Below are 57,671 nucleotides of genomic sequence, written 5' to 3'. Positions count from 1 at the left end.
GTGCAAGCCCGGGGCAAGACAGTATAAATACACCTATTTCTCGAGCGCACGAAACGTATGTTTCTGAAGAAACTCATCCTGATCAATTGGGGCAATATTCCACAGCTGGAATACGACTTTGGCCCCATCAACCTGTTTTCCGGTGGTAATGGCTCGGGTAAAACCACGGCGGCAGATGCGATTCAGACGCTGATGACCGCAGCCCACGACACCCTGTTCACCTTCAACCCCGGTCAGGACGAAACCACACAGCGCGGTCGCGGCGGTAAACAAGTACGTACGCTGGCCTCTTATGTACTCGGTTGTGACGATGGCAGCTACGCCCGCCTGCAGCCGACGGACTGCTATATTACTGGCAATTTTTATCCCACCGAGGGCGAGGATGGTGAGCCGTTTACCGCCATCATGGCCATCCGCGCCCATCTGGATACCAGCACCAAGCCTGCGCAGGCGCGCCAGGACAGCCTCAAGTTTTTCCTGATTCCTGGCGAGCAGCTGGCGCTGGGCGACTTCGTCAAGGAATATAAAGATGGCAAACATCTGTTGCCATTGGACAAGTTTTACAGTGTCGTCAGCAAGCAGTTCGAGAAGGTCGAGCAGTACGATAAAAAGAAAGCCTACCTGCGACGTCTCTACGGCGCCCTGCGGGGGCGCAAAGATGCGGTTCCAGACCGCGAGGCGACCCATGCGGCGCGCACGTTTGCCAATTTCATGGCGTACAAGCCGGTAAAAAGCATCAACGATTTTGTTGCACAGGAAGTGCTGGAAAAACGCGACCTGGGCGAGGCCATTCGCTCTGTTTCCGAACTGATGAAAACCATTCACGGAATGGAGCAGGAGGCGCGCGAAATCGTTGACCGGGTAGATGCACTGCAACGCATCGCGGAAACCGCTGACCTGTACAGCGAGCAGTGGCGTCAATTGCGTGTGCAGGAGTACCTGCAGGCCAAGCACCAGCAGCTGCGTGTACAGAAAGCCTACCTGGAAGGCAAAAATCGCCAGAAAGATACCCGCGCAGAACTGGAGCGCACCGCGCAAGAAATTCAGCAGTCGGAACACCGCACCCGAAGTTTGAGTGAGCAGTTGGTAGCAGTGCAGGCTCAGCGCCAGGGGATCGCTGCGCTGCGCAGCAAAGATGAACTGGATGAGAAGATTACCGCAGCAAACCGGAGTCTTTCATCCCTGGCAGCGCCGCTGGCAGCGCAGCAGCAGTTGTTCGCAGCGAACCAGTCTGCCGCCAGCGATTTGCTGTCACTATTGGCGAGTACTTCGGTTTCCCTGGAGATCCCCGCTTTTAGTGATGGCGGATTGCTGAAGTCGCTCAAAGCCGTAGGGCGGGGTGACGACCTGCCGCAGCTCGAGGGCTTACTGGGTAAGGACTGGATCGATCTTTCTGCCCAGGAGTCGGTACGCGATCAGGTAGTTGCCGCAGAGACCCTGCAAAACCGTCTGGTGCAGCAGTTGACTGCGGCGGATGCCGGTGAGGTCACCTTGCGTGACCAGGTCAATGAGCTGGTGTCTCGCGGTGAGTTGAAAGTGCAGCAGTTACAAAAGCAGCTGCACGGGCAGGAATCCCGGATTCACCATTTGCAATCCAATCGCGTCCGCTATCCGCAATATGTAGACCAGGCGCTGGCTGCAATCCGCGAGCAGTGCCCGCAAGCTGAGCCGCAGGTGCTGTGTGATTTTGTCGAAGTGCTGGATGAGCGCTGGCAGATGGCGGTCGAAGGTTACCTCGGCGGGGCGCGTTTCTCGATCATCGTTGACCCGGATTACGAGGCAGAAGCCATTAGCATTGTGCGGGCCATGCCCGGACGAAGTAACCGTGCCCGCGTAATCCAGGGCGACAAGGCCAGGCGCGATGCCGAGCGTATGGAAGCGCCGAAGCAATCCATCATTGATTTGATGTCCTTCAGTCACAAAACCGCCGAGTATTACCTGCGCGCCTCATACGGCACTGTGCTGCAGGTGCGTGATGCCCAGGAGCTGCGCAGTACCCGGCGTGGCTTGACCGCCGAAGGCTTGGCGAGCGGCAATTACAGTATGTGGCGCTGTGACGTGGATGACAGCGAACTGGTATTTGGGCAGGGTGCCCGCGCCAGAGCGCTGGCAGCACAAGAGAAGGCGTTGCGTCGCCTGCTGACGGAGGCCGCCCAGGTCAATGAGCAGCAACAGCAGTTGCGCCAGCTCGCACACGCGGTGCGCAGCTTTACTGCATTGCAATTACTGGAATCCGTGGATGCGGCGCTGAATGCCCTGCGCCAGCGACGTAATGCGGAACAGGCTCTCGGCAACCTGGATCTGGACGACGGTCTGGAGCTGGAGCAACAGGCCAATGCGTTACATGAAAAGCTGGAAGCGGAACGGCAGCAGGGCGCCAGCCTGCAGAAGCTGGCGGGCAAGCTGGAAACCAATCTCGATAATATTGGCAAGCAATTGCATGCACTCGCCGCGCAGCTCGATCAGCTGGATGAATCGCTGTCCGACTGTGAGGCCGGGGTGCAACGAATTGTGCAGATTGCCCCCGATTTTGATGCGGAAGCCACTCTGCAGCAGGCCGATGACCAGGCGGCTCAGGCGGGGGACGGGTTCGACTTCTCTCAGGATATCGCCGAGTGGCAGGGGCTGTTACAGAAATACAGTCATCAGCTATTGAAAGGGGTGATGGACTACAACAGTAGCTGCAGCACCGGGGATACCCTCGCATTCGACCCGGACTTTGCCAGCGGCCACAGTGAAGGGCAGTTCAAGCTGGTCTGCCAGTTGGTGGATCAAGTGACGGCATTGCGCAATCGCCTCAAGAACAATCTGCTGGTGGATCGCCACGATCAACTGTTGGGCTTGAAGAAATCCTTCAATACCACTTTCGTTACTCACCTGTGCCACGCGATCTATCAGTCGATCAACGACGGTAAGCGGGTGCTGGACGACCTGAACCAGGAGTTGGAGCACCATCGCTTTGGTGCTGACCGCGAGCGTTTCCGCTTCGATTACCGCTGGGTTCCTGAATTCAAGGAATACTGGAGCTTCTTCAAAGCAGTGATCGAATTGCCGAATCTGGGGGAAGAGCAGAGCCTGTTTGATGCGGATCTTTCGGCCAAGCATCAGCAGGTGCGTGACAAGCTATTGGCGATGTTACTGAGTGAAGATGAGCAGCTTGCCCGTCGAGAGCTGGATCGCATCAGTGACTACCGCAACTATCGCAATTACGAAATCTACAAAGAGCCTCAAGGCAAAGAGCCGATTGCCCTCAGTCAGTACGGTACTGGCTCCGGTGGCCAGCTGGAAACGCCAGCCTATATCATCCGCTCCGCTGCGGTTACCTCGGCCTTTCGCTTTAACGATGGCAACAGTCACCTGAAAATGGTGCTGGTAGACGAGGCTTTCTCGAAAATGGATGAATCCCGCTCCCGGGAGGTGATCCGTTACCTGACCGAGACCCTTGGGCTGCAGCTGCTGTTTATCATGCCCAGCAGCAAATCCGGTCCTTTTATGGACCTGATTTCCAACCAGTTCGTATTCAGCAAATGCCCGGCAGCAAAGCCGATTGGTGAGCTGAATACCCGGGTATACGTCGACCGTAAAGTCTGTAACCAGGAAAAGATTGCCAAACTCTGGGCCAATCACCGCCGGACAATTCGCCAGCAGGCGAGCCTGGAGTTTCTCGACCTGGTGGATGAATAGACTCCCTGAATCGTTAAGCGATCGATTTGGATGATAGTGGGTCTTCTGGTCACTTTTTGAGCTTGAATTTTACGCGCCAGTTCGCGGAAGATATCCCCTGTTCCGGTAATATTCCTCGGGTTATTTCAATATGACTCGCATAAGCAGGGGAGGCTTGGATGCGTCAGTTTTCGATTTTGTTGGTCTTCGTGGTGGCCTTTGGGGGCGCTGCAGTGCTGTATGAGCAGGAAAGTCGCAAGGTGAAGGGCGTTTTGTCCCAGATCACCGATTTACAGGCCAAAGTGGGGGATATGCAGGCGGAGATCAACCGTCTGAATGGCGAGCTGGAGGCGGTCAAATTGGCCGAGCGTCGCCGCCCTAACCTGAACAGTATTGCCAGCCGTGTGCTGAAAAATGAACCTGCGGCGCCGGTTTCCAGACCAGCGCCGACGGCGCAGCAGCGTGGACTGATGGCCAGTGACGTCACGGCTGCTGCCCCGGCGATTCGCGGCCGCGGTGAACCGGAAGAAGAGGGGGAGTGGTCCAAGCCGACGGTGGATGCCGAGGTATACCAGTCGCAATCGGGCAGCGGTGAATCTGTGACGGATCCGTATCAATAGTGCAATCGCCATCGTTCCCTCGCTGAACTTCTCATACAGTTCTCGATACCGTTATCGTTACAATAGAGCCCGCTTTCCATAGCGGGCTTTTGATTTTGGGGCTGGCGGTTTGCCGATACACTGATTTACCGCAGAATTAGCGGAAAATTTCCGGACGTGGAATTTTTATGACGACAACAGCATTTTACGACTCTCTTTGTGCACAACTGGCCGGACTTTTGACTGGCGAGCGCGATTGGCTGGCGAATACCGCAAATGCCAGTGCGCTGCTGTTTATGGAGCTGCCAGACATAAACTGGGCCGGCTTTTATTTTCTACACGGCCAGGAACTCACCCTGGGACCGTTTCAGGGGAAGCCCGCGTGCACGCGGATTGCCGTCGGTGCCGGGGTTTGTGGTACCGCGGTTGAAACTGGGCAGTCGCAGTTGGTGGAAGATGTACATCAGTTCCCGGGGCATATCGCCTGCGACGCGGTTTCCGCTTCGGAAGTGGTTGTGCCGCTATACCATGGCGAGCGCTGTATTGGTGTATTGGATATCGATAGCCCCTCTGTGGCGCGGTTCACGGAGCAGGACCTGGCTGGTATTGAGGCGTTCGCCAATGTCCTGTTGCAGCATTCAGATTTGCCATAGGGTAGGGGGTAAATACTTGGGATTCAGGAAAGTTGGGGCACAGGGATGGCGCTGGTTTGGGAAAAGCAGGTAGGGGGTAACCGGTACCAGGTTCGCAAACATGGGGCCAGTGTCCGGCTTTACAGCAATGGTGTTTTCCATTCCCAGTGGAACCCGAGAGACCCACTGAAAGGTTCCCTTTGGGAGTTATTGTTACTCCCCGCGTTTTTTCTCCCTGAGAAACAGATACAGCGGGTATTGCTACTCGGAGTGGGCGGTGGTGCGCTGATCCGGTTACTGCAAAAATTTGTCCAGCCTGAATCTATCGTTGGGGTGGATATCGACCCGGTACATCTGACGGTAGCCCGCCGATATTTTGGTGTTCAGGGTGTCGAGTTGGTTTGTGCGGATGCCCGGGAATTTATCGCGGGGCTGGATAGCAGAAATACGAGTGCGCCCTTTGACTTGATCGTCGATGACCTGTTTGGTCATAGCAACGGTGAGGTGGCGCGCGCGTTTGAGGCGGACGGTTACTGGTGTAGTAAGTTGCTGCGTCAGCTTTCCCCGGCTGGCGCAGTGGTCAGCAATTTTGTCAGCCGCCGTGAACTCCTCGCCAGTGGCTGGCGTCAGGCGGCAATTCGAGAACACCTCCAGGGTGCTTGGACTGCGCAGTCGCCGCTCTACGATAACTGTATCGGTGTCTTCAGCCGTGTACCGCTCGATAAGTCAAATCTTCTCACCCAGGCTCCGGCGGCCATAAATCCCAATAATCCCTTTCGAAAGCTGGATTCCCAACTGCGTGCTCTGCAGTGAGCGGGCAGGTTGATTGGCGGGTGAATGATCCTTGTGACTATACTGGGTTTAGGCAGTTGTTTTCCCGGGATCAATTGATGCGATACAAGACCTTGGAAGATGTGATTCAGGAGGGGAGGGAGTTTCACCTGAAGCTGAGCCGGCAGTACGAAGAGTTCGAGGTGTTGTCCGCCAATGAGCGGGCGTGCCTGTTGCTGGACCAGTTAAAGCGGCGGGAAGTTTCCATGATGCATACGCTGGAGAACTTCCGAGAGGATATTGGTGATGGGGCTTTGCATACCTGGGTGCAGTTCGCACCGGAGGGGCGTGAGCCCGAGTTTCTGCAGCGGTTGCGCAATATCGACGTCAGCGATGTGGAAGCGATTGGCCAGCTGGCCATGGACATAGAGATCTACCTGGCGGATCAGTATCGGGACTTGCTGCTGGGAGCCGATACGCCGTCGGCCAAGCATGCACTGGAGCGATTGCTGGAGCTTGAGCAATTGGAGGAGCACACGCTCTCCATGAACCTGTTCAACCTGCGAGATTACTGAGTATTCGTCTGCGATTCTTTTCGAGGGTTATTTGTCGAATTGCAATCGCTGCTTCAGCTTTTTGTCAGGCGGTAGACACAGAAGCCTTTTTCTTTATTCAGTAGTTCTGCGCTTTGGAAGATACCCTGTGCCTTCTTGCCGAGGGGAATAAATTCATTGACCACGAAAAGCGCGATACCCTGCGGGCGTAGAATACGCGCTGCCTGTTTGAGGAATCGGTCGGTGAGATCGCCCTCCACCTGGAACCCCTGATGAAAAGGTGGGTTGCAGATCAATAGATCGGCGCTGCGACTTTCGATCGTAGAGCCGGCATCGCCTGCTACTACCTCACCTTGAATTCCCAGTACCTGGAAATTTCTCTGGCAAGCCTGTATCGCTGCGGCATTATTGTCTGTGGCCTGAATGGTTATTGCCTGCGCTGTCGGCAATTGCTGTGCAAGCTGCGTTGAGAGATATCCGTAGCCGCAGCCTAGGTCTACCACTCGCGCATTGGCGCTGGGGTGGTGTTCTGCAAAATGTGTGGCCAGCAGGGCGCTGCCCGTATCGATTTTGTTCCAGCCAAATAATCCCGGTTTTGAATAGAGTCCACCCAAACTGTCCAGTGGGCGCAGCAGCGGGTAGTCGCTGTCGTCCAGCCGCTGGCCAGTTTGGGGCTGCACCTTGCTGATGCTCAGATAATCGCTGCCGTGCTTCTGTAACTGTTTGCTTGCACCAAACCGCTGGGCAGCTTTCTGTGCGTAGGTTTTGATTCCGCTGTTCTTGCTGCCAATCAGCAACAGCTCACCGCCGGGCTGCAGGAAATCCGGGGCGCAATTGATGATGTGGTGCACCGCGGCCTTTTCTTTGGAAACCGGGTACAGGATTCGGGAGAAGCGTCCCTCGCCCTCGCCCTCGACCTCGACCTCGAGGGCGGCGCTCTCTGCGGCACTCTCAAGGTTAAAGTCACTGAAGCTGGCGCGGATGCCGATGCTTGCTGCTGCTTGCACTATATCCCAGCGGTTGCTGATCAGCCTGCCGGGAAATGGCTGGCTGCTGCTAGCCGCGTTGTCGACCAGCAGTGCCTTACTGTTTTCATCGGCAATCCACAGCGCGTTCTCGCCGCACTCGTGCAGTAATTGTGAAAGTAGGGCAAGCATAGGCTCAGCAGGTGTTACCAGAGTGAGTTAAGGGGAGTCTGTTCCGATACCGGCAATTTCTTCAGTGCTCAGCGGACGATAGTCCCCTTCGAGAAGGTCTTCTTCCAGCACGATGTTGCCAATACGTTCGCGGTGGAGTTCCAGCACTTTGTTACCAAGGGCGGCAAACATCCGTTTTACCTGGTGGTAGCGGCCTTCACTGATGGTAATGCGCACTTCATTGCGGAACAGGATTTCCAGCTGCGCAGGCTTGGTGCGCTTTTTCTCATTATTGAGCCAGATCCCCTTTTCAAACTTTTCGATCGCGCCGTCTTCTATCGGATCCGCCAGCAGGGCGTAATAGGTTTTTGCGCAGTGGTGTTTGGGGGAAGTAATCCGGTGGGACCACTGGCCGTCATCAGTGATCAGCACCAGTCCCGTCGTATCGATATCCAGGCGCCCGGCTATATGCAGCTTGTGTTTGTTCGGCTCGTCCAGCAGGTCGAGCACGGTCGGGTGCTCGCCGTCTTTGGTGGCGCAAACGTAGCCGAGGGGCTTGTTGAGGATAAAGTATCGCGGACCGGCCTCGGTGAGTAGATCGCCGTCCAGACAGAGTTCGTCGGTCTCACGGACCTTGGTCGAGGGATCGGTCACCGCCACACCGTTGACGGTGATCCGCTCCTGTTTGGCTGCCCGCTTTACTTCTGCCCGGGAGAGGTCTGTGACCTGGCTGATCGCCTTGTCGAGACGCAGGGTCTTACCGTCAGCCAATCTTCTTTTCGCCTGAGTCGACAGATTGATAGATCAGGGTATTGATGGTCATGGGGCCAACGCCACCGGGAACCGGCGTGTACGCGGCAGCGCGATCCACCAGAGGGCCCAGTTCGATATCGCCTACGCCACCGGGGTGGTAGCCAGCATCTACCACAACAGCGCCGTCTTTGATCCAGTCCGCCTTGATGAACTCCGGGCGACCAACGGCGCCGACCAGAATATCGGCGCGGCTGATGTGATCCGCAAGGTCTTTGGTGCGGGAGTGACAGATGGTCACAGTGGCATTGGCATTCAGCAGCATCGCCGCCATCGGCTTGCCGAGGATGGGGCTGCGGCCGACGACCACGGCGTGTTTGCCAGACAGTTCGATGTTGTAGGCCTCCAGCAGGCGCATGATGCCCTTCGGAGTGGCGCAGCCGTACGCCTCTTCACCCATGGCCATGCGGCCAAAGCCCAGGCAGGTCACGCCGTCCACATCTTTTTCCAGGGCGATGGCGTCAAAGCAGGCGCGCTCATCGATCTGCTCGGGAACCGGGTGCTGCAGCAGGATGCCGTGCACATTCGGGTTGCTGTTCAGCTCTTCGATCTTCGCCAGTAACTGTTCGGTAGTAGTAGAGGAGGGGAGTTCCACCTGCATTGAGTCCATACCGATGCGGCGGCAGGCGTTGCCCTTCATCTTTACATAAGTGGCAGAGGCGGGATCGTCACCGACGAGAATAGTGGCGAGGATCGGGGTCTGGCCGCCACTCTTCTCTTTTAGTGCGGTGACGCGGGCAGACAGTTCTTCTTCGGTTTTCTGAGCAAGAGCCTTGCCATCCAGAACCAGTGCAGACATAGGAGTTTCTCAACTTGAACAAGGAGTGCGGCGCAGGCGCGCACTCAAGGCGTAGTAGTCAACTTCGGCGCTAACGTCGGTACTGAGGGGTGTATCAGTACCCAGCGCTGGCGTTGGTTGAAGGTTGGTTAAAATTAGTAGCTTAATAAAGGGGCGGCATTTTCGCACAAGCTGCGAATATTTTCCCTATAGAGTCACGCTGGATCGGCCCGTCACAGGCGGTTATCTGTTCAAAGGCTAAACTACTTTAAAAAGAATGGCTTAGCGGCGTTGACACCCTAGGGGGGCGCAAGTAATATGCGCGCTCTCGAACAGGGGGCGACTCCTGAGAAGAGAATCGGGGCATAGCGCAGTCTGGTAGCGCGCCTGCTTTGGGAGCAGGATGTCGGGGGTTCGAATCCCTCTGCCCCGACCATTTTTTACCGGGTTTTCTTGCGCCCGTAGCTCAGCTGGATAGAGCATCCGCCTTCTAAGCGGATGGTCGCAGGTTCGAGTCCTGCCGGGCGTGCCAATACCTCTATAGGTAGGGATGGTTCGGTGGTTGTCGGATGTGCCGCTGCCAACTGAGAGTCGCAGGACTATTCCGGCCCATCAGCACAGTTGATGGGCTTAGAAATCGCAGAAAAGCGGTTTTACCCTGCTGGGCTTTGTGCCAGGCCGGGAAGTTGATGTCGCCACAAGACATCAATAAAAACTTTATCAATGGTGGCCGTAGCTCAGTTGGTAGAGCACAGGATTGTGGCTCCTGAGGTCGCGGGTTCGATCCCCGTCGGCCACCCCATATTTGACCTCTGGTCCCGAAAACCCGGCTATATGCCGGGTTTTTTGGTTTTAGGACAGTATTGTTCTATGGGTTGCCTTTACCAGTAGGGTGGCGATCTAGGATAATGCGCGCCAGTTTTGTGATTTCGGCCTAAGTATTGGCCGGACTTATCCATTTGCAGACATACGAAATCAATACTTAGGGGACGAATGTGACGGAAGTAGTCGAGCGCAAAGCAACCAATGTTCACTGGCATGACGGTGAAGTAACCCGTGGTGACCGTGCTGCTATGCTGGGTCATAAAGGTGTGACTCTGTGGTTCACCGGACTGTCCGGTTCTGGCAAGAGCACTGTAGCGGTTGCGGTAGAAAAGGCGCTGACTGCCCGTGGTGTGCTGAGTTACCGTTTGGACGGCGATAACATTCGCCTCGGCATCAACTCTAATCTGGGCTTCTCCGCGGAAGACCGCCAGGAAAACATTCGCCGCGTTGGTGAAATTTCCAAGCTGTTCGCGGACACTGGTGTTGTCGTGTTGAGCAGCTTCATCAGCCCCTATGCAGAAGATCGCGCCCTGGTACGCAAAGTGCACGAAGAGGGTGACCTTCCGTTCATGGAAGTGTTTATTGACTGCTCCTTGGAAGCGGCGGAAGAGCGTGACCCGAAAGGTCTGTATAAAAAGGCGCGTGCTGGCGAGATCCGCGGGTTTACCGGCATTGACGACCCCTACGAGGCACCTGCCAATCCGGAATTGCACCTCCGCACTGACCAGATGACCCTGGAAGATGAAGTGGAAGCGGTCATTAAGTCGCTGCAAGAGCGTGGCATTATCATCTGATTTGCGATGGCTTCGTTTTCGTTATTGAGGTTGCAGCAGGTCGCCAGAGTCTTCTGAATTGATGTGTTGCAACTTCCAGTTTTCGGGGTAATTTTTCATTTAATTGCCCCGAAAATTCGTTCAATTTTCTTCTGTGTTCCCCATCTCTGTGAATTGAATTCTGAGCCACTTTCTCCCCGGAATTTTCTTCTAGTTTACTCCTCCGCCAAGTCCCCAACGGTTTTCCCGGCGCCACATATACTGTTGCTGTGCTTGCAGGTTTGATCCGGCAATGTACAGGGAACAGGACGTATTGGCGTACGGAGGCAGCTATGGCTTGGAGCGCACGGAAGATTACGGCGCGGTATTTGACCCGGCGATTACTGGCTGGTGTCGCGGCTTCATTTTTTGTGCTGTTGGGGCTTGGGTTCTGGTACGCCTACGAAAAATTGCCGCGACTTCCAGGGGTGCCTAAGGCCCCTGTGGTTGGGGTACCTGCTGGTGCGCTTGATCACAGACCGGCACCAGCCTATGCCGGGGATCACCCGCGAAAAAGTGGCCGCCCCGCAGAGTATTTTCCATTCCCCATCGCCATTGGTGAAACGGGCCCGGTAGAGACCCTGTTTGCCGGGCCGTCCAGCTATCCGTTTCTTTGCGGTGAAAACGCAGTCACTGAGCTTCAGCCTCTAGTCGACAACCACAATGGCGAAGGTGTCCCGGTATTTTCCTTGGATGAGGCGGGCAATAAGAGCGACGAGGTCATTGGCTATAGTCGGGATTGCAGCCATGCCACCTCTGTTGCTTACTTCTATCGCAGCACTTTGGACGGCAACTTTCATCCGCTCGAGAAGGCGCAGAATGATATCGATCTGGTGACCGTCAATGGCCAAACCACAGAGTTTGTGGTGCGATTGGAGACGGGTACCATTAATCGATTCTTTTATGCCATCGCCGCATTACGGGGTGATGGAGAGACACCGGAAAAACCGAACACCAGCAACTGGAACAAGCGGCTGATTTATCAGTTTCGCGGTGGTGTGGGAGTGGGGCGGCAGCAAGGTGACATCAGTAGCCGCTCAATCATCGATCGCCGTGCTGACCAGTTGGCACGGGGTTATGCGGTGGTTTATTCAACGGCCAACCAGACCAGTAATCACTACAATATTTGGTTGGCAGAAGATACGGCGCGTCGCCTCAAAAAACAGTTCGCTGCTTTGTACGAGGAGCCGTTGTATACCGTAGGCATCGGTGGCTCAGGTGGCGCTATCCAGCAGTATCTGCTGGCTCAGAACGCCCCGGGGGTGCTCGATGCCGCACTGCCACTTTATTCCTACCCCGATATGGTCAGCCAGACCATTTACGTTTTTGATTGTGAGCCGCTGGAGTATTTCTTTGACGTGGTGGCCGCGGAAGATTCTCGCTGGCAGGATGTGTCAGAGCGCGAGGCGGTTATCGGCCTAGCAACGCGGGATGAATTCGAGCATCGCTTCAGGGTTCTGGAAAACGCCGCGGCACTCTTCGATGGTCGCTACCGTGGTGTTGCTAAAGGTTCTTCGGAGTGTGTTCAGGGGTGGCGTGGCCTGGTGCCCCTGGTGAATAACCCGAACTTTATCCATTTCAGTAAAAGTTTCGCGGATCCGGTGGCCAAAAATACCCACTGGTCTCATTGGGAAGACTTGCGGGATTTCTATGGCGCGGGTGACGATGGCTATGCCAATAGTGCCTGGGACAACCAGGGAGTGCAGTACGGGCTGGAAGCGCTCAAGAGCGGCCGGATCAGCATCGACGAGTTCCTGCGTATGAACGCCACTATCGGTGGTTGGAAGGCGCCGGAAGATCAGGGCGGCGAAAAGCTCTGGTTTATGAACGGGGATTTGTTCCCGGTAGACCTTTCGGTCTGGAGTGAACACAACATGAACCTGGGTAGCCTGGATAATCCGGCACCGAGGAATGTCGCCAGTGTCGAAGCTATCGAAGGGATTTATCGTTCCGGGCACGTATTTTTGGGGGATGTCGAAATCCCGATTATCGATGTTCGCCACTATCTCGATGGCGAGCTGGACATGCACCACAGTCTCGCGTCTTTTTCCAGCCGGGAACGTATTCGCCGGGCTCGTGGTCACGCTGATAATCAGCTGATCTGGATGAGCCACAAAAAGTACAATCCACTCGACGAAGCGTTGGATATTGTTGATCACTGGATGCAAAAAATTATCGAGCATCCTGAGCGAGGGGTGGCGGGCAACCGGCCTGTGGAGGCGACGGATCGTTGCTTTGATCGGTCGGGTAATGTTTTGGCTGCTGGTCCCAATGTCTGGAATGGTCGCTGGAACCAGAAGCCTGACGGCGCCTGCATGCAGCGCTATCCCATTCACAGTACGCCGAGGCAAATGGCGGGGGCCCCAATTACCGGGGATGTTTTCAAGTGCGCTTTACAGCCCGTCGAGCGGGCCCTGGCGAAAGGGGTTTATGGCGAAAGTTCTGCAGCAATTGTTGAGCGCATTGATGACATGAAGCGAATTTTTCCGGGCGGTGTTTGCAATTACAACGCGCCGGACTTGGGGCGGCCGAAAGATCGACTGTTTCAGCATGGCGGTGATGTCATTATTGCGGGCCATCTCGTTGGGGCAGACTATCGCCAGCTGCCCACAGAGCTTGCGCAAGATTCTGAGCCAGAATCCGAAGGACAAGACGCTGAAGTGAAAGCGACGCCGGTTTCCGTCAACGGGAAAAGTGCGGGCGAAGAGAACTAATGTCTCACTGAAAAAGTGCGCCAAAAATATTTCAAAGTTTTTGGCGCATTTTTTGTTGACACAAAATTTTGGTTCGGTATTATGCGCCTCGCTCTCGGGGGATAACCCCAGAGCAAAAAGGAAAACTTCTGAAGAAGTTGCCCGAAATGGGTGGTTAGCTCAGTTGGGAGAGCGGCGGCCTTACAAGCCGTAGGTCACAGGTTCGACCCCTGTACCACCCACCACTTCCTCAAGGGAAGTCACTACCGCGGACCGGTAGTTCAGTTGGTTAGAATGCCGGCCTGTCACGCCGGAGGTCGCGGGTTCGAGTCCCGTCCGGTCCGCCAGATACAAAAAAGGCCCTGCTCGCAAGAGCAGGGCCTTTTTTGTATCTGGCGGATCGCTGGGTGAGAACTCCCGTCCGACAGCCCCTACGGCGGGTACCAGCGAATTTGCCAATTGTCCAGAAATGACATATATTTTGGTCATATGTCCTCTACCATCAATCCGGAGGCAAAATGGCCAATCCAGCCCATACCCCTCAAGCAACAGAAGATCAGGTTCTTCTGGAGGCAACCCTAAATACCGCCAGTCACCTGGGCCTGAAAAAGAAAGAACTCGGCGAAATCATTCACCTGGACGATCGCACTCTGCGCCGTCGCAATGGCCTGGCGCCCCAGAGTGCAGAGGGGCAGTTGGCGCTGCTTTTAGTGCGTGCCTATCGGTCGGCGTTTGTCTTGATGGGGGGCGAAGTGGGTGCCAAAACCTGGTTTGCTACTGCCAATCGCGCCTTGAACGGTATCCCCAAAGAGCTGGCCTGCCGCATTGACGGGTTGGTAAGGATTGTCACTTACCTGGACGCGATGCGAGGCAAGGTTTGAGTGGCTTCCGCGACAAGATTCTTCAATCTGCCACCCGGCTGATTGGTCGCCTGTACCGGATCATCGAGTCCCAAGAAGAAGTGGCGACCAGAAGCCTGGTGGATAGCCTGCAAAAGCAGGCGGTTCTTGAGAACCTGCTTGAGCAGAGTAAACCCGCTCGGCTACCTGGTAGTGAGCAACTGCATTATCTCCTGGCCACGCCATTCCGTTACCCTCCGCTCCCCTGGGGCTCGCGCTTTGGTGGCACTGCAGAAAGCGGGATCTTTTACGGTAGTAAAACGGTCTCCACGGTACTGGCCGAGGCCGCTTACTACCGGTTGTTGTTTCTGAATGACATGGTTGGTGCGGTGGCGAAGCCGGTGACCAGTTACCACCAAGTGTTTTCGGCCAAATATTGTGCGGACCCTGGGGTAAAGCTGCAAAGTGAGCACTGGCAGGCGTTTTGGCCACAGCTTACCCATCCGAGTGAGTACAGCTTTTGCCAGAGCCTCGGTGCACAGATGCGAGAATGTGCTATCAAAGGTCTGGAAGCTCCCTCCGCGCGGGCCCTTTATGCAGGCTTGTCGCGCTTGCCTCTGAGTGGCGGGGAGGGGGTGAACGTGGCGCTGTTTGGCCCTGAAGCACTTTTAAGAAGGCCGCCTACGATTGAAGCGGAAGTCACCGCGGAGTCGACCTCCGAAGGCGTCGCCTTTCTGGTGAAATCAGGAAATAGCGTGGAATCAAGGCAGTTCGTCCGCACTGACTTCCTGGAGTCCGGCCAGTTGCCATTGCCTGCCTAACGTAGAACCCCTGAAATGATCCGCTATCTGAGCGAGCTGAGTCTCGAGGCCTTTATCGAGGCTGCCCGCAATGTTCCCTATCAACAAATCAATTCGGACCTCTTTCCGGGAATCGACCTGTGGATTCGCCGGGATGACCTTATCGACCCTCTGATTTCCGGCAACAAGGCCTACAAGCTGATATACAACCTGCTGGAAGCGCGGGCGCAGGGGAAACACACCATCGTAACCTGTGGTGGAGCCTGGTCGAATCATCTGCACGCGACCGCGGCGGCGGGCCAGCGGTTTGGATTCAAAACTGTCGGTATTATTCGTGGGGAACGTCCGTCGGTGTTGAGTGCGATGCTGCAAGATGCGGAGCGGTTCGGGATGGAGTTGCGGTTTGTGACTCGGACAGTGTACCGCGAACGGCATGATCCCAACTTCATTGCATCTATTGGCGGGAGTGGGGCGGAAAATTGGTATGTACCAGAGGGTGGGGCGAATAGTTATGGTGCGAAAGGCGTCCAATTATTAGGGCAATTAGTTGGGGAGACGAGCCCGGTGCAATTTGATGAATGTTGGGTGGCCTGTGGTACAGGGCTGACACTTGGTGCTTTGGCGGCCGGGCTGCCTCCGGCAGTCAGTACAGTTGGTGTTCCTGTCCTCAGGGCTGAGAAAAGCATCCTCGGCGCGGCAAAGCAGTGGAGTCGGGAAGGGGCGCTGGGTCAGAGTCTTGAGTTGGTTCCAGAGGGGGGGCATGGGGGGTACGGGAAGAGCGATGAGCCACTACTAACCTTCCAGAAAAAATTAGAACAGGAGTCAGGCTTGACATTTGACCACGTTTACACGGTCAAGCTGGCTTACGCGCTCATGAAGCGCTGCACTGAAAACGGGGCAAAGAAAAGGAAAGCACGCCAGTTACGTATTTTACTGTTACACACTGGGGGCCTACAGGGTAGACGTGGTTTGGTTAAATAATGACCTGAATTGGTTTGTTTTTGGTTATTTTTAAGTCTGACTGCCTGTTGTCTGACCGGTCGTATGTGGCGCCATCTCGGGTTCGACTCACACTTTTCCCTCAGGCATAATCACCTGTCAATTTTTACGTTTGTGGCTGTTAAATGGACAGTTGCAAGAGTTTGGTAGGTCAAAAAACAACCAATCCTGCCAATTTATAAGTGTAACGATAATTATGTTGGCCCAGATTCGGGCACCTTGGGGGAGCGGTGTCGGAATTCCAGAACATCGGACTTATCGGTCGAACCGAAAGTGATAGCGCAGTTCTTTCGCTAAAGCGCCTGATGGCGTTCTTGGAGCGTGAGGGCTACTCCGTGGTGCTCGAAAAAAATACCGCTAACGACGTTGCAGACCACAAGGCTCGCGTATCCAGCAAAGATAAGCTGGGCGAATTATGTGATCTGGTGATTGTGGTCGGTGGTGACGGCAGCCTTCTGGCTGCCGCACGGGCGTTGGCGAAATTCAGTGTTCCCCTTCTGGGGATTAATCGCGGCCGCCTCGGCTTTCTTACAGACATCACTCCTGATGAAATTGAACAAAAAGTGGGCGAAGTGCTCTCCGGCAAATATATGGCGGAAAGTCGTTTTTTGCTGGATATGTCTGTCACGCGCAATGGAAAGCCCATTGGTAAAGGGTCATCTCTCAATGATGTGGTAATCCACCCGGGTGAATATATTCGCATGGTTGAGTTCGACCTCTTTATTGATGGGCAGTTTGTCTATACCCAGCGTTCTGATGGCTTGATAGTTTCGACTCCTACCGGTTCTACGGCATATGCCCTGTCTGGCGGTGGCCCCATCATGCACCCAAAGCTGGACGCCATCGTTGTGGTCCCGCTTAATCCGCACACGCTTAGCAGCAGACCAATAGTGGTTGAGGGCAGCAGCGAATTTAAAATCGTCATCGGTGAGCACAACAGCGCGCATTCTTATGTGACCTGCGACGGGCATGACCAAGTAGTAACGGAGCCTGGAGACGTAATTCGAATCCATAAAAAACCGCACAGGCTTACGCTAATACACCCGATTGGCCACAATTTTTACGAAACCTGCCGCTCCAAGCTGAATTGGCAAAATAATTAGATCCAAGAGGTAAGAGTACCAATGACGAGCATTACCCCCGTTATCCTTTGTGGTGGCTCCGGAACCCGTTTGTGGCCAAAGTCCCGCAAGATGTTGCCGAAGCAATTGCTCAGCCTTACGGGGGAGCAGACTATGTTGCAACAAACACTAGAGCGTGTCAGAGGGTTTGAAAAACCGGTAATCGTCTGCAATGAAGACCACCGGTTTATGGTGGCGCAGCAGGCTCAAGAAATTGGAATTGAGTCATTCACCATGATTACCGAGCCGACGGGTCGGAATACTGCGCCGGCAATTACATTTGCAGCAGTAGCAGCAACAAAAGAGTGCGAGTCAACAAATCTACTGGTGCTACCCGCGGACCACTTGCTGGACGACGTAGAGCAATTCCATCGTGCAGTAGATATTGGCCTGCAGGCATCGAGTAAAGGTGGGCTGGTGACATTTGGTATCGTTCCGACTGCACCGGAAACCGGATACGGCTATATCCAGAAGGCGACGGGTGACGGAACTGATATTCGTCCAATTGCCCAATTCGTCGAAAAGCCGAACAAAGAAACCGCAACAGCATATATCGAGAGTGGCGAGTACTACTGGAACGCAGGTATGTTCCTGTTTTCTGCAAGAAACCTGCTCGATGAGCTGGCAGAGCATGCGCCAGCCATTCATCGCTCGTCTGTCAAAGCAATGGATAATGCAAAGGTGGAAAGTGATTTCGTCAAGCTGAACCTTGATGATGTCAACGCTATTCCAGAAGACAGCATTGACTATGCTGTGATGGAAAAGACCCGTCGCGGTTTTGTAGTGCCGTTGGCCTGTGGATGGTCCGATGTCGGCTCCTGGTCCTCGCTTTGGGAAGCTTTGGATAAAGATGAGCAAGGAAATGTTGCTCTCGGTGATGTCATCATGGAGGACTGTAAAAATTCCTTGGTGTTTGGTGAAGATCACTTGGTTGCGGCGGTTGGTGTAGAAGACCTGATCATTGTCGACACAAAAAATGCGACGCTAGTGGCGCCAAAGGGGCGCGCCCAGGAAGTAAAAGCCATTGTCAGCAAAATCAAAACGGCTGGCCGCGATGAGCATGAAATTCACCGCGAAGTCGCTCGCCCTTGGGGGAAGTATGACTCCATCGGCAATGGTGAGCGCTTCCAGGTGAAACGCATCACGGTAAACCCTGGGGCCAGTCTATCACTACAGATGCATCACCACCGCGCAGAGCATTGGGTAGTTGTTTCAGGCACTGCCATTGTCCAGCGTGATGAGGAAGAGATCATGCTTTCTGAGAATGAGAGTGTGTATATACCCATAGGTGTAAAGCACCGGCTTACGAACCCCGGATTACTTCCTCTTGAGATCATCGAGGTACAAAGTGGCAGCTATTTGGGTGAAGACGATATCGTTCGCTTTGACGATATTTATGGTCGAAAACAGTAATTTTCAAAATTTGGACAAGGCGTATTCAATCAACTATAGAGTGCGCCAACCATTCACGGAATTAACCAAAAACTGTTCGCAGTTGAAAGAAACTGAGTTGTCGGAATGAATCAAGGCGTTAAAGAGAAGTACGGTAGAGTCGTTATCGTTGATCCCCAATTAAAGGACTGTAAGGGGCACAACTACCGGTACGCCAAAGGGATTATGGAGGAGCTGGGCCTGCCGGCCATTGTGCTCTCGCACCAGGGGTTTGAAGGGGAGGGCGACGACCCAATCGATGTGCGTCCCTGCCTAACATTTGATCAGTACAATAACAGCGCTTTCAAAGACGGCTATCGACCCAGTTTCTTTGAAAAAATTACGCGCTTTAAAGATCGCGTTTTTGCTCGCTTGCAGCAGGATAATGGTATCTGGGAAAAAAAATCCCCTGTGGGTACCCTAGTCAATGTGTTTGTGGCCATTGCAAACTTTCTTTGGTTCTTTCCCGCGCTTTGCCATCAACTCTATCTGCTTACCTTTGGCCGCGGTACTTCAGCTCACTCCGACTTGGCGGCGCTGGAGCTGAAAGCAGGATTCGAAACTGTAGGCTTGAGACAGGGTGACCTGCTAATAATGCAGACGATGCTTTGGCCGACGTTTGAGTCTCTGCTTGAGCTGAAAATTCAAGCTAACAAAAACTACGGTTGTGATGCGTTGTTTATCGTCCACGAAGACTGGAATATTTACAACACAATGTATGCTCGCTTCTCTCCAGCGAAACTGGAAAAGCGGGTACTGGAGTCACTGCCGTTCCAACGGGCGAAAATTGTCTCCACCAATAAGCCTCTTAGCGACTATTGCCAAGTGTGGTGCGACTACTACCCTCAGGTAATTAACGAGGTTAACTTCCCGCTCGCTGAAAAGCTGCCGCAAAGAGCTGTAGGCAGCGACGGTAAGACAAAGATATTGGTACCTGGTGTATACCGCGGCGACAAAAATTTCGAAAGCTTAGAAAAGCTGATCGGCAACATAGCTGCTGGAGAGCGTGATGTAGAAATTTGCATGCACGAGTCGGTTATAGCTCGAGTCAGGCTGCCATCGTACGGTAAATGCAGCTATCGCTCCTATTCCAGTGTGAGTGGCGCCCGTGCGTGGTTGGAATTTCTTAACTGTTTTCAGTTAATCTTAATTCCCTACGGCGAGGAATATCGCCATCGTATCTCAGGTATTGTGCATGAAGCACGCTTACTAAATATCCCAGTGGTCTGCCACAAAGGTATAGCAGACGCCAACCTTTTAGCCGACGAGCGTTGTACTTTTGGGGATGCCGGAGAAGGTATCGAGGAGGCCATTCGAGTTGCTGCAAGCTTGGCCATCACAGGCGCAGTCTTTAAATCCGAACGCGCACCCTCGATTGCTTCAGTACTGCTAGATAACACCGGTTGGATAAAGGGGTGTGACAAACCCGTGGCTGTACAGGTTAAGCCTGCATGGACTCGCTGTGGGACATCCGTCGTACTTGACACGCAAATGGATTGCCTGGTTGAGCAGGGATATTTTGTTGTCGAAATTTATGTGAAGACAGAGCCTTGGCAGCGCCGCCAGGAACAGGTAGACGCTTGTTACAAAGTTATGCGCGCTGGCCGTGAATTCAGTGGCGGTATGGCTGTACGTGTTGTATTCAAGAACATTACGCTTTTGCGGATGGCAAGATACTTTTACCAGCTTCTGCGTAAACGCGTTCCTGCGTTCTTCAAGCGTGAGAATATCCATAGTACATGGTGCGATCCAGATAAGTCGCTGATCTGCTTCCTACAGAACAATAACGTCGAGTTAGCACTAGTAAATCATATATTCAATAACGACTTTGCGCGCCAATATATCCCAGCGAAGAAGTTTGTCTGTGAAACCCACGATATCCAGATCAATCAGCTGTTGTTGCGTCGGCCAGAATTACGAGCTCGCTACGATGCAGAGTTAGACTACGAATTGCAGCTACTCGCTACCTATGATGCTGTGGTCAACCTGAATCGCACTGAACATAACATCATCAAGCAGGCCATTGGTGATAAGGCGCATTTTATAGCTCCTCCCATACTTGCCCGCCCGCTAAAGAAGCGCTATCCCAAATTGCCCGTTCTTCTCGCGGAAGAATCACGCTTTGATGAGCTCGACAGACTACCCGAAAAGTTCGACCTTCTGATCATCGCGGATGGCCATCCTGCGAATATTGAATCGGTAACTCATTTCCTTGAGCATGTATTTGCCAAATTACCAATGAACACGACACTTGGGTTGGTAGGGACCATAGGACGACATCTCTACATAGACCACATGCTCGCGAGCAGGGTCTTTGTGGTCGGATATGTCGAGGATCTCGCCAACCTGCACGAGTTTACGACGGTGACGGTGTTGCCTGACATCGCTGGAGAAGGAATACCGATCAAGACAAATGAGGTATTAGCCCGTGGCTGCGCGTTTGCCGCTACTGCTCACTCGCTGCGAGCATTTACTACTGATGAATTGGAGCGAAGCGGTGTGGTCGCTGCGACATCGCCTAAAGATTTGGAAAATCAGATTAGGGAATTGATTTCTGAAGAAACGAAATGGAGCGAGCTAAAACCGGCCATGCAACGGCTTACAAAGAGTTATAACTTGAGTGAATACTTGAGGAGCTGGGTGGATCTTTTGGCTTTCGATGCTAGGAGCGATGGCTGCAAGAAAAGGCAATTTAATCTAGAAAAACAATTGGATTCCGAAATTTAGGCTTAGAATTATGAGCAATACTGTGATTGTAACCGGTTATGATTGCTTAAAGTGGTGTCAGGGAGAGTTCTCTAATGACCAAGTGCAAGTTGTAACAATTCAAGCACTTCAAAACTGTTGCTTGCAACAGAATCCTACTATCGAAACTGCGGACGGCGCAATCTATAGATCCGCATTAATGAAAGTTACGAGTGACCTTCCAAATAAACGGAGTGGCGGCTATAGTCGAGAACTGCTGGAAGAGTTGAAAAATACAAACCCAAGTTATCGGTTTTTATTACTGTACGAGGCCCCGGAGTCTACTTTTGTAGACGTTTATAAGTGTTCTGGGGGCGATCTCTCTCAAGTAAAAATCGCCCTTGAGGAGTGGGCTGTAGTTAACCGGGTGATCCTCGATTTTTTCCAGGGCAACCGTGATATTTGTGCATTGGTTCACTCCTCAACATCTAATGAACAGCCATCAGAATTGTTGGATATATGCTATCAAAAAATGGGAAAAGAGCTATCGTTAGGGTTTTTTGATGATCGATGCAGCCCCGAATTATCTCTCGAAGCCCTAGCTCCTCATTTGATAGAAGAGTTTACTGAATACCAAAAATTATACATTAAATTACAATTAAGTGCTTCATTGCCTGGTCTAGACCTAAATCAGACCGGAAACCCACTGTTGAGAAAAAAATATCTGGCCTCTCGTGCTGCGGAAGCTCTTTTAACAGGGGGGGATAAATTAGTCATTGACGAGCTAATAGTTAAAAATAATGAATTGGAGCAGGAAGTCGCCCTTTCTCAATTACAAATTAACCAACTTTATGAAGAGCTGGAGCACTACTTTCTTAAGTATGAAGAACTTAAAGAAGTAGTGGATAGAAAAGAGGAAGTAATAGAACAGAGTGCAATTTCAGCATTACCTCACTCATCGAGATTCGACCATGCGTCGACTGTGGCGATTAGTGGAAGTTACTCCGATTCTGGATATAGAGATGTCCATTTAAATATACATGATTTCTCCCTTTCAGATGGGCGCTATTTTGCTAGCTTTCGATGCAAGCTTGCCCTAATAGCTGGTATAGCTGCACTCGAATTTCGGGAAACCGGCGAGGTCGCGACTGATGGGGTGTCCGATTGGCCCAAAGGTATGGAGGATGAGTATGGTAAATATCTATTATTCAGCCCTGGTGCGAAAGGAGAAGAGAAGCTTTATCAACAAAGTATGTTAAATGAATTGTGTACGGAAGATCGCCAACTAATATTTTCTGTTATCAATGTGCTTCGAGATCATTTTTTGAACGTTAAGGTCGATGATATTGCCAAATTGCCGGCGGATACGGCTCGTGATTGGCGAATGGCTGCAATAGCGCTATCGGAAAAGGCCATAGCTCATAGTGATTTTATATCCGTAGATGAAATTCGGCTTCGAGAAGAGTTTGTCTGTAATAACTATAGTCACCTTTGGTTCGAGTGCCGTAACTTACAATTACGTTCACGTGTATTTCCTAGTTATAGTTTTAAGTTTTCTGCCTACAGCAGGCGCGATGGTTACAGGGTAGCTTTGGAATTTCGTGATCTTCATGATAATAAACCTCCACTTGATGCTTGGCCAACACAAGAAATAGATGAGTTCGGTTGTAAATTGCTGGTTAACTTGGTCATTCGTCGAGGACGAATACATGTCGACGCTTCGGAGCGGTTAACTCGAACAGATAGAGTTATGATTTCATCGATTATTAAAAAATTACCTTCACTAATTAAGTCCTTAGAAAATGGTGGCTTTGAATCAGGTAAAGGCTGGGATTTTTGGCAGAAGCTGGTTGTGGGATTGGATCAAAAGAAGCTGAAATTTGTCATTAATAAACGAAATATAATACGGATAGTTAAAGCGCGATTGATAGGTTGATCCGTAACTGTGTGAGAGATGCTCGTATGAAATCTATTGTCTCGACAAAAGTTGTAGTTATGGACCCTGGATTAATTGCGCCAGGTGGACATCATACGGGGTTCGCTTATATGGCTGCTCAATCGAGAAGTGATCGAGAATTACCCATAGAGTTGGAGTTCGTTTGTAGTCATTGTGTTGATGTTGTAATAAAAGAAAAGATTGAAGAGTTTGGTTGTCGGGTTAGACCTGAGTTTTTTATTAATTTTTACGAATTATTCGCCAATGACGATGGTAGTGCAGAAAGCCAGACTTATATTCGGCAGGCATCAAGAGAGTATTACGAAGCTATTTGTAATACAGAGAAGCCTGCCGAAGGGCAAGCGCTGATTTTTTTTCACCCCTGCGTAAGCTGGGAGCATGCTGTGTCACTTTCACTAGCGTTGAGGTTGCATGATGGGCAAGAGCATGCATTACATATTATTTGCGCTATGTTTAACCCAGGAATTCGGCATAACGGTAAGACCTTAAGCCAAAGTTCGAAGATGCAATTTGGGATGGCATTTCGCGCTTTGGAAAAGAACCGAAATGCCAGAGTTTTTGCTAGTGATTTTGAGCTGGCGGAAAAATATGCTCGACTACTTGATCGTCAGGTTCTTTTAGATATCCATCCCTGCTATTTGGCGGATTGGGAGAAGATAGCACAAGAAAAAAGAAAGTTGCAGTATTCGAATAAGCCGTCTAAAACCAGAATATTACTGTACTTTGGGGATGCAAAGGTCGACAAGGGCTTTACTTCACTTCCTGAATTGGTTCGCAATATCTTGGCCGATTGTGAAAGCCCTATCGAATTAAATATACATTTCAACAACCCATGGGACGCCGTGGATCTGCAAGAAGTTACTGCGGAGTTAAAAGATATTGCTGCAATTGATGATCGCCTTAATTTGATTGAAAAATTTCTGTCAGATGATGATCTCCACCTGATCTTACATGAGAGCGATTTAATACTATTGAACTATGACTCTAGTATTTATATGGAAAAGAGCTCGGGAGTTCTTTGGTTGGCAGCTTACCATTCATTGCCAGTATGCATCTTGCAGAATAGCTGGCTGAGGAGGGAGGCTTTTCGTCTAGGTGTTCAGACCGTTGACTTTAAAGACCTTAACAGTTTTATAGAGGAAACTGTCTCAATGTGTGGAATGAAGCAAAGAAATGAAGCTACAGATGCTCAGCTTCAATATAGGAAAACGATTTATCAGCCATTTTGGAGCTGGCTTTTTAAAGTAGGAAAGTCAGATAATTCTGGGAAAAATATTGGAACGCATCATGTTGAGCTATTTTGAGAAAGTTCTGCAGTTAGAGGAAGATGGGTCTCGACAACTTGTGCATATTGGCGCTGGCATCTGTAATGAGCTTCCAGGTTACATAGCTTTGGGCTTCCAGGTGATTCACTTGGTCGAGGCCAACCCTGCTCAAGTTTCGTATTTGAAGGAAAAAGTTAAATATTTAACCTCCAGTGGTGTCTCTACTGTAAAAGTACATAAAGAAATTATCGCTAGAGAATCTGGAGTAGTTGATTTCTATTTAACCAACTGTACTTTTTTTGATGGCTTAGAGCATCCCTCGGTTTTTAAAGCAGACTTCCCCAACTTATCAGTAGTTGAGACTGCCCGTTCTTCCGCGAAATCTCTCTCTAGTTTTATAGGGATGGCGGAGCTTGAAGAGAACGGAAAAAACGTTATCGTTTTGGATGTGTTGGGATCTATTGATTTATTTTTGATTGATTCATTGTCTGAGCTGTACTCCAACTTTGAATTTGTAGTAGTACGACTGGTTTCTAATGCGGAGATCACTAAGTGCATTCAAATTTTATCTGACAAGTATTTTGATTTTATCATTGCAGATAGTGATGGGGAGTATGGCCAATGGGTGTTTTTTCGTAGGAACCGGTTTGCGGTAGAACGTGAATTCCTGATTACAAAAGTCGAATCAATCGAAAGTGAAAAAACTGAAGCGATTTTACAAAGCGGTTTTCTTAAGGATGAAATAGCAGAGCTAACTGTTCGTATTAGTACATTAAAGAAAGATAATGTCGAACTTGTTTCCAGTATCGAGTCTTTGGGTTTGGAAAGATCTGAACTACGGTCGAGCATTGATCGCTTAGAACGAAAAGTCGTCGAAAGTTCTGAAAATTTTAGATCATTAGAGAAGTTGAATGGCGAGTTCAATTCCAATGTTAAGACATTAGAATCGGAAAAATCTGAATTGAAGTCGGCTCTTGGTCGTTTAGAAAATGAAATGGTGGAAATTGCCGCTAGTTTCGAATTGTTACAGAAGGAAAACGGAGCGTTAGTAGAGGCTGATGCAAAGTCAACGAGTCAAATAGAAAATTTAGTTGCGAACGTCCAGTCTTTAAAGCGCGAAAATGCGGAATTGGCGACTAGTAAAAAAGCATTGGAAAAAAAGAACTTCGAGACTGAGAATAACTGCCTGAAACTACGTAACGAAAATCAGGAATTACTGCATTGTAGGGACCTTTTGCGAGAAGAGGTGCAAAGAGTCGAGGCTCAGATGGACTTTATTAAAGATGTTGTTTTCAGAGAAAAAGCTTTTTAGGTATAGGTGCCTACTATGCAGGATGAAAATGACTGGAGCAAGTCACAAACAACTCTCTACGAAGATAATTTTGATCAAGTGGCGAATGAAGGTGGCTCCGACGTGAAGTCGGCGAGATTGAATTCTAATAACGCTGACATCCTTTCATTGGCAGTAGAGAAATGGATGGCAGCAGATTGGGACGCTTTGATATCCATCGATACGGCTTCAATTAGTGGGTTAGAAAGTGGTTGGAAGTTAGCTTTGTTAAAAGCTTCCGCATATCAGCAATGCGGTAACCACTTAAGCTGTCAAGAATTTTTGAGTATCGCAGAAGAGCTTGGTTGTCGGGCGGCAGTGGCTAGAACTGTTTTATTTTCCGGAATTGATAATAGTCTGGGCAAGATGTTTTCATTGTTGGATGATGATGAAAAGGCTATGCGATATTTTGATTCTGCTTTAGAGCCTATAACTACATCTGTAGATCGTCTCACGTCCGTGCGTTCAAGAGCTGTTTCAGAGCTTTCAAGATTGGGTCTTTTACCGAAAGCATCGAAGTTACTAACTCAAGAATTGGAAAGGGATATTTGCGGTGTAATGCCCTTCCAACAGATTGATGCTCGACTAAAAATTTTAGAAAGTGAAGTGGAACTAATCAATCACCAATTGACGCTTTGCTATAGAAAGGCACAATTATTTGCCAGTTCGAGTAAGTCGCTAGATCATGAGGATTTAGCTGATCGTGATAAATATTTATCTAGTCTTAAGCAGCTTTCTCCATCTCAGCTTGGTCAAGATATTTGGGTGTTAGAGAAAACGAACTTTAAAAAAGGGGGGTTCTTTGTAGAATTTGGCGCAACAAATGGCGTTCTTTTAAGTAATACTTACCTTTTGGAAAAAAAGTTCGAATGGACGGGGATATGTGCTGAGCCAAACCCAAAATTTTTCAAAGAATTACAGCAAAATCGGAGCTGTCTAGTAAGAAATACCTGTATATCAGATAGAACTGGTGATGAGGTCGAATTTATCTTCGCTGAAGAGTATGGCGGAATCACTAAATTTGCTACAGGTGATAATCATACCGAGAAAAGAGAAGCGTATAGCAGCGCTGGCCTTAAGGTTATGCTTAAGACGGTATCCTTGCATGACTTCTTGCTTAGTGTTGATGCGCCGATTGATATTGATTATATAAGTATTGATACAGAAGGTAGCGAATACGCGATTTTACGTAATTTTTTGTTTTCTAAGTGGCGAGTGAAAATTTTCTCTGTAGAACATAATTATAGTGAAAATAGAAATAATATATATGAGCTCCTTAGTCGAGAGGGTTATCAGCGTGTGGAGTGTCAGTGGGACGATTTATATTATAAACCAAAATATTTTAAGTTTGATTGAATTTTACGTAGGCTTTCGTCCTAGTTAAAAATTATACACGAAATCCAAAATGGTTTTTGATTAATTTGGGGATGACGAATTTTGCAATGGGGGGGGGTAATGAAGGTAGCTTCAATCGGAGAGGCCGATTATGGCGGGGCAGGAATGTCGGCGCTCAAATTACATAATGAATTTGTTCGGCAGGGGTTGAACTCAAAATTTTATGTTAACCGGAAGACAGTTGATATGGACTCGGTTATTCAAATTCCGGATAGACTGGGTACCTCAGCCGCACCATTTAAAATTGGACAATATAAGACAATTACAACCGACGTGCCATTTACGACTGGACTTTCATCAAAGTGCCCCGACTTCCTAGAGTCGGTTTGGCAGGAAAGTGACGTTGTATTGCTACGTTGGTCATCAGTGTCTGTGTCCGATTTTGTGGTTTCGCGCTGGAGCAATAAAAGCAAGCCTTTAGTCTGGTGTCTTTCAGATATGGCTCCGATTACGGGTGGTTGTCATTACTCGATGGGCTGCGATAAATTTGAATCGTATTGCCGCCCATGCCCGCATGTCGGACCGGACTCAGTTCATGATCCTTTTCGTGTCCTAAATCGACGCCTGAAGCTTTGGAATAAAATTGTTTTTGTTTCTCCCAGTAAATGGTTGGGAGATCTTGTCTCAAGTAGTTCAATTGGGCGAGACAAGGATGTACGTGTTATACAAACCGGTGTCGAACTTGATGTTTTCAAACCCTATGATGTCAATTTGCAAAAAAGAAAATATAACTTAGATCCGACTAAACCGGTGATTCTGTTTGGCGCGGCTTCGGTTGATGATTCTCGCAAAGGCTTCAAGTATTTGCCAGAGCTGGTGAATATCTTAAATGAATACTTTGATATGAAGAATAAGTATTCCGTGTTGGTAATAGGCGGTGGCAGCCCAGACCTCGATTTATTAAATTGTGATGTAACAGTTACTGGGCACATTAAAGACCGGCATGAATTAGCTCGAGCATACTCTGCTTCAGATATTACTTTGCTCCCATATGTGGAGGATAACCTACCGAATGTTTGCTTGGAGAGCTTTGCATGCGGAGTGCCTGTCGTAGCATTTTCGATTGGCGGAATGCCTGATGTGGTTCGGCCTGGAATAAATGGAGAACTTGCAAGTCCATTTGATGTTTGGGAGTTGGCACATAAGCTCAAAATGTGTATTGATAACCCATTAAGTAAAATCAGTGTGCGTAAATGGTCAGAAAAAAATATTAATATAGCCGATCGAGCAATAGAGTATAAAGATCTGTTTACCGAGTTGAAGTATAAGTAAGTTTACGTATTTAAGAATGAGAAAAGTTGTTACAGATGAAGCAAGTAGCTATTGAAGGCGGTATGCGCACTAACGGGCTCAGTGAACGTAAAAAGCCATATTTCACGATTGTCACGGTGACCTTTAACAATAAAAATGCTCTTGAGCAATGTGTCAATACGATTCGTAATCAGTCGTTTAAAGATTTTGAGATAATAGTAATCGATGGCGCGAGTACAGATGGTTCTCAGGAGTGGTTACAAGATAATCAAAGCATGGTTGATTATTTCATAAGTGAGCCGGATGCAGGGATTTATAACGCTATAAACAAGGGGATAAAATACGCTCAAGGTAGTGTGGTTGGATTAATTCATTCCGATGATATTCTATCGTTCAATAGTTTGAGTCGATATTACGAAGCGTTTGAAAATGGAAATTATGACGCTGTGGTTGGTGACTGTATATACTTTAATGAGAATCGTGAGTTTAATGCCTACAAGCCGTCGCGAAATTATGGGATAGAAACAATATTTCGAGGAATTACTGCGGCGCATGAAACAATTTTCATTAAAAAAGATGTTTACAATCGACTTGGTCCATATGATGAAACCTATAGGTCTGCGGCTGATTATAAGTTAATTTCCAAGCTAGTCATGGGTGGCTACAGTATTGGAAGCACCAAAAATGTAGAGGTCTACAAGCTTGTAGGTGGAGAGAGTTTTGGAGAAGAAGTTGAATTTAATGAGAACTATAAACTTGCCCGGGAGTATTGTTCGAACCTTTCAGAAAATGATTATCGACAATTATTAAAATTAAAAAATTATAAGCATTTGACGCGAAGTGATCTTGAAGAGATTTACTCTATTGTCACGTCATTAAATGCCAATCATATGGTTTTGCGATCACTCGCCCTAACCTTTCTGGTGATGGCTTTAGGCGATAACCCTACAACATCTTTCAATCGAATTGGATTGAGCAATATTCCTTCAAGTACTAATTATGAAAATGATCGAGTATTGTTTGGCATAGTCGCGATTAAGTCTGTTCCGGGGGGCGCGGAAAGAGTCCTTCTTGATGTGGCCTCTTATTTAGCGGATCGAGGAAAGCAGGTTTTAATAACAAGCGCTGATGGTAAAGCTGGGGTGCCTAAATACGGGGCGACTTCAAGCTTTGATTTGATTGATATTTTTGAGCCCCCATATAACGTTGAGCTGGAAAGTAATGTAGATCTTAAAGTTGAGCTGGCAGAAATAATTTCAAAAATGCCAGATGAAGTTTTGGCTGTTGCGATAAATTGCAAATTATATCGTGATCAATTTTCAAGCTGGGGGCAGTTTTCTCAACTTTGCATGAACGCTTCGCGGCGGTCTGCTCAGGATATGCGCGAGCTATTATTATCTGAAGTAGATACTTGGATCGGAAAGTTCGGAGGAAGAGTCCGTCGGTGGAGATCTCTGATTTATAGTTACAAGCCTGGAGTAGTGGTCCCATTTATGATTAGTGCCACAACTCAAATGTTCATTGCTGCGAGAAAGACTCCTAGTAAAATTGTAATATCTAATCATGGAAATCCAATTAGAGATTATTTGTTCCAGGATGACTGGGATGACATGTTTCTTGACCGGGCTTTGAGGCTTTTTTCTATTTTGTCAGCCGATAAAGTTCAATGGCTACAGAGTGAATTTCTTCAGTCGGTACCAACTCAGACCCGGCGTCGTTCAATTGTAGTTCCTAATGCTATTCCAGTAAGGAGTGAAGTTGTTCCGGCCAACGACAGAGAGAGAATAATTTTGGGTGTGGGTCGACTCCATTCAATTAAAAGATTTGATTTGTTAATAGAAGCATTTTCTCTGGCAAAAAATGATTTAGAGGGATGGAAAGTTCATATATATGGTGAAGGCAACGAGTATGTCAAACTAGCCAATCTGATAAGTAAGCATGGATTGGAGTCTGTAGTTGTATTAAAAGGTTTTGCGTCAAATATCGACGATATCTATTCACGGAGTTCCATGCTCGTTAGCTGTTCTGAAATGGAGGGTTTTCCTATGACCGTTTCTGAAGCCCTTGCGTCAGGTATGCCAGTAATTGGACCTCGAGAGACTAGTGGAATAAATAATTTAGTCTTGCATGGAAAAAATGGACTGTTGGTCGAAAGAAATGAAGAGGGAAGTCTAGTGGAAAATATGGCTTCCGCAATGATTGAGCTCGCGTTAGATTCTAATCTTCGCGCAAGGTTTTCTGAGTTTGCAATCTCATCTATGACTAAGTTTGCTCCAGATGAGGTGTTCAAGCAGTGGGAGGCGTTAATATTTGATTGAGATTAATCATTTGTAGGAAGGTTTATCCCTGTTTCAGCTGGAGTATTGGAAGGCAGTCTCTTTCAATTTTCTTTGAATTAATATATTGTGTTGTGTGTGGTTAGGTGCTTGATGAACATTTTAGTTACTGGCGCAGCGGGTTTTATTGGCTTCCATGTCGCGAGTAGGCTCTGTGCTTTAGGTGTTAATGTCGTAGGTTTAGATAACTTAAATAACTACTACGATGTAAAGTTGAAAGAAGATCGAATTGCTAAACTAAGGGAAAATAGAAATTTTCGGTTTGAATTGGTAGATCTTGCGGATCGATCCGCTATTTCTGACTTGTTCGATAAGATATCTTTTAATCAAGTAATACACCTTGGTGCGCAAGCTGGAGTTAGATACTCTCTTGAAAACCCTGGCAGTTATGTTGACTCAAATTTAGTCGGGATGTGCAATATACTAGAGGGGTGTCGTTCTCAACAAGTTAATCACCTTGTATACGCATCTTCTAGTTCGGTGTACGGACTTAATAAGAAATCACCGTTTTCTGAGTCTGATACAACGGACCACCCCGTATCACTTTACGCGGCCACAAAGAAAGCGAACGAAGTTTTAGCGCATTCATATTCTAGTTTATACAATATACCTACAAGCGGATTGCGATTTTTTACTGTTTATGGCCCTTGGGGGCGTCCAGATATGGCGCTATTTAAATTCACTAAGGCTATTCTTGAAGGTTCGCCAATCGATATTTATAACAATGGGTATTTAAGTCGTGACTTTACTTATATTGACGATATTGTTGAAGGAATTTTGCGCGTTGCTGAGTGCCCCCCCGTTAGTGTCGCCGGAGAGCAGTCCCTGAATTTTTCTCCCTACGAGAGCTCGGCGCCATTTAGGCTATTAAATATTGGGAATGGTAGGCCCATTAGGCTGTTAGATTTCATAACTGCTCTAGAGGAAAAATTAAATAAAAAAGCCGTGAGAAATTATTTGCCTATGCAGCCTGGGGACGTTTATGAAACGTGTGCGGATTCTAGCCTTTTGGAGGGTGTTACAAACTACACGCCACATGTGGACTTGATTGAGGGTGTCGGTCGCTTCGTAGACTGGTATTGTAGTTATTATTCTATTACCCCTCGATGAATAATGAATGCCAGAAGGCTTAAAGATGAGAATTGCTGCAATTAGGGCGATGTAGTCTAGTTGTCTATGATGGCTTTTGTTGCAGATAAGTGTTTCGTGATAATTGGAAAGTTTGTTGAGTTGATCGTTGTCGATAAGCGAGCTTTATATTCGTGATATTCGCTGTTCAGTTTTTTGATTGTTATTATTATTTTTGGTTTAAGTAAAATGAAGAAGGCTTTAATTACAGGGATTACCGGTCAGGATGGCTCTTATCTTGCGGAATTCTTACTTGAAAAAGGTTACGAGGTTCATGGTATTAAGCGGAGGTCTTCTTCATTTAATACTGAGCGAGTGGATCATATTTACCAAGATCCACATGAAAAGAATCCACGTTTCTTTTTGCACTACGGAGATCTGACTGATTCTTCGAATCTTACTCGGATCCTGAAAGATATTGAGCCGGATGAAGTTTACAATTTAGGTGCTCAATCCCATGTGGCAGTTTCCTTTGAGGCGCCGGAATATACAGCTGATGTTGACGCCATGGGTACGCTTCGTCTTCTTGAGGCTATCCGGTTCTTGGGCCTGGAGAAGAAAACTCGATTTTACCAAGCGTCTACATCTGAACTTTACGGATTAGTTCAAGAAATTCCGCAGAAAGAGACCACTCCATTCCATCCGCGTTCACCCTATGCGGTTGCGAAAATGTATGCCTACTGGATCACTGTCAACTACCGGGAGTCCTACGGCATGTACGCTTGCAACGGGATTCTTTTTAATCACGAGTCACCTCGCCGCGGTGAAACGTTTGTTACCCGTAAGATCACTCGTGGGATCGCTAATATTGCGCAAGGCTTGGAAGAATGCCTCTATATGGGTAATTTGGACGCGTTGCGTGATTGGGGGCATGCGAAGGACTATGTGCGGATGCAATGGATGATGTTGCAGCAAGAGCAGGCAGACGATTTCGTCATTGCGACAGGCAAACAAATTTCGGTGCGTGAATTTATTCGTATGTCTGCTCATTTTGCAGGTATTGAAGTGAAGTTCTCCGGCCAAGGCGTGGAAGAAGTGGCAACCGTGGTTGCTGTAAATGGCGATAATGCTCCAGGTGTTTCTGTGGGCGATGTGGTGGTGCGAGTTGATCCACGCTATTTCCGTCCCGCTGAAGTTGAGACCTTGTTGGGTGATCCTTCAAAAGCTAAGACTAAGTTGGGTTGGGTTCCAGAGATCACCGTTGAAGATATGTGTGCGGAAATGGTTGAGATGGACTTGGCTAAAGCCAAACAACACGCCTTGCTGAAAGAGCATGGCTTCGATGTTTCCGTAGCGAAGGAGTAAGGTGTCGATGACACAAAAAAAGCGAGTTTTTGTCGCCGGCCACAAGGGTATGGTCGGTTCGGCGATAGTTCGTCAGCTCAACTCTCGCGCCGATATCGAAATGGTCTTACGCACGCGACATGAGTTGGATTTGGCTAGCCAAGGGGCTGTACTGGATTTTTTTGGGGCGGAGCGGATTGATGAAGTTTACTTGGCCGCAGCCAAGGTAGGAGGTATCCATGCGAATAATACCTATCCGGCGGAGTTCATATACCAGAACCTGATGATGGAGTGTAATATCGTGCACTCTGCGCATGAAGCCGGCGTGGATAAGCTTTTATTCCTTGGCTCATCTTGTATTTATCCTAAGTTTGCTGAGCAGCCGATGAATGAGTCGGCGCTTTTGACTGGCGTACTTGAGGATACTAATGAGCCTTACGCGATCGCCAAGATTGCAGGTATCAAACTGTGCGAATCCTATAACCGTCAGTATGGCCGGGATTATCGCTCAGTAATGCCAACTAATTTGTACGGTCCCAATGACAACTTCCATCCGGAAAATTCCCACGTTATTCCCGCATTGCTACGCCGTTTTCACGAGGCGAAACAAGCGGGGGACGAGCAGGTAGTGGCCTGGGGATCTGGTAAGCCGATGCGGGAGTTTCTGCACGTTGATGATATGGCTGCGGCTTCCGTGCATGTGATGGAGCTGGATAAATCGACATATGATAATGAGACAACGCCCATGTCGAGTCATATTAATGTGGGAACGGGGGTCGACTGTACGATTCGTGAGTTGGTGGAAACCGTTGCGCAAGTGGTCGGGTACGAAGGCGACATAGCATGGGATTCCAGTAAGCCTGATGGTACACCCCGCAAATTAATGGATGTCAGCCGCTTGGAGAAACTGGGGTGGAAGGCGAAAATTGGGTTGGAAGACGGACTAGAAAATGCCTACGCCTGGTTTTTAAACAATAAAGATGATTTTCGAGCTCATTGACGACTCGGTACGATGGGCCAGATCCGGTATAATTTGCCGTTTAACGGCCCGTCTCATGACTATTGGGGCTTATTTTGCATAAGTGGTGAATAGAATACATGCAAAAAGTGCTTATTTTGGCCAATTGTCAAGGCCCTGCGCTGGCTAAGATTCTGGAAAAGGTGGTCGACGGACAAGGGAACTGCCTTTTTGATGTGCTCAATCTCAAGCCTGTTTATGAGCTTACGCACGAACAACAGCCCCTTCTCGAGGATCTCTGCCGCCAGTGTGACATTTTGCTATACCAGCCACATATCAGGTATAAGTTCACTCCAGAATGGCGCTCCAGCGACTATTGGGTCTCCATAACTTCTGCCAAGCACATTATTAGCTTCCCTTCACTGTACTTTGCCGGGTACAACCCGGAGCTGACGTATCTACGCAATAAGCAGAACCAGCACCTGAATGCCGGTTTCGTGGATTATCACGATAAGCGGATCGTCAAGCTGTTGCTCGAGGGGCGGTCGGACGAAGATATCAAGCATAGCTTCCACCGATTGCAGCCAGTCCGGGAGGATGTGGAATCTGTACTGAAAGATACACTGGCAGAATTGCGCAGAAGAGAGCAGGAACAGCAGCTCGACATCAGTGTATCTAAGTTTGTCGAGCAAAATTTCACTCGCGAAAGGCTGTTCTACACCTATAACCATCCTGCCAACTCGGTGCTCTACGAAGTTATTCGCCAGCTGCTGGAAAAGGTAGGCTGTGGCGAGATTGCAGTTCCTAAAGTTGAGAAGGAGCTGTTGCGTTATGACTACTTTCCAATCGCGCCAGCGGTCAGTAAATATTTAGGTTTGAAATTTGCCGATGATGGTGAACTGTACCGGGTTCAGAATAAAGATCTTCGGCGTGCGCAGGTGGTTGACCGATACCTAGAGATCTATCGTGACAATCGTGGTTGGGTGGACGAGGCGGCAACTTTTGTGGGTGAGGCTTGGCTCAATCGTAGAAAGTTGATCCTCCACATTGGTCAATCCAAGACAGGGACGACTTCCTTTCAGAGTTTTTGTTTTAAGCACCGTAAGGCGCTATTGGCAGAAGGAACACTGTATCCTGAAGCCGGGCTACTCTATACGCACCATCGTAGCCTCGCTCTGCATTACAAGGGTGAGCAGCGCGATGAAGCGCTCGTGCAGCAGCTGAAACAGGAAATTGCGGCAGTCGACTGCGAGCGGGTGCTGATTTCCTGTGAGTCGTTTGAAGATCTTGGTGTTAGCCAAGCCCAAGAGCTGCTAAATGACTTCTCGGATATGGATGTTTCTATTGTCTGTACACTGCGTAATCGGCTTGAGTGGGTGCAGTCGATGTATGCAGAGTATGTAAAGAAAGCTTGGTTTAGTGGCAGTTTCTCGCAGTTTATTGGATACCGTAAAGTGCACTCGCGGCTTGACCGGGTCTTGAACTGGAAGCTGGGGCTCTCTCGTAGGGAGAACCAGATTATTCGCCATGTACACAAGTTACTGAGCGATAGGTCAAGTCTAAGCTTTTGGTTTGACTTACTGCCCAAGGAAAAGCTGATATTTGCCAGTGCTGAGAAATTCCGGCTATGGGAGCTTTTGTTTCGTGAGTGCGGCATCAGCAAGCCCGATGTGGAAGAGGGTGAAGAGAAGCGGCTTAACCCCAGCCCATCTGTTCAGGCTGTGGAATTTGCACGTTTGCACTTCCGTCGTCAGAAAGTACAAGACCTGCATTATCCGATTGCCATGCATTTTTCACTGCGTCTCGACAAAGACTTTGATCCCAAAAACTCACCCGGCAGCTTTTTCTGCTCCAACGAGCAGATAGCAGGATTTCTGTCTCGCTATATGGCGGATGATATCTGGTTGCAGCAGAATTTTGGGTTTAGCCGCTCTGATGTATCGGAATTGTCCGAGAAATCGCTAGCCGAGAGCGGACAAATACCGCGAAACTTTGATGAGCGTGCGGAAGCTGTTGCGGCAACGTATCAGTCAGTGTTGAGCAAATTTTCTTAAGGCTCTTGAGAGAGTCCGAGTAGAGACAAGAGCGTTATGGACGTAACTGAACAGAAAGTAGATCTTCACGACTTTTTCAGGCGTGTGATCCTCAATGACGGCGTTATTGCGAGCTATTACCGTTTCTTTGACGTATTTCGTCAGGTTCTGGAACGTAATGGTGTTGAGTTTTTTGCCCATTCCGGGACCATGCTTGGTGCCGTTCGTCATGAGGGAATGATTCCCTGGGATGATGACCTGGATGTGATGGTTGAGGAGGTGTTTGAAGATGACTTCCTCAAACTGATACCGGAGTTGGAGAAGTACGGTGTTATTCTTAAAGAGAAGTTGTGTGAACACCTGTACCAGTTCAAATGTACCAGCAAAACGATCTGCCCTTCCGGTACCTATTTGCAGATCGATGTATTCATCGGTAAGCGAGAAGAGATCGATGGTGAGCTTTGTCTGCACTACAAGACGCCCGAATTCCGCAAGTGGTTCAAAAAACGCTATATCCGCATCCGCGATCTCTATCCCCTGAAGGAGTATGGTTTTGGGCCCCTGAAAATTAAAGGGATAGGGGACTATTGCCATTACTTCACCCAAAGTGGCTTTGGATTAGAGGAAGCCATAGTCGCCCGGCACAATAATTTTGATCACTTCAAGCCGGAGATAGAAAGCCTTAAAGAGCAGGGGATATACCCGATTCGGGATGAGACGATTCTGAATTACCGCCATGAAATTCCCAAGGCAAGTGTCAGCCACTCTCTCGATTACTATGCTAGTGGCAAGGTGAAGACCGTGATCACTTACGGTACGTTTGATTTGTTTCACGTGGGGCATGTCCGGATTCTTAAACGTCTGCGAGCCCTGGGAGACCGATTGGTAGTCGGTTTATCTACTGATGAATTCAACGCAGGTAAGGGTAAAAAATCTTTTTACTCATATGAGGAGAGAAAGGAAATATTGCTGTCCTCGGGGTATGTGGATGAGGTTTTCCCAGAAAATGATTGGGGGCAAAAGGGGGCGGATATCAAGCGAACCGGGGCTTCTATATTCGGCATGGGTGGTGACTGGCGTGGAAAGTTTGATGAGCTTGCCAGCCATTGCGAAGTTGTATACCTGGATAGGACCGAAGACGTATCGACGACAGAGATTAAGCGGTCACTGGCTGGAATCAAGTCGACTGACGTTGAAGGGCTTGAAAAATCGTTGCATACCGCCTTGGAAATTGTCCGCTCATTGTCCCAGTCGGTGTAATCTCCGATGCTCGATAAGCTAATTTCTAAATGGACGAGAAACCGGTCCACGGGTAAGACCATTTACCTACATGCAGGTATCTCGAAAACCGGTACGACCGCGATACAAAAGTATTTTCATGTAAATGCTGAGCATCTTCGAACACAGGGTATTCATTACTTGAGCTCCGGGCGTGCAGAGCGGGGCGAAAGCCACCACTTGCTTGCCCGGACGTATAAACGTGATGACCGGGCGGATCAGTTAGTTGCGGAAATTCAGGAAGAAATAGCGCTGTCTGAATGCCAGGCATTTGTCATTTCTAGTGAAATGTTCGAATATCTCGGTTCGAGGCAAATCAGGCAGCTAAAAGACGATTTTCACCCACATGAAGTGGTGTTAGTGCTCTATCTCCGCTACCAGGATCAAGCATTGTCATCAATGTATAATGAGCTTGTGAAAAAGCATGCTTGTTCCACTACGTTTTCAAAGCACCTGGAAGTAACTCCTCGCAAAGCCCTATTGCAATATTCCAAAATGCTGAAGCCTTGGGAGCAAGAGTTTGGGGTGGGTAATATTCGCGTCCGTATTTTTGATCGCGAGCGCTTGGTTGGTGGAAACGTAGTATCCGACATGTTGAGTGTGGTTGGGTGTGAGTCTGCGCCATCAGATATTCCGGTATCAGCGGCTAATAAATCTGTTTCCGCAGTCGCAATCCGTGTACTTGCACTTATAAATCAGCACTTGGATTACCAAGTCGATCATTCGGCAAATTACGGAGAGGCGTGCAGACTAGCGCTGAGATTAGATGGGTTGGTCCGGCGAGAATTCCCCCTGCTGGAACATGACTGCAACAGTTACTTTGATTCTGACCAAGAATATAAGGATTTTCTTGCCTTCTATCGAGCGGATAATGCGGTGCTTTCCCAGCGTTATCTTTCTGGTAAGTCGATGGTGCCGGGATCATACCGGCCTGCAGAGGTGCTATCTGACGAACAGTTGGTGTCGATTTTGAGGGAGCTTGTGGACGAATTGGGTATTCCTACCCAAGGTGCATCAATGGCCACCATCGAGCTGGTAAAATTGATCGCAGTGTTTTGGTCCGAAAAACTGCGGAACGCCTGCGAACAGTGAGCAGGCTTGTAACGCATACCTGCATACATCCCCAATAGGTTACCGCTTTTTCCAAGTTTAGAACGAGAAGAGAATAATATCTGTGAGTACGAGTCAAGCTCATGATGGATTTTTGTACCGCCCCGAAATCGACGGACTGAGAGCAATCGCAGTAGTACTCGTTGTACTTTTCCATCTCAAGTTATCAGGCTTTGAGGGTGGCTTCGTCGGGGTCGATATATTTTTTGTAATATCCGGATTTCTGATCACCGGTATTGTTCTTAACGATCTTGGGCGCGGGAAGTTTTCTCTGGCAGACTTTTATATGAAACGTGTAGCCAGGCTCATACCTGCGTTACTTGCCACGCTTGCCGGTTCGTTGTTGCTCAGTGCGTTTATCATGACGCCTGAAGACTTGGTTTATACAGCAAAGCAGGCTATTTCTGCGGTTTTTTCGTTCAGCAACGTTTTTTATTGGTCTGAGGCGGGTTATTGGGATTCTTCTTCGTACTCAAAAGTATTTCTCCACACATGGTCCCTTGGTGTTGAAGAGCAGTTTTATCTGTTGTATCCATTGACGCTTGTTGTGGTTTTTCGGCTTTTGGGCCGGGAAGGGGTGCTTGCTTTTCTGGTTGTCGGCTTTCTTGTTGGTTTGGCAGCCTGTGAGTATGTGTTGCGCGAAAACCCCTCCGCCGCCTTCTATTTAATGCCGCTGCGTATATACCAATTTGCATTGGGTGGTTTAGGCGTATTCCTGATAAAGCAGCGTGCTCCGACTAGAATTGGGGATTTCGTTGGAGGCGTTCTGTTCTTACTCGGGTTGATGCTGGTAATTGGTTGTGCTGTGATATTCAGTGACGCAACTCCTTTTCCCGGAGTAAACGCACTGCCGTTGTCCCTGGGGACGCTGTTAATGATCCTTTGGGGGTCCCAGGCGCTACCGCGCAGGATGTTGGCCAATAGTGTTGCCCGATTTATAGGAAAATCATCATACTCAATTTATCTTGTGCATTGGCCGCTAATTGTGTTGTACCAGTACCGGTTTGGCGGTGATTTTTCTTTGGCGGATATGACGATACTTTTCGCTTTGACGTTGATTTCAGGCGTCGCGCTGTATCAGTTAGTGGAGTCAAAGTTCCGCTTTAGTGGAGGCCTGGGTCACATGAACAGTCGATACCATGCCTTGCTGCGTGTTAATGCAATATTCGCTGGCGCGTTATTGGTATGCGGGTTGTCATTCTTGGTGGTTCAGGGGAATGGTTGGTCCTGGCGGTTGCCTGACAGTATCAAGTACCTTGCGGAGCGAACTACCAAGGATCCGATTAAGGAAAATTTCAGATTTGTCAGCGCGCGCTGTAAAAAGAATTCGGACTCGATCTTTTGTGGAGAAAGGAAGAGTGAAGAGCAAAACATTATTTTGCTTGCTGATTCTCGCGGTAACGATACATTTGTAGCGCTTTCGACAGCGTTTCCTTCTGACAATATTTATATGGCAAGGCTGGCAGGTTGTCCTCCGGTATTTGATACTGAGATTGCTCGGACAGAGAAGTGCCAAAAATTCAACAGTGAGCGTCTGCAGGTCGCATTGAACGCTCCAGTGGATGATGTAATTTTCTTGGCTATGGAGTTCAATGAGTTTCGTGCGAAGGCCGTACTTGAGACCGCTAAAAGGTTCAAAGATACCGGTAAACGCGTTTTCGTGGTGGGCCAAACAAAGTTTCTACAACATCAGAATCCTTTGAATATTGCGGTGACTCATGGCAGTAGTGCAAATATTGATGAAGCTTTGGCTGAATATCTTGTTCCATCCCCATTCTCTCTTGACGGGAAATATGCGCCTGAATTTGAGAAGATTGGAGTTCAGTACATCGGTAACAAGTCGTTCTTTTATGAGGATGGCTATAGGATCTACACAAGAGATCGTGCAGACCTCTTGATGTATGACATGTACCACCTGACTTTGAAGGGGGCTAAGGAATATGGCGGTTACCTGAAAAAGCATTATCAAATTTAGGAGAGCCGGCGCGAACATTCTTTTTTAATTGCTTTACTGGCGTTGACGGCGGCGTTTGAATTTCGATCCAAGAATGGAGCCGGATGAATGAATGATTGGTAAGCTTTGACAATTTATCAGCTTAGGTGGATTAGTTCAGACCAAATCTGAACTACCACAGCTTAGGGATGTATTTTCTCTATCTTGCTTCGTATAAGGGCGGAGTTTTTATTGTTAAATAAGCTTGTTACATCAAAAACGTCGTTCACTAGTTTTGAGTTCGCTAGTTGGGGTGTGTTTGAGTAGGACTGTTCTTTGATGTCGAGATACGCCAAGATTTCTCGGGTAAGGGCGTCTTCCAAGTTTTCTCTTGATGGCGTGTTCGCTATTCTCGTTCTTAGAGTATCAGCACTGTCAATTGACGAGCTAAAAAAGTTACCTTTTAGCCATTTTTTTTCAAGGGCGCGATTCATTTCTGTAAAATAGTCGAGAAATTGCGTGTGCTCTGATTTGCACGCTTGAAATCCTTCTGTCTTATTTTTGAGTGTATTTGAGCTGGCAATCTTTTCTCGCAACTCTTTATGGAGTTGTCCGTTGGTTCCGTGCCTTTGGGTGATTTCATTAAAAAATAACAATAGATGTTGTTGATACCCATTTAGGGCGATATTGGCCTTGGGCGGCTCATCGATATTTTTTGTATCACTTATGTCAAGTTCTCTAAGAAAGTCTTTGTATAGAGACTTTTCAAAAAATTGGCTTTTCTCAAATAGTCTGATCGATAAGTTTTCTTTGCCAAATACGTAAGCCCACATTTCCACTAAATTTAGGTAATCGAAATATGGGCTGCTAGGTTTGTGGCTTGCTTGCAGTGGATTTCTGCAGGTGCCCCCGTATTTAAGTGCCTCATTGAACAAGCTTGCAGCGAGTTGATCTTGTCGTCTTAAGTACAATATCACCTTGAATTTATTGTAATGAGGCAACAATAGCTGTTGTAGTCGATTTACTTCGCTGACATTCTTAATTCTTGAGTGGAAATGCTCGGATGTTATGACGAGATTTTTAATTTGACGAGTGTTGGATAGTTGCTGCTCGGCTTTCAGCTTGAATGCCTCCTTCCAGCGAAGGTGCTGAATAGGGTCGTTAATATTCACTAGGCTGAGGAGCGCTTGCTGTTGATCGTTGGGGAAGCGATCGATGCAGTAGGCGACGAAGTCTAAATGGTTGTCGTCATATTGTATATTTGCGACATGATAGCCAAGTTCGCTTAGCGTGTTGCGATTATTGGCCAAGAGTTGCTGAATTGATGTGGATCCCGTTTTTTCGGTTCCAATATGAATGTAAGCCGTTTTCATGAGCATACCAATACCTTGAAAGCATGTGTATTCAAAGGGTTGGCGAGCCTCGCCCCCACGTCCAATAGCGCTTATTTTGGAGCGAAATTATTGCGCTATTAAGACAGTAGTGTTGCGTGGGGGAGTCAGCTAGAAAATTTTAGGCGGCTTATATGTGTTCTGCAGCTGCCTTTTTCATCGTTTGTGGTGGGCTGCTGGTCCTTGGGGATTGCTCATATTCCTCAAGTACCACATCGGTCGGCCCCAAAGCTTTCACATGACCTTCCTCAATCCAGAGGGCTCGTTCACAGAACGTGCGGATGGTGCTAGGCTGGTGAGATACCAGCACTGCGGTCTGGTCAGACTGCACCCGTTCCCTAAGGGCTTTACCCGATTTTATTCTAAATTCTTTGTCGCCTACTCCTAGCATTTCGTCCAGTAGGAGAATATCCGGTGTTGCTTGCATTGCGATTGCAAAGCCGAGACGGGCTCGTTCTCCTGCAGAATAGGTGCTTACGGAGTGATCCATCAAGTGTGGGATGCCGGAAAACTCGATGACGCCATCAATGAGCTTATGAGCTTCTTTAATAGTTTTCCCCTGAGTCACCAGTGACATAATGGCGTTATCGAAGCCGCTAAGTTTGTGGATGAAGCCAAGGTTCAGTGTCAGAAGTTGTGAACGTATTCCTTTTTCTCGTGTTATGTGCCCTCGATTTGGGGCAATAATTCCCGCAAGCAACCTCAGTAAAGTGCTTTTTCCTGCACCGTTATGACCAATTACACCGAGCACCTCACCACGGTAAAGCTGGAAGTCTATGTCTTTAAGCACCCAGTTTTTTGGTGCGAATGGGTTAAGACTTCGACGATATGCGAGTCCGACTTTATTGAATGACATTATCTCGCTGTTCATGGGAGGGCTCTCGGATAATAGCGGTCGAAACGGAAAAACAGGGCAAGTCCCATAGCGAGCGCTGCCAAACTTGCTAGTATGGGATATATTAGCATTGAATAGTTGGCAGTTTTTCCGTGCAGCAATACATCCCGGTAACCTTCTAGAATACTTACAAACGGGTTTAAGCGTAGTATCGTCTGAATATTCTCGGGTCTCTCATTTATGTCAAAGAAAATACCTGAGGTAAACATCATCGCCATTACAATTAATGGGACTAAATGAGTTAGGTCGGGTATCAAAGGTACGGTGGCGGCAAGGAAGAAACTTACACTTAAATTAAATAAGATCTGACACAAAATAATATTGGTGACCGAGAGCCAGTCCATAGAGGGCCCGTAGCCGCCCCAAATTACCAATATAAGCATTACGGGAAAGACAATAGAAAAGCGGATCAGTGCAGTCATATTTGCAACAGCGGGGAAAATCCATTTTGGCAAATAGGTTTGCCCGAGTATGCCTTTATTACTGATTAGCGAATTAGAGCTTCCGGTGATCGCAGATGCCGCCCATTTAAAAGGGAAAAGCCCAGTAAGCAAGAAGTAGATAAAATGGCTGTTAGCTTGGCCATCACCTCTTACTCCGCTAGAAAAAGCCAGATAAAAAAGAGCTGCCATGAGAAGTGGCTCTAGTAGCCACCACAGCATACCCAGGTAAGATTGCTTGGTATCAGCCTTTAAGGCGCCAATGCCTCTTAGCCAAATCAGATCCAAGTATTTCCGCATATTAAAAACAGCCTTTGGCGGATGTCAAAAAGTTGCCTTTTGGTTGGAACTTATCGGGGTTGTGAGCATTTTGAGCTGCTGGACTACCGATATTCCCCATGGCTTCCTGTGGCTGGTTAATATACAGTAACCCCAGTAAAAACAACAGGTTAAGGAGGCTGCCGAAGTGTGCACTTCTACTCCCTGCTGCGAAAATGGTTAAATTTTGATCTGGCGCTTTATGAAGGTCCTTCACTGTTACCGTACGTTTTTTCCTGAATCACAGGGGGGGCTTGAGCAGGCCATTTTTGAGATGGCTAGCAACTCTGAGGGCTCGGAGGTGCTGACGTTGGCGGATTTGCCCTATAAGGCCAATTTCGAAAGTGTGCCGGTGCGTGCGTCCCGGCGCTGGTTTTCTTTAGCGTCTTGTTGTGTGGGTCCTGGCCTCATCACTACGCTGTTCAAAAAACAAGCGGATTTGTTGCATCTGCATTTTCCCTGGCCATTCGGTGATATTGCTTATTTGTGCGCCGGCCGTCGCCGTCCCTTAGTTGTGACTTATCATTCCGATATCGTTCGTCAGCGTTTTTTGGGTGCTTTTTATACACCTTTGATGCGCTGGTTCCTCGGTAAGGCTGATCGGATTGTGGCGACATCACCTGAGTATCTGGCATCCAGTCCGGTGCTGCAGAAATATGCGCACAAGGTTGAAGTGATACCTCTTGGAATTTCTGAATCAAGTTACCCGGCTGTTGCGCCGCCTACCTTGGTTGAGTTATCCGATCAGTATGGTCGTGATTTTATGTTGTTCGTGGGAGCTTTGCGTTACTACAAGGGGCTGGAATATTTGGTCAGGGCATCGGTATCCCTGCCATTCCCGGTTTTGATTGCTGGTAAAGGTCCCGAGGAGGAGAGGTTGAAGCGGCTGGCTTTGGAAGTCGGTGCCGACAACGTGCTGTTTCTGGGGCATGTAACCGATGAGGAGAAGCTTGGGCTGTTGAAATTATGCCGAGCGGTGGTTTTTCCATCTCATTTGCGCTCTGAAGCGTTCGGCGTAAGCTTGCTAGAAGGGCTGATGGTTGGAAAACCGTTAATTTCCACCGCAATATGTACGGGCACTAGCTACGTAAATATTGACCAGAAAACCGGTCACGTAGTGCCCCCCGCAGATGTTGGCGCTTTACGCTGTGCCATGCAGGACTTATGGGAGAACCCAGGCAAGTCGGACGCTTGGGGTAAGGCGGCCAGGGCACGGTACGAGCGCCTTTTTACCGCTAGGAAAATGGCTCGCGCGTATGATGATTTGTACCGTCGGGTACTGGGGGAGCGGTCTGTGGAAAAGGCGGTAAATTAGTGATTCGCGTAGCAGTGGATGCTCGACCGCTCTCATTCCCCACAACGGGAATCGGGCGTTACACACAATCTTTGTTGAGTCGCCTTTTTAACAGAAGTGATGTGACTTGGTATCTGTATAGCGATCGACCGCTAATGTGGCCGGAGTCATTGCCGGATAGCGTAAACGTTCGCTACCCCAGTTTCATGCCTCCGTCCGCCGGATCTTTGTTTGCACAAGCGGTTTTTCCAGTTTGGGCGAAAAGGGATAGAGTTGATGTGTTTTGGTCTCCTCGCCATCACTTGCCGCTATTTTTGGGGGGGAATGTCCGCTCTATCGTTACTATCCACGATTTGGTTTGGAGGCACTTTCCGGAGACCATGTCGCGCTTTGGTCGGATTCTTGATTCCCGGTTAATGCCTCCCTCTATTCGTAAAGCCGACAAGGTCATTGCAGTGTCGGATGCGACAAAGTTAGAGGTAGAGGCGTTATGTCCGGAGGCTGACGTTGCCAAAGTTCTTGAGGCTCCATTTTTGGATAGTTCGGAGGGGTCGGGGGCTGGTGAATATTTTCTATTTGTCGGAACTTTAGAACCACGGAAGAATTTAGGGAGGCTGTTGTCAGCTTACACAAAATATGTGTTGGCGAGTACGGGTGCATTACCTCTCAAAATATGTGGCGGCAAGGGCTGGGGGTTGCCTGAATTGGAGCGGCTAATTCAGAAAAATAACCTCAGCGATCATGTTGAGATTCTCGGGTACGTAGATGACGCGGCGTTGCCGGCCTTATATCAAAATGCCCGAGCAATACTCATGCCTTCGCTTTATGAAGGCTTTGGCCTTCCAATTGTAGAGGCCTTTAGTCAAGGAACGCCGGTAATTACCTCGAATCGCGGTGCGATGGAAGAGGTTGCAGGTGATGCTGGCCTCCTGGTAGACCCTGAAAGCATAGAGTCTATTGCCTCTGCGCTTGTAACGCTGACGGATGACCTGGAGCTGGTGGCGCAGCTTCAGTTGCGCGCGCATACTCGCGTAAATCAATTTAGCTGGGATGTGGCAGCCGAACAGACGTTTTCACTAATGGAGTCTTTACTGTCGGCTTAGCGGAGGGGCATTCGGCTAAACGGTACCTCCGCTAAAAAGATCAGGCAATTCCCTTGGTTTTTCCTCTGGGTGGTCTTTGTGCCGCATAAGTCGTTCCGCCAAAATTTGTAATTGCTGCCGATTAATCGGTTTCTTGGGTGTTTTGTAAATTGCATCATTTAATATCCCAACAAACTGGGAAAGCTCAAATATGTTGAGCTCCGCCGCAGCGCTTTCAAGGCTTAGTGTTCGTAACGTTGGCCAACGATTTTTCACCCAATCTCGTAATCCCGCCTGAACTTCTTCAGGACTAGCGGCTTCTACAAGTTGTTTTAGTTGTCCCAAATCTGTCGACCCGGCTGTTGTCTTACTGATCATGCTTGGCTCAAGACTGAGCAGGCGTCTTCTTGCGTAGAAAAAATAAATAATCCAGAACAAGTGCGATGCAATCGCAGCTATGGCAATTTTCTGCCAAAAACCGGGCTCGACAGGAACAGTAGTCGGAGAGGCTGTAGGAATTGCATCAACTGTCCCTGGTTGTGCCGCATTGATCAGAGGTGCACCCGAGATATGAAATCGAAACGCCGGCAGTTGCGTAGCTCTCTGGCGACCAGACTTGCTATCCCACCAGGTGATCGTAATCGGCGGCAATTGGTAGTCGCCAGGTTTGGTTGCAACTATCGCGGTCGTTTCAATACGGCTGCCGGTAATACCACTAGTACTCGGCTGATCCTCTTTCTGTGGCTGGTCCGGATAGGTTTTTAGGCCTTCGACATCCAGCGCCGGCAGGGGAGGCAGTTGCGCTGCCCTTAAGCCTTCCGCCCGTAAAGTAATGATTCGGGTGATGGGTTCCCCCACTTTGAATTCTTCAGGATCCTTACTCCAGCTCTGCACCATGCCCAGGCTGGCTGCCGGAAGCCAGTGAGAGCCGCTGTAACTATCGGGTTTGGGTTTGACCTGGACGCTTTTTGCTTCGGAGCGCAGGCGGATACGCTGGGCGTTGCGATTGAACAGGGAGAAGGGATCTCTGCGGCCGGTGACGGCTACATAATTGAGGGCGGGAATCTGCAGTTCGCCGGAGCTTTCCGGAAAAACGGCATATGTCAATTCGTAGACAGCATGGCCGACTCCGTTGATTCTGCGTTCGAATCGCTGTTCGTCGACCTTTTCCACGTGGGCACCGGCAATCTGCAGCGGGTCGGTAGCGATATCGTGGAGCCCGACGGTTGTGTAGAGGCGGACTTTTACCAGTAGTTGTTCCTGGACGTAGAGTGCGTTTTTGTCGAGTTCTACCTCCAGAAATGCCTGGCGGTCATTGCCGGCGGGGGATTCGCCCGCTTTGTTGATGGTCATCGGGATGGCATCAGAGACCTGGCCATGCAGGTGCAGGGAAGGGACGAAGAGCTTGCCTTCTTTCAGTGGTGCGAGCACGACGGTCCACTCGACAAAGCTTTCCGCCTTGCCGTTGATAACGCGGTATTGGTTGGATTGTTGGCGGGACAAGAGTTCAAAATCCTGTTGCAGCAGGTTGAAATCCGGCTGGCCACCACTCTGGTTGCCGCTGTAGCGCAGGGTGAGCGTGAAGGTTTCGTTGATGGCGAGTTCGTTGCGATCCACGGACGCGGTGAGATCCTGGGCATTAGCGGTGACGGATACCAGCAGTAAAAGCACGGCGAACAGCAGCTTGATCGCGTGCGCCACATGGAAACCGGTAAACTGGTGTCCGCGGTGAGGGGAGATGATTGCTTCTGCTGGGATTACCATCTTTGGGTGGCTCCGTTTTCCGGGGGCTGCCATTCGCCCGCACGATAGGCGCGGCGGCGTTGCAGGCTTTCGTATTTGAATTTCTCGCGCATTAGACCGGCGGGGTCGTCGGGGATCTGGCGCAGCCACTGGTCCAGGGCCTGTTGGGTTTCAGGATCTAGCGGGCTTTCCTCTTCGCCGGGCTGAGCTTGGGCATTTTGCTGTTGTTGCTCGCCATTCTGCTGGTCTTGATTGCCCTGGGCTTGTTGCTCCTGCTCATTCTGGCCGGGATCCGGTTGCGGTTCCTGCTGGTCCTGATTGCCAGTCTGTTGCTGGTCCTCTCCTGGCTCCTGCTGGGCATTCTGTTGGTTTTGATCGCCTTGTTGCTGATTCTGCTGCGCGTTTTGATCCTGCTGCTGATCGCCGTCCTGGGACTGGTTGTTCTGCTGCTGGTCCTGTTGATTGTCCTGATCCTGGGACTGGCCACTCTGCTGCTGGTTTTGTTGCTGCTGTTGTTGCAGCTTTTTGAGTTGCTCGGCGATGTCCCGGTTTTGGCGCGCATCCGAAAATTCGGGGTCTTCTTTTAGCGCTTCATCGTAGGCGTTGATGGCTTCGTCGAAGCGGCCTTGTTGTGTCAGGCTGTTGCCCAGGTTGTAGAGTCCTTGTGGGTCCGCACTTTCGGAAAAGTTCTTGGCTGCTGCATCGTACTTACCGGCACGATAGTTGGCGGTGCCGCGCCACTGTGAATTGTCGAACTTTTCTGCCGCAGACTTGGCGTCCCCCTGTTGCAGCATCTCTTCCGCTTGCTGGTTGGGTGTCTTCCATAGGTTTTGCCAGGTGTCCGCCGCGCTTTTCGGGGCTGCGGTGAGTAGCGAGCAGAGTGTGAATGCTGGAATTACACAGGCGAGGGCGCCTCGGCGGAACAGCAGAAGCGCCAGGGGCAGCAGTAGTAGCACCAGCCAGGGACCTTCCTCTTGCCACTGATCGAATTCCCGCTCGGTCAATTGTGCTTGCTCCGGTGCATTGTCTTTTGGCAGCAGCGTTGCGATGTCATTGTCCGTTACGGAGATCTGGGCGAATTTACCGCCGGTACTCGCGGCCAGCTGTGCCAGTTCCCCGCGATCAAAATTGGCGATGATGATGGAGCCGCTGTCGTCGGTGACAAACCCGCTGCCGGTTGTTTTCGGAATGGGGCTGCCGTCGCCGCTGCCCACGGCGAGGATGGACAGGGTGGCATCGCTGTTTTTGACTTCGGCTTCTACGGTGTTGACTGCCGCTTTGGCGATACCGTCGGTTACGGCCAGTAAACGCCCGCGGCCATTGGCGCCGTCTTTTATTAAGCGCAGTCCCGCCTGTACTGCCATTTCAATATTGCTCCCCGGCACTGGCATGATCCGTGGCGAAAGCGAGGGCACCAGGTTGGCAATGGTGGCGGTGTCGTCGGTAAGCGGTGTGACTACGTGGGCTTCACCGGCGTAGGCAATCAGGGCGGTAAGGCCGTCTTTGCGCTGCTTTAGGATGTCCAGGATTTTCAGGCGCGCGCGCGTGAGTCGATTGGGTGAGAGATCGGTCGCCATCATCGAGGGCGACAAGTCCAGCAGAATCACCAGGGCGTCCTGGTTGCTGTAAACCGGCGTGGGCAGTTTGCGCCAGCTGGGGCCGGCTAACGCTAAGATCGCCAGGGTCAGCAGGGCGAATATCAGGGCAAATAGCCAGGGGCGTTTTTCTCCGCCGCGCATCAGCAGGTGGGGGAGGAGGTCCGGGTCGATAACTTTTTGCAGCTGGCCGCTGGCGAGCACCGTGCGGGCGAGCGCCCAGCAAATGCCGGCGACCGGGAGTATCAGCCATAAAAATTGGGGGCGCAGGAAATGGAACTCCTGCAGGCTGGCTAACAGGTTCACAGGGCCTGCCTCCTGTTCAGCGGGTGCTGACTACTACCTTTGCTAATGGAAGCTCTGCTTGCAATAAGATTGGCGACAAGGGGAAGCAGTGCCCAGGCCAGCGCCAGAAACAAAGCGAGCCCCAGGGGCCAGATATACAGGGATTTTAGCGGACGATAGGTTTCCGCTTCCTGCTCCACCGGTTCCAGGCGATCCAGCTCTGCATAGATATTCGCCAGCTCCTGGGGATTGCGCGCGCGGAAGTAGAGGCCACCGGTCTGGTCGGCGATGGCTTTGAGTGTCTTGCTATCCAGGTCCCGCGATGGGTTGACCCGGCGGGAGCCGAAGCGGGATCCCAATAGCCCGGGCTGTACCATTTCGTCTGCGCCCACACCGATGGTGTACACCTTGACCCCCGCCTGTTTGGCGAGTTCGGCGGCTTTCAGGGGGGCGACCTCGCCGGCGGTGTTGGCGCCGTCTGTCAGCAGGATGAGAACCCGCTGATCGGCCGGGCGCTGGGTCAAGCGTTTTACGGATAAACCTATGGCGTCGCCAATGGCGGTCCCCTGGCCGGCAAAGCCGATCTGGGCTTCGGTTAACAGTGTGTCGACAGTCTGACGGTCAAACGTCAGGGGGGCTTGCAGGTAAGCGCGGGTGCCGAACAGCACTAGCCCCAGGCGATCGCCGTTACGGCGCAGCACAAAATCCCCCACAACATTTTTGACGGCGGTAATGCGCATGGCCGGGTTGCCGTTCAGAAGCATGTCCGGGGTTTCCATACTGCCGGAAATGTCTACTGCGATTAGCAGGTCGCGGGCGCTGCTGGTCTCTGAAATGGGCTCGCCGTACCACTGCGGCCGAGCCGCGGCGGTTACGAGCAGGCTCCAAAGTAGCCAGAGCAGTAACAGGTTGATTTGATTGCTCGGGGCGCTGCCGCCTTTATGGGGCAGTTGCTGGTAATAGGGCACTTTAATTGCGCTACTCAGGGGTTCGCTTTTTGGCAGAAGCCGGCGCGCCAGCAAGGGCAGGGGCAATAATAGAAACAGCCACGGCAGGGCAAACTCAAACACGACTTGCCTCCGGTGAATTGGGCGCAATGACGGCTTTGGCGCCCGCCAGCGTATCCGTGGGTATCGGCCTTTCGTGCTTGTGTGCCCAGTATATGGCGTACTCTCGCAGCGCTTTGATGTCGCTGCTGCTGGGTAGCTGGTCGCTATACAGGTTTTCCAGTAAGGCGCGCTTTGCGGCGTGGGGAATTGGTTGATCCACCGAGGACTGTAAAAAGGCAATCCAGCGCTCACCGGTAAGGGCGGCGCAGGGTTCGCGGCCAAAGGTCACCACTGCGACCCGTTTCATAAGTATGTTGATCTCCTCCACCGCGCGCGGGTTGCCCAGATCTACTGCCTGCAGCAGTCGTACGCCCTCGGAGCGATACAAGTTTTTTCGGCGCTTCTGCCGCAGGCGCAGGAATATAAATGCGGCGGCAAATATGAGTGCAACCAGGGTTCCGGCGAGGATCCACCAGCCAGGGGCGAGGGGCCACCAGCCGATGGCTGCGGGTTCGTGAATGTCTTTGAGTTGCTCTAACAGCGCCTGCATTTCCGGCGTCATTTGTGGCGCCGGCTGCGCGGTCTGTTGCTGTGCCATTAGCTTCATACCGGCATCCTGCTGGGGCTGGCACTTGGCGCGGGCGGTCGCTCACCGTAGGTGCTGAGCAATACCGGGACCACCGGTTGTGTGCTGTCAAAGTCGACCAGCGGTAGGCGCAGGCGCCGACAAAGCTGCGCAGTCTGCTCGCGCACCTGTTGCTGATGCCGGGAAAAGGCCTCTCGCTGTTGCCGGTTAGATCGGCCAAGAAAGGTGCGCTGGCGACCGTCACTGATGGTGAGGGCCTGATCTGGCAGGTGCTGCTCCAGCGGGTCGGTAATACGAAGCACCTGAAGATCGGCGTGGCGGGTCAGCAGGTACAGGGGCTGCTCGCAGCTTTCATCCATGTCATGGCAGTCGCTGATCAGGAACACTGCGCTGCCGGGGCGCGCAACCCGGCGAGCTTCTTCCAGCAGGGTGCTGAGCGGCTGGCTGCCATTTGCAGGGATAGGGCTTTTGAGCGCGGATGCCATTTCTACCATGCTGTGAATGGCCGCAAGTACCGCGTGATGGCTGCGACGGGGACGAACGGTTTCCAGGTGTTGATCAGAAAACAGCAGGGCGCCGATACGGTCACCGTGCTGAAGGCCTGCCCATCCCAGAGCCGAGGCAATGCTGCAAGCAGCGACGGATTTGAAGGCATTCTGGCTGCCAAAGAACATCGGTGAGCGCAGGTCCAGCAAAATCACCACCGGCCGTTCGCGTTCTTCCTGGAACAGCTTGGTATGGGTTTTACCGGTGCGGGCGGTTACGCGCCAGTCGATGGAGCGCACGTCGTCACCGGGCTGGTAGTAGCGCACCTCTTCAAAGTTCATGCCGCGGCCGCGGTAACGCGTAAGCAGGTTGCCGGCCTGGTCGCTACGGTTTACCCGTGGCTTGAACAGGCGCAACTGGCGGGCGATATGCCGCAGGCGCACCAGTGGTGGCACCGAAGGGTAGGCGCCGCGGAGGTTCAGCTCGTTGTGATTGAGGGCTTTCTGCACGTCAGATCCGCTGCGCCTGGTTAAATCGCCGGCACTTGTTGCAGCAAGCGGTGAATGACCTGGTCGGCACTGGCGCCAGCGGCCTCCGCCTCAAAACTGAGCAACAGGCGGTGGCGCAGTACATCCGGTGCAATCGCCATGACATCGTCCGGGGTTACATAGTCGCGCCCGGCAAGCCAAGCGTAGGCGCGGGAGCAGCGGTCCAGGGCGATGGTGGCACGTGGGCTGGCGCCGAAGTCGAGCCAGGAGGCGAGTTCGTCGTCGTATCGCTGGGGTTCGCGGGTGGCGATGATCAACTGGACAATATAGGTCTCAACGGCTTCGACCATGGTCAGGTCGAGAATTTCTTTGCGCGCGGCAAAAATGGTTTCCTGGCTGATGATGGAAGACGGCCGGTCTTCGCCGTGACTGGCCTCAGCGCGGGCCAGTTGCAGGATTTTGGTTTCCGCTTCCGCATTCGGGTAGCTGAGGTTCACCTGCATCAGGAAACGGTCGAGCTGCGCCTCAGGCAGCGGGTAGGTGCCCTCCTGTTCGATGGGGTTCTGGGTCGCCATCACCAGGAACAGGTCCGGCAGCGAATAGGTTTTGCGCCCGACACTGATCTGGCGCTCGGCCATGGCTTCCAGCAGGGCGGACTGTACCTTGGCCGGCGCGCGGTTGATTTCGTCCGCGAGAATCAGGTTATGAAACACCGGGCCGTGCTGAAAGTGGAATTCACCGGTTTCCGGGCGGTAGATGTCGGTGCCGGTAATATCGGAGGGTAACAGGTCCGGGGTGAACTGCACCCGGTGGAAGTCACCCTCAATGGCATCGGCCAGAGTCTTGATGGCCTTGGTCTTGGCTAGGCCCGGCGCACCCTCAACCAGTAGGTGGCCATCGGCCAGTAATCCTATGAGGATCCGGTTGACCAAAGTCTCCTGGCCAATAATCTGCTGCTCTAGCCAATCACCCAGAATTTTTATCTGCTGGCGTGTGTCCATATCGTCACTTCTTTTGCCAATTTCCTGTTTCAATACGCTGCCCGAGCCGGGTGGCTATCTATCATCTTTATATATAGCCACTCGCCCGCCTCCTGAGGATGAGTCCGAGGATCAGTCGCGAACCGGTTGATTTTAGCGGCGGATGGCTGAGAGGCAACCGCTGTGCCGCTATGGGGGTTCGTCGTGGCTCCTATTAGGGTACTTCGGGCGGCAAAGTAGACAATTATTCTGTCGTTTTGTTCTACCTTGATACAACCTTGAACCAAAAAAATTTATTCACAGCGGTAATCAGTTAAGCCGCGATGGGAGAAAACACGTGAATATGGCCACGGTCATAACGGATAGCCGGGAGGAGCTGCTGGCGCAGGTCAGTGGGATCATTCGGGAGAAGCTGGGCGACAAGGCGGCGCCGGTTGTCGCTTTTGCGGAGCAGTTTCTGAACCAGTACGCACTTGAGGACCTGGCGGGGCGGCGTCTGGTGGATGTATACGGTTGCCTTTACACCTGCTGGGACTTTCTCCAGCAGTACAGCGGCGGCGAGCCCAAGATCCGGGTGTTCAACCCGCGCCTGGAGGACCACGGCTGGGAGTGCTCCCACACCGTCGTTTGTGTATTGCAGCGGGACATGCCGTTCCTGGTGGACTCGGTGCGGATGGAGATCAACAACCGCAACACCGTGATCCACTCCATCAAAAGTACGGTGATGCAGCTGCAGCGGAGCGAGAGCGGCCAGCTGGAAAAGTTGCTGCCTCCCGGAAGCAAGCAGGATGATGCCCGCCAGGACGACCCCAGGGTATCCAGCGAGGCGCTGATTTACCTTGAGATCAATCTGGATACCTCGGCCTCACACGCATCGGACCTGGCGCGCTCCCTGAAGGATATCCTCGGCGATGTGGAGCTGGCGGTCGACGATTATGTGCCGATGCTGGACACCTGCGCTGCAATGGAAGACCAGCTGCATGCCAGCATCGCCGATAACGAGGCCAATCTCGAAGAGGCCGCGGCTTTCCTGCAGTGGATGCGGGATGGCAATTTCACCTTCCTCGGTTACCGCGAATACGAATTCTGCCAGCAAGGCGATAAAAAGGTCCTGTGCGAGGTGGAGAACCGCCGCCTGGGGATCTTCAAAAACCTGCAGCAACCCGCAGAGCCCACACCGGAGTATGCCTTCAATGAGGGCAAGCAGAAGTTCTACCAGGGCCCCAACTTCTTGACGTTTGCCAAGTCTTCCGTCAAGTCCCGGGTACACCGGTCTGCTTATTCGGATTACGTCAGCATCAAGCGTTACGATTCCGCAGGCGAGGTAATCGGGGAGTCGGCGTTTATGGGGCTCTACACCTCACCGGTGTACACCGAGAGCCCGGCCAAAATCCCCATCATCCGCCGCAAGCTGGCCTCGGTGATGGAGCAGAGCGGTCTGTCTCCCACCAGTCATGATGGCAAGGCGCTGAAGCGGGTACTGGACACCTTCCCGCGGGACGAGCTGTTCCAGAGCAGCACCAAAGAGCTGTTCGATACCACCCTCGGCGTGCTCGCCATGAATGAGCGCGCACGTCTGCGCCTGTTTATGCGCAAAGATCCGTTTGGCAAATTCGTTACCGCCATGGTTTACGTGCCGCGGGACCAATTCAACAGTGAGGTGCGCGAAAAGATCAGCGATCGCATCGCGAGAACCATTCACGCGCTGGACTCCGATTTTACGACCTATTTTTCCGAATCCATTCTCGCCCGGGTACACCTTGTGTTCCGGGTGGATCCAAATGAGCCGGTGGACTTTGATGTAGCGCGACTGGAGGCGCAAATCGTGGACATTACCCGCAGTTGGGAAGACGTATTCCAAAAATCCCTCATTGAATCCCACGGTGAGGAGCAGGGCAGCCGCCTGATCAGTACCTTCGGTCAGGCCTTCCCCGCGGGTTACCGCGAGGACTTCGAGCCTCGTATCGCGGTACAGGATGTGGCCTTGATTCAGGAGATCAGCGCCGATCACCGTGTGGCCATGAGTTTCTACCAGCCGGTTGGAGCCGAGCCTGGCAGTCTGCGCTTCAAGGTATTCAACTGGGGCAGCGGCCTGACCCTGTCCGATGTGATTCCGGTACTGGAAAACCTCGGCCTGCGGGTGATGGGCGAGTTCCCCTATACCATTCGTCCCCGCGGCCAGCAGGATGTGTGGATGCACGAGTTCCACCTGGAATTCGGCCTGCCAACCCGCGTCGACGCCCAGGCCTCCCGCTCCCTGTTCCAGGATGCCTTCGCCGCAATCTGGGATGGCGTGGCCGAGAGCGATGCCTTCAACCGGATGGTACTCGCCGCACGTCTGAACTGGCGCGAAGTGTCCATGCTGCGCGCCTACGCCCGCTACCTGAAGCAGACCAAGTTCAGTGCCAGCCAGTCCTATATTGCTGCGACCCTGGCCAACCATGTGGAGATTACGCGTAACCTGGTGGCTCTGTTCCGCGCCATGTTTGACCCGCGCATCAATTCCGCCGATCGCCAGGATCAGTCCCGGGTCGAGCGCCTGATCAAGAAGATTCACGATGGCCTGGATGCGGTAGACAACCTCAACGAGGACCAGGTGATCCGCCGTTATCTGGAGCTGATTCGCGGAACCCTGCGGACCAACTTCTTCCAGCTGGATGAGAACGATCAGCCCAAGGATTACATCTCCATCAAGTTCAGCCCGCGGGATATTCCGAATATTCCCGAACCGCGCCCGGAATTTGAAATCTTCGTCTACTCGCCGCAAGTCGAGGGCGTACACTTGCGCGGCGGTAAAGTGGCCCGCGGTGGCCTGCGCTGGTCTGACCGGCTGGAAGATTTCCGTACCGAGGTGCTGGGGCTGGTGAAAGCCCAGAATGTGAAGAACGCAGTGATCGTGCCCAGCGGTGCCAAAGGTGGCTTCGTGGTACGCAAACCGCCGGTTGACAACAGCCGCGAGGCGTTGATCGAGGCAGGTATCAACTGCTACAAAACCTTCATCCGCGGTCTTTTGGATGTCACCGATAACCTGAAAGATGGCGAAGTCATCCCGCCGCCGCGGGTTATTCGTCGTGACCAGGACGACCCCTACCTGGTTGTCGCCGCAGACAAGGGCACGGCTACCTTCTCCGACATCGCCAACGGCATTGCCGCGGAATACGACTTCTGGCTGGGCGATGCCTTCGCCTCTGGTGGCAGCAACGGCTACGATCACAAGAAAATGGGCATTACCGCGCGCGGTGCCTGGGTCTCTGTGCAGCGTCACTTCCGCGAAATGGGCGTGAATGTACAGGCGGAAAATTTCTCGGTGATTGGCATTGGTGATATGGGCGGCGATGTGTTCGGCAACGGCATGCTGCTGTCTGAACATATCTGCCTGAAAGGTGCTTTCAACCACCTGCATATCTTTGTCGACCCCAACCCGGATGCCTCCAGCAGCTTTGTGGAGCGCAAGCGCCTGTTCGAACTGCCGCGCTCTGCCTGGACCGATTACAACCTCAGCCTGATTTCCAAGGGCGGTGGTATTTTCGAGCGCCGTGCCAAATCCGTGAAAATTACCCCGGAAATGAAGCAGGCCTTCGGAATTTCCGAGGACCAGCTGACGCCGAACGAACTGATCAGTGCCATGCTCAAGTCGCCGGTAGACCTGATCTGGAACGGCGGTATTGGCACCTATGTCAAAGCCAGCAGCGAGAGCCACGCTCAGGTTGGTGACAAGTCCAACGACAACCTGCGGGTGAATGGCAATCAGCTGCGCTGCAAAGTGTTTGGCGAGGGCGGCAACCTGGGCATGACCCAGCGCGGCCGTATCGAGTTCTCCCTGAATGGCGGTCGCTGTAACACCGACTTTATCGACAATGCCGGCGGCGTGGATTGCTCGGACCACGAGGTAAACATCAAGATCCTGCTGGACAAGGTGGTGGCCAATGGCGACCTCACCAGCAAGCAGCGCAACCAGCTGCTGGAGGAGATGACCGAGTCGGTAGCCGAACTGGTGCTGGACAACAACTACAACCAGACTCGCGCCCTGAGTGTGGCGAGCTACCAGGTGGGCGATCGGTTTGATGAATATCGCCGCGTGATCAACGCGCTGGAGAGCGAAGGTCGACTGCGTCGCGCACTGGAATTCATTCCTGACAATGAAACCCTCTCCGAGCGTCAGAACAAAGGCCAATACCTGACCCGCCCGGAACTCTCGGTACTGATTTCCTATGTAAAAGTGAAGCTCAAAGAAGAGCTGCTGAACGCGCACATCATTGACAATGAGCGCGTTCAGGAAGCGGTGGTTTCCGCCTTCCCACCCACCCTGGTAGCGCGCTACGAAGCGCTGGTCTACGACCACCAGCTGCGCCGGGAAATTGTCTCCACCCAGGTGGCCAATGAAATGGTCAACAGCATGGGGATTACTTTCTACCATCGCATCAGTGGTGCTACCGGTGCGGATATCGACACCATTGCGGCGGCTTATATCAGCGCCCGTGATGTTTACCTGATGCAGGAATTCCAGGACGGCGTGGCGGCACTGGACTATCAGGTACCGGCGGATCTGCAGCTGCAGTTGATGAACTCCATGATCGGTCGGGTGCGCCGCGCGACGCGCTGGTTTGTGCGCAACCGCCGCGGTGATCTGGAT

General features: G+C 50.7%; 41 protein-coding genes and 5 tRNA genes (1 of these 46 only partly in view). 34 read left to right on the top strand and 12 right to left on the bottom strand.

What is annotated here, in order from left to right:
• The first annotated feature begins 57 nt into the window (after positions 1-57).
• From M0G74_RS08880 to M0G74_RS08860, 5 genes are all read left to right on the top strand, one after another.
• Positions 58-3,684: an SbcC/MukB-like Walker B domain-containing protein gene (locus tag M0G74_RS08880; RefSeq protein ID WP_248216256.1), complete on the top strand. Its 3,627-nt coding sequence runs from the start codon at positions 58-60 to the stop codon at positions 3,682-3,684.
• A 158-nt stretch (positions 3,685-3,842) separates the two neighbouring features.
• Entirely contained in the window at positions 3,843-4,283 is a 441-nt protein-coding gene (locus M0G74_RS08875; RefSeq protein WP_248216255.1) for a hypothetical protein, read from the top strand.
• Positions 4,284-4,450: 167 nt separating this feature from the next.
• Positions 4,451-4,915 (top strand): GAF domain-containing protein, encoded by a 465-nt coding sequence (locus M0G74_RS08870; protein WP_248216254.1) that lies wholly within the window; start codon positions 4,451-4,453, stop codon positions 4,913-4,915.
• 45 nt (positions 4,916-4,960) lie between these two features.
• Complete coding sequence (locus M0G74_RS08865; protein WP_248216253.1) at positions 4,961-5,707, top strand: class I SAM-dependent methyltransferase; 747 nt, start codon at positions 4,961-4,963, stop codon at positions 5,705-5,707.
• A 77-nt stretch (positions 5,708-5,784) separates the two neighbouring features.
• Positions 5,785-6,240 (top strand): hypothetical protein, encoded by a 456-nt coding sequence (locus tag M0G74_RS08860; protein ID WP_160153846.1) that lies wholly within the window; start codon positions 5,785-5,787, stop codon positions 6,238-6,240.
• A 53-nt stretch (positions 6,241-6,293) separates the two neighbouring features.
• Here the strand turns inward: M0G74_RS08860 and M0G74_RS08855 are convergent, their stop codons facing one another.
• From M0G74_RS08855 to folD, 3 genes are read right to left on the bottom strand one after another with little or no spacing between them, the layout of a single operon-like run.
• Positions 6,294-7,376: a methyltransferase gene (locus tag M0G74_RS08855; RefSeq protein WP_248216252.1), complete on the bottom strand. Its 1,083-nt coding sequence runs from the start codon at positions 7,374-7,376 to the stop codon at positions 6,294-6,296.
• A 27-nt stretch (positions 7,377-7,403) separates the two neighbouring features.
• A complete protein-coding gene (gene rsuA, locus M0G74_RS08850) occupies positions 7,404-8,126 on the bottom strand; it encodes a 16S rRNA pseudouridine(516) synthase RsuA (RefSeq protein WP_248216251.1) in 723 nt (240 codons plus the stop codon).
• A complete protein-coding gene (gene folD, locus M0G74_RS08845; protein ID WP_160153844.1) occupies positions 8,119-8,964 on the bottom strand; it encodes a bifunctional methylenetetrahydrofolate dehydrogenase/methenyltetrahydrofolate cyclohydrolase FolD in 846 nt (281 codons plus the stop codon). Before folD ends, rsuA begins: the two co-directional genes overlap by 8 nt.
• A gap of 338 nt (positions 8,965-9,302) precedes the next feature.
• Between folD and M0G74_RS08840 the strand changes: the two genes are divergently transcribed.
• The 26 genes from M0G74_RS08840 to M0G74_RS08710 all read left to right on the top strand — a co-directional run bounded on the left by M0G74_RS08840 (position 9,303) and on the right by M0G74_RS08710 (position 40,448).
• Positions 9,303-9,379, top strand: a tRNA-Pro gene (locus M0G74_RS08840).
• Positions 9,380-9,398: 19 nt separating this feature from the next.
• Positions 9,399-9,475 (top strand) — tRNA-Arg (locus M0G74_RS08835).
• Positions 9,476-9,669: 194 nt separating this feature from the next.
• Positions 9,670-9,745 (top strand) — tRNA-His (locus M0G74_RS08830).
• A 193-nt stretch (positions 9,746-9,938) separates the two neighbouring features.
• Positions 9,939-10,562, top strand: a complete 624-nt coding sequence (gene cysC / locus M0G74_RS08825; RefSeq protein WP_160153843.1) for an adenylyl-sulfate kinase — start codon at positions 9,939-9,941, stop codon at positions 10,560-10,562.
• A gap of 311 nt (positions 10,563-10,873) precedes the next feature.
• Positions 10,874-13,294 carry a DUF6351 family protein gene (locus M0G74_RS08820; RefSeq protein ID WP_248216250.1) on the top strand — a complete coding sequence of 807 codons (2,421 nt, stop codon included), beginning with the start codon at positions 10,874-10,876 and terminating at the stop codon, positions 13,292-13,294.
• Between the two features lie 148 nt (positions 13,295-13,442).
• A tRNA-Val gene (locus M0G74_RS08815) sits at positions 13,443-13,518 on the top strand.
• A gap of 25 nt (positions 13,519-13,543) precedes the next feature.
• A tRNA-Asp gene (locus tag M0G74_RS08810) sits at positions 13,544-13,620 on the top strand.
• A gap of 171 nt (positions 13,621-13,791) precedes the next feature.
• Positions 13,792-14,154 carry an MbcA/ParS/Xre antitoxin family protein gene (locus M0G74_RS08805; RefSeq protein WP_248216249.1) on the top strand — a complete coding sequence of 121 codons (363 nt, stop codon included), beginning with the start codon at positions 13,792-13,794 and terminating at the stop codon, positions 14,152-14,154.
• Positions 14,151-14,933 carry an RES family NAD+ phosphorylase gene (locus M0G74_RS08800; protein ID WP_248216248.1) on the top strand — a complete coding sequence of 261 codons (783 nt, stop codon included), beginning with the start codon at positions 14,151-14,153 and terminating at the stop codon, positions 14,931-14,933. The genes M0G74_RS08805 and M0G74_RS08800 overlap by 4 nt, the downstream gene beginning before the upstream one ends.
• A 15-nt stretch (positions 14,934-14,948) precedes the next feature.
• Entirely contained in the window at positions 14,949-15,893 is a 945-nt protein-coding gene (locus M0G74_RS08795) for a pyridoxal-phosphate dependent enzyme (RefSeq protein ID WP_248216247.1), read from the top strand.
• A 248-nt stretch (positions 15,894-16,141) separates the two neighbouring features.
• The gene (locus M0G74_RS08790) at positions 16,142-17,014 is read left to right on the top strand and encodes an NAD(+) kinase (protein ID WP_248216246.1); all 873 of its coding nucleotides are present in this window, start codon (positions 16,142-16,144) and stop codon (positions 17,012-17,014) included.
• Positions 17,015-17,035: 21 nt separating this feature from the next.
• Positions 17,036-18,445: a mannose-1-phosphate guanylyltransferase/mannose-6-phosphate isomerase gene (locus tag M0G74_RS08785; RefSeq protein WP_248216245.1), complete on the top strand. Its 1,410-nt coding sequence runs from the start codon at positions 17,036-17,038 to the stop codon at positions 18,443-18,445.
• 105 nt (positions 18,446-18,550) lie between these two features.
• The gene (locus M0G74_RS08780; protein WP_248216244.1) at positions 18,551-21,190 is read left to right on the top strand and encodes a glycosyltransferase; all 2,640 of its coding nucleotides are present in this window, start codon (positions 18,551-18,553) and stop codon (positions 21,188-21,190) included.
• Between the two features lie 10 nt (positions 21,191-21,200).
• Positions 21,201-23,084, top strand: coding sequence for a hypothetical protein (locus M0G74_RS08775; protein ID WP_248216243.1), 1,884 nt, complete (start codon positions 21,201-21,203; stop codon positions 23,082-23,084).
• Positions 23,085-23,110: 26 nt separating this feature from the next.
• Positions 23,111-24,409: a hypothetical protein gene (locus M0G74_RS08770; RefSeq protein ID WP_248216242.1), complete on the top strand. Its 1,299-nt coding sequence runs from the start codon at positions 23,111-23,113 to the stop codon at positions 24,407-24,409.
• Positions 24,381-25,682, top strand: coding sequence for a hypothetical protein (locus M0G74_RS08765; protein ID WP_248216241.1), 1,302 nt, complete (start codon positions 24,381-24,383; stop codon positions 25,680-25,682). Before M0G74_RS08770 ends, M0G74_RS08765 begins: the two co-directional genes overlap by 29 nt.
• 15 nt (positions 25,683-25,697) lie before the next feature.
• Positions 25,698-27,056 carry an FkbM family methyltransferase gene (locus M0G74_RS08760; RefSeq protein ID WP_248216240.1) on the top strand — a complete coding sequence of 453 codons (1,359 nt, stop codon included), beginning with the start codon at positions 25,698-25,700 and terminating at the stop codon, positions 27,054-27,056.
• Between the two features lie 99 nt (positions 27,057-27,155).
• Positions 27,156-28,367 (top strand): glycosyltransferase, encoded by a 1,212-nt coding sequence (locus M0G74_RS08755; RefSeq protein ID WP_248216239.1) that lies wholly within the window; start codon positions 27,156-27,158, stop codon positions 28,365-28,367.
• A 35-nt stretch (positions 28,368-28,402) separates the two neighbouring features.
• Positions 28,403-30,664, top strand: a complete 2,262-nt coding sequence (locus M0G74_RS08750) for a glycosyltransferase (RefSeq protein ID WP_248216238.1) — start codon at positions 28,403-28,405, stop codon at positions 30,662-30,664.
• A gap of 111 nt (positions 30,665-30,775) precedes the next feature.
• The gene (locus M0G74_RS08745; RefSeq protein WP_248216237.1) at positions 30,776-31,792 is read left to right on the top strand and encodes an NAD-dependent epimerase; all 1,017 of its coding nucleotides are present in this window, start codon (positions 30,776-30,778) and stop codon (positions 31,790-31,792) included.
• A gap of 207 nt (positions 31,793-31,999) precedes the next feature.
• A complete protein-coding gene (gmd, locus tag M0G74_RS08740) occupies positions 32,000-33,115 on the top strand; it encodes a GDP-mannose 4,6-dehydratase (protein WP_248216697.1) in 1,116 nt (371 codons plus the stop codon).
• Positions 33,116-33,122: 7 nt separating this feature from the next.
• Positions 33,123-34,094: a GDP-L-fucose synthase gene (locus tag M0G74_RS08735; RefSeq protein WP_248216236.1), complete on the top strand. Its 972-nt coding sequence runs from the start codon at positions 33,123-33,125 to the stop codon at positions 34,092-34,094.
• A 98-nt stretch (positions 34,095-34,192) separates the two neighbouring features.
• Positions 34,193-36,106 carry a WcbI family polysaccharide biosynthesis putative acetyltransferase gene (locus tag M0G74_RS08730; protein WP_248216235.1) on the top strand — a complete coding sequence of 638 codons (1,914 nt, stop codon included), beginning with the start codon at positions 34,193-34,195 and terminating at the stop codon, positions 36,104-36,106.
• A gap of 36 nt (positions 36,107-36,142) precedes the next feature.
• Complete coding sequence (locus M0G74_RS18360; protein ID WP_348983705.1) at positions 36,143-37,345, top strand: adenylyltransferase/cytidyltransferase family protein; 1,203 nt, start codon at positions 36,143-36,145, stop codon at positions 37,343-37,345.
• 6 nt (positions 37,346-37,351) lie between these two features.
• On the top strand, positions 37,352-38,455 hold the full coding sequence (locus tag M0G74_RS08715; protein ID WP_248216234.1) for a hypothetical protein: 1,104 nt from the start codon (positions 37,352-37,354) through the stop codon (positions 38,453-38,455).
• Between the two features lie 82 nt (positions 38,456-38,537).
• Positions 38,538-40,448: an acyltransferase family protein gene (locus M0G74_RS08710; RefSeq protein ID WP_248216233.1), complete on the top strand. Its 1,911-nt coding sequence runs from the start codon at positions 38,538-38,540 to the stop codon at positions 40,446-40,448.
• A 161-nt stretch (positions 40,449-40,609) separates the two neighbouring features.
• Here the strand turns inward: M0G74_RS08710 and M0G74_RS08705 are convergent, their stop codons facing one another.
• The 3 genes from M0G74_RS08705 to M0G74_RS08695 all read right to left on the bottom strand — a co-directional run bounded on the left by M0G74_RS08705 (position 40,610) and on the right by M0G74_RS08695 (position 43,420).
• Positions 40,610-41,785 carry a hypothetical protein gene (locus tag M0G74_RS08705; protein ID WP_248216232.1) on the bottom strand — a complete coding sequence of 392 codons (1,176 nt, stop codon included), beginning with the start codon at positions 41,783-41,785 and terminating at the stop codon, positions 40,610-40,612.
• A gap of 142 nt (positions 41,786-41,927) precedes the next feature.
• Complete coding sequence (locus M0G74_RS08700) at positions 41,928-42,668, bottom strand: ABC transporter ATP-binding protein (RefSeq protein WP_248216231.1); 741 nt, start codon at positions 42,666-42,668, stop codon at positions 41,928-41,930.
• A complete protein-coding gene (locus M0G74_RS08695) occupies positions 42,665-43,420 on the bottom strand; it encodes an ABC transporter permease (RefSeq protein ID WP_248216230.1) in 756 nt (251 codons plus the stop codon). Before M0G74_RS08695 ends, M0G74_RS08700 begins: the two co-directional genes overlap by 4 nt.
• Positions 43,421-43,637: 217 nt before the next feature.
• Here M0G74_RS08695 and M0G74_RS08690 point away from each other — a divergent pair, with 217 nt between their 5' ends.
• Both M0G74_RS08690 and M0G74_RS18355 read left to right on the top strand, forming a co-directional pair.
• A complete protein-coding gene (locus M0G74_RS08690) occupies positions 43,638-44,765 on the top strand; it encodes a glycosyltransferase (RefSeq protein WP_248216229.1) in 1,128 nt (375 codons plus the stop codon).
• Positions 44,765-45,847, top strand: a complete 1,083-nt coding sequence (locus M0G74_RS18355; protein ID WP_348983704.1) for a glycosyltransferase family 1 protein — start codon at positions 44,765-44,767, stop codon at positions 45,845-45,847. The genes M0G74_RS08690 and M0G74_RS18355 overlap by 1 nt, the downstream gene beginning before the upstream one ends.
• 15 nt (positions 45,848-45,862) lie before the next feature.
• Here M0G74_RS18355 and M0G74_RS08680 read toward each other — a convergent pair whose 3' ends face one another.
• Genes M0G74_RS08680 through M0G74_RS08655 form a run of 6 tightly spaced genes read right to left on the bottom strand, consistent with a single transcriptional unit; the run spans position 45,863 to position 53,059 of the window.
• Positions 45,863-47,590, bottom strand: a complete 1,728-nt coding sequence (locus M0G74_RS08680; protein WP_248216227.1) for a BatD family protein — start codon at positions 47,588-47,590, stop codon at positions 45,863-45,865.
• Entirely contained in the window at positions 47,584-49,470 is a 1,887-nt protein-coding gene (locus tag M0G74_RS08675) for a VWA domain-containing protein (RefSeq protein WP_248216226.1), read from the bottom strand. Before M0G74_RS08675 ends, M0G74_RS08680 begins: the two co-directional genes overlap by 7 nt.
• Positions 49,467-50,519: a VWA domain-containing protein gene (locus M0G74_RS08670; protein WP_248216225.1), complete on the bottom strand. Its 1,053-nt coding sequence runs from the start codon at positions 50,517-50,519 to the stop codon at positions 49,467-49,469. The genes M0G74_RS08675 and M0G74_RS08670 overlap by 4 nt, the downstream gene beginning before the upstream one ends.
• Positions 50,512-51,105 carry a DUF4381 domain-containing protein gene (locus M0G74_RS08665; RefSeq protein ID WP_248216224.1) on the bottom strand — a complete coding sequence of 198 codons (594 nt, stop codon included), beginning with the start codon at positions 51,103-51,105 and terminating at the stop codon, positions 50,512-50,514. Before M0G74_RS08665 ends, M0G74_RS08670 begins: the two co-directional genes overlap by 8 nt.
• Positions 51,102-52,079, bottom strand: coding sequence for a DUF58 domain-containing protein (locus M0G74_RS08660; protein ID WP_248216223.1), 978 nt, complete (start codon positions 52,077-52,079; stop codon positions 51,102-51,104). The genes M0G74_RS08665 and M0G74_RS08660 overlap by 4 nt, the downstream gene beginning before the upstream one ends.
• A 20-nt stretch (positions 52,080-52,099) precedes the next feature.
• Complete coding sequence (locus M0G74_RS08655; protein WP_160153813.1) at positions 52,100-53,059, bottom strand: MoxR family ATPase; 960 nt, start codon at positions 53,057-53,059, stop codon at positions 52,100-52,102.
• Positions 53,060-53,381: 322 nt separating this feature from the next.
• Between M0G74_RS08655 and M0G74_RS08650 the strand changes: the two genes are divergently transcribed.
• Positions 53,382-57,671: the 5' portion of an NAD-glutamate dehydrogenase gene (locus tag M0G74_RS08650; protein ID WP_248216694.1), read on the top strand. 594 nt of this gene lie beyond the right edge of the window; only the first 4,290 of its 4,884 coding nucleotides appear in the window; its start codon is at positions 53,382-53,384; its stop codon lies off the right edge, out of view.

This window comes from Microbulbifer sp. CAU 1566, assembly GCF_023156515.1.
In the GTDB taxonomy this organism is placed as follows: Bacteria; Pseudomonadota; Gammaproteobacteria; order Pseudomonadales; family Cellvibrionaceae; genus Microbulbifer.
This window is presented reverse-complemented; position numbering and strand designations above follow the sequence as displayed.

Excerpts from the sequence above, each read along its gene's own strand:
- M0G74_RS08860 (WP_160153846.1), top strand. The coding sequence starts at position 5,785 with ATGCGATACAAGACCTTGGAAGATGTGATTCAGGAGGGGAGGGAGTTT.
- M0G74_RS08855 (WP_248216252.1), bottom strand. The coding sequence starts at position 7,376 with ATGCTTGCCCTACTTTCACAATTACTGCACGAGTGCGGCGAGAACGCG.
- M0G74_RS08870 (WP_248216254.1), top strand. The coding sequence starts at position 4,451 with ATGACGACAACAGCATTTTACGACTCTCTTTGTGCACAACTGGCCGGA.
- M0G74_RS08770 (WP_248216242.1), top strand. The coding sequence starts at position 23,111 with ATGAAATCTATTGTCTCGACAAAAGTTGTAGTTATGGACCCTGGATTA.
- M0G74_RS08680 (WP_248216227.1), bottom strand. The coding sequence starts at position 47,590 with ATGGTAATCCCAGCAGAAGCAATCATCTCCCCTCACCGCGGACACCAG.
- M0G74_RS08760 (WP_248216240.1), top strand. The coding sequence starts at position 25,698 with ATGCAGGATGAAAATGACTGGAGCAAGTCACAAACAACTCTCTACGAA.
- M0G74_RS08705 (WP_248216232.1), bottom strand. The coding sequence starts at position 41,785 with ATGCTCATGAAAACGGCTTACATTCATATTGGAACCGAAAAAACGGGA.
- M0G74_RS08655 (WP_160153813.1), bottom strand. The coding sequence starts at position 53,059 with ATGGACACACGCCAGCAGATAAAAATTCTGGGTGATTGGCTAGAGCAG.
- M0G74_RS08665 (WP_248216224.1), bottom strand. The coding sequence starts at position 51,105 with ATGAAGCTAATGGCACAGCAACAGACCGCGCAGCCGGCGCCACAAATG.
- M0G74_RS08700 (WP_248216231.1), bottom strand. The coding sequence starts at position 42,668 with ATGAACAGCGAGATAATGTCATTCAATAAAGTCGGACTCGCATATCGT.
- M0G74_RS08715 (WP_248216234.1), top strand. The coding sequence starts at position 37,352 with ATGCTCGATAAGCTAATTTCTAAATGGACGAGAAACCGGTCCACGGGT.
- folD (WP_160153844.1), bottom strand. The coding sequence starts at position 8,964 with ATGTCTGCACTGGTTCTGGATGGCAAGGCTCTTGCTCAGAAAACCGAA.
- M0G74_RS08750 (WP_248216238.1), top strand. The coding sequence starts at position 28,403 with ATGAAGCAAGTAGCTATTGAAGGCGGTATGCGCACTAACGGGCTCAGT.
- M0G74_RS08785 (WP_248216245.1), top strand. The coding sequence starts at position 17,036 with ATGACGAGCATTACCCCCGTTATCCTTTGTGGTGGCTCCGGAACCCGT.
- M0G74_RS08875 (WP_248216255.1), top strand. The coding sequence starts at position 3,843 with ATGCGTCAGTTTTCGATTTTGTTGGTCTTCGTGGTGGCCTTTGGGGGC.
- M0G74_RS08745 (WP_248216237.1), top strand. The coding sequence starts at position 30,776 with ATGAACATTTTAGTTACTGGCGCAGCGGGTTTTATTGGCTTCCATGTC.
- M0G74_RS18360 (WP_348983705.1), top strand. The coding sequence starts at position 36,143 with ATGGACGTAACTGAACAGAAAGTAGATCTTCACGACTTTTTCAGGCGT.
- gmd (WP_248216697.1), top strand. The coding sequence starts at position 32,000 with ATGAAGAAGGCTTTAATTACAGGGATTACCGGTCAGGATGGCTCTTAT.
- M0G74_RS08735 (WP_248216236.1), top strand. The coding sequence starts at position 33,123 with ATGACACAAAAAAAGCGAGTTTTTGTCGCCGGCCACAAGGGTATGGTC.
- M0G74_RS08775 (WP_248216243.1), top strand. The coding sequence starts at position 21,201 with ATGAGCAATACTGTGATTGTAACCGGTTATGATTGCTTAAAGTGGTGT.
- M0G74_RS08795 (WP_248216247.1), top strand. The coding sequence starts at position 14,949 with ATGATCCGCTATCTGAGCGAGCTGAGTCTCGAGGCCTTTATCGAGGCT.
- M0G74_RS08780 (WP_248216244.1), top strand. The coding sequence starts at position 18,551 with ATGAATCAAGGCGTTAAAGAGAAGTACGGTAGAGTCGTTATCGTTGAT.
- M0G74_RS08805 (WP_248216249.1), top strand. The coding sequence starts at position 13,792 with ATGGCCAATCCAGCCCATACCCCTCAAGCAACAGAAGATCAGGTTCTT.
- M0G74_RS08755 (WP_248216239.1), top strand. The coding sequence starts at position 27,156 with ATGAAGGTAGCTTCAATCGGAGAGGCCGATTATGGCGGGGCAGGAATG.
- M0G74_RS08820 (WP_248216250.1), top strand. The coding sequence starts at position 10,874 with ATGGCTTGGAGCGCACGGAAGATTACGGCGCGGTATTTGACCCGGCGA.
- M0G74_RS08880 (WP_248216256.1), top strand. The coding sequence starts at position 58 with ATGTTTCTGAAGAAACTCATCCTGATCAATTGGGGCAATATTCCACAG.
- M0G74_RS08730 (WP_248216235.1), top strand. The coding sequence starts at position 34,193 with ATGCAAAAAGTGCTTATTTTGGCCAATTGTCAAGGCCCTGCGCTGGCT.
- M0G74_RS08865 (WP_248216253.1), top strand. The coding sequence starts at position 4,961 with ATGGCGCTGGTTTGGGAAAAGCAGGTAGGGGGTAACCGGTACCAGGTT.